General features: G+C 63.8%; 54 protein-coding genes and 1 pseudogene (1 of these 55 only partly in view). 23 read left to right on the top strand and 32 right to left on the bottom strand.

The genetic code is table 11. The features are described from left to right. The 3 genes from argE to ydiK all read left to right on the top strand — a co-directional run. On the top strand, positions 1 to 1,092 hold a 1,092-nt coding region (argE, locus tag GSQ83_RS09895), incomplete at its 5' end, for an acetylornithine deacetylase (protein ID WP_158802707.1). After that, on the top strand, positions 1,089 to 2,063 hold the full coding sequence (locus GSQ83_RS09900; protein ID WP_158802708.1) for a succinylglutamate desuccinylase/aspartoacylase family protein: 975 nt from the start codon (positions 1,089 to 1,091) through the stop codon (positions 2,061 to 2,063). The genes argE and GSQ83_RS09900, both read left to right, overlap by 4 nt. Positions 2,064 to 2,443: 380 nt before the next feature. Continuing rightward, positions 2,444 to 3,541: an AI-2E family transporter YdiK gene (gene ydiK / locus GSQ83_RS09905; protein WP_158802709.1), complete on the top strand. Its 1,098-nt coding sequence runs from the start codon at positions 2,444 to 2,446 to the stop codon at positions 3,539 to 3,541. A 17-nt stretch (positions 3,542 to 3,558) separates the two neighbouring features. Here ydiK and GSQ83_RS09910 read toward each other — a convergent pair whose 3' ends face one another. Genes GSQ83_RS09910 through GSQ83_RS09930 form a run of 5 tightly spaced genes read right to left on the bottom strand, consistent with a single transcriptional unit; the run spans position 3,559 to position 8,004 of the window. Beyond that, complete coding sequence (locus tag GSQ83_RS09910; protein ID WP_158802710.1) at positions 3,559 to 3,879, bottom strand: multidrug efflux SMR transporter; 321 nt, start codon at positions 3,877 to 3,879, stop codon at positions 3,559 to 3,561. A gap of 27 nt (positions 3,880 to 3,906) precedes the next feature. Further along, a complete protein-coding gene (locus GSQ83_RS09915; RefSeq protein WP_158802711.1) occupies positions 3,907 to 4,659 on the bottom strand; it encodes a molybdopterin-binding protein in 753 nt (250 codons plus the stop codon). Between the two features lie 34 nt (positions 4,660 to 4,693). Beyond that, complete coding sequence (locus tag GSQ83_RS09920; RefSeq protein WP_254065593.1) at positions 4,694 to 5,722, bottom strand: bifunctional GNAT family N-acetyltransferase/(deoxy)nucleoside triphosphate pyrophosphohydrolase; 1,029 nt, start codon at positions 5,720 to 5,722, stop codon at positions 4,694 to 4,696. Between the two features lie 13 nt (positions 5,723 to 5,735). Next, entirely contained in the window at positions 5,736 to 6,971 is a 1,236-nt protein-coding gene (gene argJ / locus GSQ83_RS09925; RefSeq protein ID WP_158802713.1) for a bifunctional glutamate N-acetyltransferase/amino-acid acetyltransferase ArgJ, read from the bottom strand. Between the two features lie 13 nt (positions 6,972 to 6,984). Next, positions 6,985 to 8,004, bottom strand: a complete 1,020-nt coding sequence (locus GSQ83_RS09930; RefSeq protein ID WP_254065594.1) for a peptidylprolyl isomerase — start codon at positions 8,002 to 8,004, stop codon at positions 6,985 to 6,987. A 238-nt stretch (positions 8,005 to 8,242) separates the two neighbouring features. On the opposite strand from GSQ83_RS09930, the gene secA reads away from it, so the two are divergent. Next, positions 8,243 to 10,963, top strand: a complete 2,721-nt coding sequence (secA, locus tag GSQ83_RS09935; RefSeq protein ID WP_158802714.1) for a preprotein translocase subunit SecA — start codon at positions 8,243 to 8,245, stop codon at positions 10,961 to 10,963. A gap of 45 nt (positions 10,964 to 11,008) precedes the next feature. On the opposite strand, the gene GSQ83_RS09940 is transcribed toward secA, so the two are convergent. From GSQ83_RS09940 to GSQ83_RS09950, 3 genes are read right to left on the bottom strand one after another with little or no spacing between them, the layout of a single operon-like run. Beyond that, on the bottom strand, positions 11,009 to 11,860 hold the full coding sequence (locus GSQ83_RS09940) for a DUF4239 domain-containing protein (protein ID WP_216850024.1): 852 nt from the start codon (positions 11,858 to 11,860) through the stop codon (positions 11,009 to 11,011). Next, positions 11,797 to 14,967, bottom strand: a complete 3,171-nt coding sequence (locus tag GSQ83_RS09945; RefSeq protein ID WP_158802716.1) for an efflux RND transporter permease subunit — start codon at positions 14,965 to 14,967, stop codon at positions 11,797 to 11,799. Before GSQ83_RS09945 ends, GSQ83_RS09940 begins: the two co-directional genes overlap by 64 nt. Before the next feature lie 6 nt (positions 14,968 to 14,973). Then, positions 14,974 to 16,206 (bottom strand): efflux RND transporter periplasmic adaptor subunit, encoded by a 1,233-nt coding sequence (locus tag GSQ83_RS09950; RefSeq protein ID WP_254065595.1) that lies wholly within the window; start codon positions 16,204 to 16,206, stop codon positions 14,974 to 14,976. A 288-nt stretch (positions 16,207 to 16,494) separates the two neighbouring features. Between GSQ83_RS09950 and GSQ83_RS09955 the strand changes: the two genes are divergently transcribed. Further along, positions 16,495 to 16,725 (top strand): DUF2171 domain-containing protein, encoded by a 231-nt coding sequence (locus GSQ83_RS09955; protein ID WP_158802717.1) that lies wholly within the window; start codon positions 16,495 to 16,497, stop codon positions 16,723 to 16,725. Between the two features lie 38 nt (positions 16,726 to 16,763). On the opposite strand, the gene GSQ83_RS09960 is transcribed toward GSQ83_RS09955, so the two are convergent. The 5 genes from GSQ83_RS09960 to GSQ83_RS09980 all read right to left on the bottom strand — a co-directional run bounded on the left by GSQ83_RS09960 (position 16,764) and on the right by GSQ83_RS09980 (position 21,200). Next, on the bottom strand, positions 16,764 to 16,967 hold the full coding sequence (locus tag GSQ83_RS09960) for a hypothetical protein (RefSeq protein WP_158802718.1): 204 nt from the start codon (positions 16,965 to 16,967) through the stop codon (positions 16,764 to 16,766). Beyond that, positions 16,951 to 17,988, bottom strand: coding sequence for a cytochrome d ubiquinol oxidase subunit II (gene cydB / locus GSQ83_RS09965; protein WP_158802719.1), 1,038 nt, complete (start codon positions 17,986 to 17,988; stop codon positions 16,951 to 16,953). Before cydB ends, GSQ83_RS09960 begins: the two co-directional genes overlap by 17 nt. After that, entirely contained in the window at positions 17,985 to 19,442 is a 1,458-nt protein-coding gene (locus GSQ83_RS09970) for a cytochrome ubiquinol oxidase subunit I (protein WP_158802720.1), read from the bottom strand. The genes cydB and GSQ83_RS09970 overlap by 4 nt, the downstream gene beginning before the upstream one ends. After that, positions 19,439 to 20,074 (bottom strand): GbsR/MarR family transcriptional regulator, encoded by a 636-nt coding sequence (locus GSQ83_RS09975; RefSeq protein WP_158802722.1) that lies wholly within the window; start codon positions 20,072 to 20,074, stop codon positions 19,439 to 19,441. The genes GSQ83_RS09970 and GSQ83_RS09975 overlap by 4 nt, the downstream gene beginning before the upstream one ends. Before the next feature lie 88 nt (positions 20,075 to 20,162). Then, complete coding sequence (locus GSQ83_RS09980) at positions 20,163 to 21,200, bottom strand: cation diffusion facilitator family transporter (RefSeq protein ID WP_158802723.1); 1,038 nt, start codon at positions 21,198 to 21,200, stop codon at positions 20,163 to 20,165. A 93-nt stretch (positions 21,201 to 21,293) separates the two neighbouring features. Here GSQ83_RS09980 and hisF point away from each other — a divergent pair, with 93 nt between their 5' ends. Next, entirely contained in the window at positions 21,294 to 22,055 is a 762-nt protein-coding gene (hisF, locus tag GSQ83_RS09985; RefSeq protein ID WP_158802725.1) for an imidazole glycerol phosphate synthase subunit HisF, read from the top strand. 20 nt (positions 22,056 to 22,075) lie between these two features. Next, complete coding sequence (locus GSQ83_RS09990; protein WP_158802726.1) at positions 22,076 to 22,588, top strand: phosphoribosyl-ATP diphosphatase; 513 nt, start codon at positions 22,076 to 22,078, stop codon at positions 22,586 to 22,588. 65 nt (positions 22,589 to 22,653) lie between these two features. On the opposite strand, the gene GSQ83_RS09995 is transcribed toward GSQ83_RS09990, so the two are convergent. The 3 genes from GSQ83_RS09995 to xseA form a co-directional block, all read right to left on the bottom strand. Next, complete coding sequence (locus GSQ83_RS09995; protein WP_158802727.1) at positions 22,654 to 23,241, bottom strand: hypothetical protein; 588 nt, start codon at positions 23,239 to 23,241, stop codon at positions 22,654 to 22,656. A gap of 146 nt (positions 23,242 to 23,387) precedes the next feature. After that, on the bottom strand, positions 23,388 to 23,936 hold the full coding sequence (locus GSQ83_RS10000) for a hypothetical protein (RefSeq protein ID WP_158802729.1): 549 nt from the start codon (positions 23,934 to 23,936) through the stop codon (positions 23,388 to 23,390). Positions 23,937 to 24,002: 66 nt separating this feature from the next. Further along, positions 24,003 to 25,553 (bottom strand): exodeoxyribonuclease VII large subunit, encoded by a 1,551-nt coding sequence (xseA, locus tag GSQ83_RS10005; RefSeq protein WP_158802730.1) that lies wholly within the window; start codon positions 25,551 to 25,553, stop codon positions 24,003 to 24,005. A 61-nt stretch (positions 25,554 to 25,614) separates the two neighbouring features. Here xseA and purD point away from each other — a divergent pair, with 61 nt between their 5' ends. The 5 genes from purD (at position 25,615) to GSQ83_RS10030 (ending at position 31,085) form a co-directional block, all read left to right on the top strand. Beyond that, the gene (gene purD, locus GSQ83_RS10010; RefSeq protein ID WP_158802731.1) at positions 25,615 to 26,889 is read left to right on the top strand and encodes a phosphoribosylamine--glycine ligase; all 1,275 of its coding nucleotides are present in this window, start codon (positions 25,615 to 25,617) and stop codon (positions 26,887 to 26,889) included. 247 nt (positions 26,890 to 27,136) lie between these two features. Then, the gene (locus GSQ83_RS10015) at positions 27,137 to 28,219 is read left to right on the top strand and encodes an ABC transporter ATP-binding protein (RefSeq protein ID WP_254065596.1); all 1,083 of its coding nucleotides are present in this window, start codon (positions 27,137 to 27,139) and stop codon (positions 28,217 to 28,219) included. A gap of 14 nt (positions 28,220 to 28,233) precedes the next feature. After that, entirely contained in the window at positions 28,234 to 29,109 is an 876-nt protein-coding gene (locus GSQ83_RS10020; RefSeq protein ID WP_158802732.1) for an ABC transporter permease, read from the top strand. Continuing rightward, the gene (locus GSQ83_RS10025) at positions 29,106 to 30,008 is read left to right on the top strand and encodes an ABC transporter permease (protein ID WP_158802734.1); all 903 of its coding nucleotides are present in this window, start codon (positions 29,106 to 29,108) and stop codon (positions 30,006 to 30,008) included. The genes GSQ83_RS10020 and GSQ83_RS10025 overlap by 4 nt, the downstream gene beginning before the upstream one ends. Before the next feature lie 24 nt (positions 30,009 to 30,032). After that, positions 30,033 to 31,085, top strand: a complete 1,053-nt coding sequence (locus GSQ83_RS10030; protein ID WP_158802735.1) for an extracellular solute-binding protein — start codon at positions 30,033 to 30,035, stop codon at positions 31,083 to 31,085. A 197-nt stretch (positions 31,086 to 31,282) separates the two neighbouring features. Here the strand turns inward: GSQ83_RS10030 and GSQ83_RS10035 are convergent, their stop codons facing one another. Next, positions 31,283 to 32,956, bottom strand: coding sequence for an amidohydrolase (locus tag GSQ83_RS10035; protein WP_216850025.1), 1,674 nt, complete (start codon positions 32,954 to 32,956; stop codon positions 31,283 to 31,285). A gap of 74 nt (positions 32,957 to 33,030) precedes the next feature. On the opposite strand from GSQ83_RS10035, the gene GSQ83_RS10040 reads away from it, so the two are divergent. The 3 genes from GSQ83_RS10040 (at position 33,031) to GSQ83_RS10050 (ending at position 35,632) form a co-directional block, all read left to right on the top strand. Beyond that, the gene (locus tag GSQ83_RS10040; protein ID WP_158802738.1) at positions 33,031 to 34,080 is read left to right on the top strand and encodes an extracellular solute-binding protein; all 1,050 of its coding nucleotides are present in this window, start codon (positions 33,031 to 33,033) and stop codon (positions 34,078 to 34,080) included. Positions 34,081 to 34,094: 14 nt separating this feature from the next. Then, a complete protein-coding gene (locus GSQ83_RS10045) occupies positions 34,095 to 35,123 on the top strand; it encodes a histone deacetylase family protein (RefSeq protein WP_158802740.1) in 1,029 nt (342 codons plus the stop codon). 254 nt (positions 35,124 to 35,377) lie between these two features. Then, positions 35,378 to 35,632, top strand: a complete 255-nt coding sequence (locus GSQ83_RS10050; protein WP_158802742.1) for a hypothetical protein — start codon at positions 35,378 to 35,380, stop codon at positions 35,630 to 35,632. Positions 35,633 to 35,876: 244 nt separating this feature from the next. On the opposite strand, the gene GSQ83_RS10055 is transcribed toward GSQ83_RS10050, so the two are convergent. Continuing rightward, on the bottom strand, positions 35,877 to 37,361 hold the full coding sequence (locus tag GSQ83_RS10055) for a gamma-glutamyltransferase (protein ID WP_254065597.1): 1,485 nt from the start codon (positions 37,359 to 37,361) through the stop codon (positions 35,877 to 35,879). 149 nt (positions 37,362 to 37,510) lie between these two features. Between GSQ83_RS10055 and GSQ83_RS10060 the strand changes: the two genes are divergently transcribed. Then, a complete protein-coding gene (locus GSQ83_RS10060; RefSeq protein ID WP_158802743.1) occupies positions 37,511 to 38,311 on the top strand; it encodes a DsbA family protein in 801 nt (266 codons plus the stop codon). Between the two features lie 21 nt (positions 38,312 to 38,332). Here GSQ83_RS10060 and GSQ83_RS10065 read toward each other — a convergent pair whose 3' ends face one another. From GSQ83_RS10065 to GSQ83_RS10095, 7 genes are all read right to left on the bottom strand, one after another. Then, on the bottom strand, positions 38,333 to 39,022 hold the full coding sequence (locus tag GSQ83_RS10065) for a DUF1045 domain-containing protein (RefSeq protein WP_158802744.1): 690 nt from the start codon (positions 39,020 to 39,022) through the stop codon (positions 38,333 to 38,335). Between the two features lie 3 nt (positions 39,023 to 39,025). Further along, entirely contained in the window at positions 39,026 to 40,162 is a 1,137-nt protein-coding gene (locus tag GSQ83_RS10070) for an alpha-D-ribose 1-methylphosphonate 5-triphosphate diphosphatase (protein ID WP_158802745.1), read from the bottom strand. A 404-nt stretch (positions 40,163 to 40,566) separates the two neighbouring features. Next, positions 40,567 to 41,112, bottom strand: coding sequence for a hypothetical protein (locus GSQ83_RS10075; protein ID WP_158802747.1), 546 nt, complete (start codon positions 41,110 to 41,112; stop codon positions 40,567 to 40,569). Positions 41,113 to 41,301: 189 nt separating this feature from the next. Then, a complete protein-coding gene (locus GSQ83_RS10080) occupies positions 41,302 to 42,312 on the bottom strand; it encodes a phosphatidylserine/phosphatidylglycerophosphate/cardiolipin synthase family protein (RefSeq protein WP_158802749.1) in 1,011 nt (336 codons plus the stop codon). A gap of 90 nt (positions 42,313 to 42,402) precedes the next feature. After that, a complete protein-coding gene (locus GSQ83_RS10085; RefSeq protein ID WP_158802751.1) occupies positions 42,403 to 43,113 on the bottom strand; it encodes a DUF4239 domain-containing protein in 711 nt (236 codons plus the stop codon). Positions 43,114 to 43,403: 290 nt separating this feature from the next. After that, the gene (locus tag GSQ83_RS10090; protein WP_254065598.1) at positions 43,404 to 44,162 is read right to left on the bottom strand and encodes a DUF899 family protein; all 759 of its coding nucleotides are present in this window, start codon (positions 44,160 to 44,162) and stop codon (positions 43,404 to 43,406) included. Between the two features lie 14 nt (positions 44,163 to 44,176). After that, on the bottom strand, positions 44,177 to 44,941 hold the full coding sequence (locus GSQ83_RS10095) for a VOC family protein (protein ID WP_158802752.1): 765 nt from the start codon (positions 44,939 to 44,941) through the stop codon (positions 44,177 to 44,179). 180 nt (positions 44,942 to 45,121) lie between these two features. Between GSQ83_RS10095 and GSQ83_RS10100 the strand changes: the two genes are divergently transcribed. Further along, complete coding sequence (locus GSQ83_RS10100; RefSeq protein ID WP_371417987.1) at positions 45,122 to 45,454, top strand: MarR family winged helix-turn-helix transcriptional regulator; 333 nt, start codon at positions 45,122 to 45,124, stop codon at positions 45,452 to 45,454. A gap of 19 nt (positions 45,455 to 45,473) precedes the next feature. Here GSQ83_RS10100 and GSQ83_RS10105 read toward each other — a convergent pair whose 3' ends face one another. Beyond that, the gene (locus GSQ83_RS10105) at positions 45,474 to 46,319 is read right to left on the bottom strand and encodes a dienelactone hydrolase family protein (protein WP_254065599.1); all 846 of its coding nucleotides are present in this window, start codon (positions 46,317 to 46,319) and stop codon (positions 45,474 to 45,476) included. Positions 46,320 to 46,523: 204 nt separating this feature from the next. Between GSQ83_RS10105 and GSQ83_RS10110 the strand changes: the two genes are divergently transcribed. Then, entirely contained in the window at positions 46,524 to 47,246 is a 723-nt protein-coding gene (locus GSQ83_RS10110; protein WP_158802753.1) for a pyridoxamine 5'-phosphate oxidase family protein, read from the top strand. Between the two features lie 176 nt (positions 47,247 to 47,422). Here GSQ83_RS10110 and GSQ83_RS10115 read toward each other — a convergent pair whose 3' ends face one another. The 3 genes from GSQ83_RS10115 to GSQ83_RS10125 all read right to left on the bottom strand — a co-directional run bounded on the left by GSQ83_RS10115 (position 47,423) and on the right by GSQ83_RS10125 (position 49,766). Beyond that, positions 47,423 to 48,478, bottom strand: coding sequence for a sugar phosphate isomerase/epimerase (locus GSQ83_RS10115; protein WP_158802754.1), 1,056 nt, complete (start codon positions 48,476 to 48,478; stop codon positions 47,423 to 47,425). A 152-nt stretch (positions 48,479 to 48,630) separates the two neighbouring features. Then, entirely contained in the window at positions 48,631 to 48,957 is a 327-nt protein-coding gene (locus GSQ83_RS10120; RefSeq protein ID WP_158802755.1) for a TfoX/Sxy family protein, read from the bottom strand. 41 nt (positions 48,958 to 48,998) lie between these two features. Further along, the gene (locus GSQ83_RS10125; RefSeq protein WP_254065600.1) at positions 48,999 to 49,766 is read right to left on the bottom strand and encodes a class I SAM-dependent methyltransferase; all 768 of its coding nucleotides are present in this window, start codon (positions 49,764 to 49,766) and stop codon (positions 48,999 to 49,001) included. Positions 49,767 to 49,822: 56 nt separating this feature from the next. On the opposite strand from GSQ83_RS10125, the gene GSQ83_RS10130 reads away from it, so the two are divergent. Beyond that, positions 49,823 to 50,170 carry a hypothetical protein gene (locus GSQ83_RS10130; RefSeq protein WP_216850026.1) on the top strand — a complete coding sequence of 116 codons (348 nt, stop codon included), beginning with the start codon at positions 49,823 to 49,825 and terminating at the stop codon, positions 50,168 to 50,170. A gap of 18 nt (positions 50,171 to 50,188) precedes the next feature. Continuing rightward, positions 50,189 to 50,419 (top strand): hypothetical protein, encoded by a 231-nt coding sequence (locus tag GSQ83_RS10135; RefSeq protein WP_158802757.1) that lies wholly within the window; start codon positions 50,189 to 50,191, stop codon positions 50,417 to 50,419. Positions 50,420 to 50,603: 184 nt separating this feature from the next. Here GSQ83_RS10135 and GSQ83_RS10140 read toward each other — a convergent pair whose 3' ends face one another. Further along, positions 50,604 to 51,854, bottom strand: a complete 1,251-nt coding sequence (locus GSQ83_RS10140; protein WP_158802758.1) for an MFS transporter — start codon at positions 51,852 to 51,854, stop codon at positions 50,604 to 50,606. A gap of 197 nt (positions 51,855 to 52,051) precedes the next feature. Here GSQ83_RS10140 and GSQ83_RS10145 point away from each other — a divergent pair, with 197 nt between their 5' ends. Then, the gene (locus GSQ83_RS10145) at positions 52,052 to 53,332 is read left to right on the top strand and encodes a CinA family nicotinamide mononucleotide deamidase-related protein (RefSeq protein WP_158802759.1); all 1,281 of its coding nucleotides are present in this window, start codon (positions 52,052 to 52,054) and stop codon (positions 53,330 to 53,332) included. 230 nt (positions 53,333 to 53,562) lie between these two features. Here GSQ83_RS10145 and GSQ83_RS10150 read toward each other — a convergent pair whose 3' ends face one another. After that, entirely contained in the window at positions 53,563 to 54,135 is a 573-nt protein-coding gene (locus GSQ83_RS10150; RefSeq protein WP_254065601.1) for a type 1 glutamine amidotransferase domain-containing protein, read from the bottom strand. Positions 54,136 to 54,894: 759 nt separating this feature from the next. Here GSQ83_RS10150 and GSQ83_RS31180 point away from each other — a divergent pair. Further along, entirely contained in the window at positions 54,895 to 55,086 is a 192-nt protein-coding gene (locus GSQ83_RS31180) for a 5-methylcytosine restriction system specificity protein McrC (protein ID WP_158802790.1), read from the top strand. Positions 55,087 to 55,413: 327 nt separating this feature from the next. Here GSQ83_RS31180 and GSQ83_RS30450 read toward each other — a convergent pair. Next, a pseudogene (locus tag GSQ83_RS30450) lies at positions 55,414 to 55,602 on the bottom strand (IS481 family transposase); the annotation flags it as partial. A gap of 446 nt (positions 55,603 to 56,048) precedes the next feature. Here GSQ83_RS30450 and GSQ83_RS10160 point away from each other — a divergent pair. Continuing rightward, positions 56,049 to 56,971: the start of a hypothetical protein gene (locus tag GSQ83_RS10160; protein ID WP_158802760.1), read on the top strand. 1,969 nt of this gene lie beyond the right edge of the window; 923 of the gene's 2,892 nt are visible here — the first part of the coding sequence; its start codon is at positions 56,049 to 56,051; the stop codon falls past the right edge of the window.

Consider the following 56,971-nt stretch of genomic DNA (forward strand, 5'->3'; position numbering starts at 1 on the left):
AGCAATTTGCCGCTGATGGATTTCGTCGGCGACTATCTGCGCGCCCATGGCGTGCCTTTCCGCGTCAGTCACGACCCCACCGGGCAGAAGGCCAATATCCATGCGGTGATCGGCACACCCGGGCCCGGTGGTCTCGCGCTATCCGGCCATGTCGATACCGTGCCGGTCGAGGGCCAGGACTGGGCGAGCGACCCTTTCCGGCTGCGGCGGGACGGCGACCGCCTGTATGGGCGCGGCACCGCTGACATGAAGGGCTTCGTCGCCGCCTGCCTGAGCGCCGTCCCCGATTTGCAGGCGGCCCGGCTGGCGCGGCCCGTCCACCTCCTCATCACCTATGACGAGGAAGTCAGCTGCGACGGCGCCCGGCGGCTGATCGAGGATGTTGCCGAAAGCGGCTGGCAGCCGGCGCTTTGCGTGGTCGGCGAGCCGAGCCTCATGCAGCCGATCACCGCGCATAAGGGCCGGATGGCTCTGCGCGTCTCGGCGTGCGGCCGGGCGGGCCACTCCTCCACTCCGGATCGCGGGGTCAATGCCGTGACCGCCATCGCCGAGGCGGTGCGCTGGGTGGCGCAGCGGCAGCGGCGATTTGCCGCCGAGGGTCCGTTCATCGCGGGTTTCGAGCCGCCGCATAGCACCGCCCATGTCGGGGTGATGGGCGGCGGATCGGTGATCAACATCATTCCGGACCAGGCCTGGTGCGACATGGAGTGGCGCACGGTGCCGGGCGACAACTTCGACCGCGAGACGGCGGCGCTGCGCGCCTATCTCGCCACCGAGATCGAACCCGCAATGCATGCGGTCGATCCCGAGACGGGGTTCACGATCGAGGTGCTTAATTGGATTCCCGGTCTCTCGACCGCGGATAATCACGCGGTGGTCGATCTGGTTCGCCAGGCGACGGGGGCCAACGGGGCCGGCAAGGTGTCATACGGCACCGAGGCCGGGCTCTATGACGCGGCGGATATCCCAACGGTCGTCTGCGGTCCGGGTGATATCGCGCAGGCCCATCAGGCGGATGAATGGATCGCGGAGAGCCAACTCGTGGCCTGCGACGCCTTCATTCGCCGCGTCGCCCGTCTGGCCTGCGGATGATCGCGAGCGCCTCCCTCGCATTGCCGCCGCTGCCGCAATTCGCGGTCGAGCTGACGCCGCCCGATCTCTCGCCCTGGAACGCGGGCAATACCGGGATCGAGGGCTTCACTACCCGAGACAGCGGGTCGCCGGGTCCGCATCTTGTTCTCGTGTCGCTGATGCATGGCAACGAGCTGGCCGGGGCGATCGCGCTCGACCGGCTGTTGCGGGCGGATCTGCGGCCGGCGCGCGGGAAGCTCACCTTCGGCTTCGCCAATCTCGCCGCGTTCCGCCGCTTCGATGCGGCGGAGCCTGTGGCATCGCGCTATGTCGAGGAGGATCTCAACCGCGTCTGGGATCCGGCTTGGCTTGAGGGCGGGCGGCGGTCGCTGGAGATCGACCGGGCGCGGGATATGCGGCCCCTGATCGATACGGCGGATGCGCTGCTGGACCTGCATTCGATGCTGTGGCCCTCCATCCCGCTCATCCTGTGCGGCCCCACCGCACGCGGCCGCCAACTGGCCCAGGCGGTCGGAACGCCGGGGCTGGTGGTGTCGGATGCCGGTCACGCCAATGGGCGGCGGCTGATCGACTATGCGCCCTTCTCCAATCCGCATACGGCGCAGCGCGCGATCCTGGTCGAGGCCGGCCAGCATTGGGAGGAGCCGACCGTTGCCGCGACGCTGCGCGCGATCGGCGGCATGATGCGCACCCTGGGCATGGCGGCGAAAAACGAGCCAAGGCTGCCTCCCGTGACGGAGGATCCCCCTTCGCTCGCCGAGGTCACGGCGGTCATTACCGCGAGCACCGGCAGTTTCACCTTCACCCGCCCGTTCCGTGGCGGAGATCTGATCCCTCGCCGCGATACCCTGCTGGCGCTGGATGGCGGCATCGAGATCCGCACGCCTTATGACGACTGCCTGCTCATCATGCCAAGCCTCCGCCCCAGCCGAGGCCACACTGCGGTGCGGCTGGCGCGGCGGATGGGGTAGTATTCCGGGATTTCGTTGCGCGCCTCCCAGAGCGGGCAAGGTTTTCTTCGGAGCAAATCCCGGCGCGGATGGATGTCCCAGAGCGAGATGATCGACTACTGAACGGCGACAAGGTTTCGTCATGGCACGCGAAGGCCTGCCATCCACGCCTTCACCTTCGTGGAGAAAGGAAGCCGTGGATCCTCTGCCTTCGCCGAGGATGACGATACGGAACGAGAACCGTTCAACCAAAGACATCGTGCTCTAGGACCTTTGTTAATGCCTTGGCTCGTACCTGCGTGTTTCTGACCAACTGATCAATCCGGCACTCACTGACAGAGCATCAGCCGTCCTTCGGCGAACTGCGTATGTCCCGAGAATTTGCAGCGTGAAAGCCACCCATGCCCCAGCCGGCGCCGAGCCATGATCTGACGCGGACCGTCTTCGCCGTCCTGATCATCGGCATACTCATCATCGTCACGCTTTGGGTGGTGCGGCCCTTCCTGCCCGCTTTCATCTGGGCTGTGACGGTTTCCGTCGCGACCTGGCCGCTGCTGCAGCGGATGCAGCGGTTGCTGTGGGGAAGTCGTGGATTGGCGGTGGCGGTCATGACGCTGATCGTCCTGATCGTCTTCGTGCTGCCGTTCTGGCTCGCGACCATCACCATCCTCGGGCATGCGGGAGATCTGGCGGCCCTGGCGCAGGCCGCAGTCAGCTTCCGGCTGCCGCCGGCGCCGCATTGGCTCGAGACGCTGCCGCTGGTCGGTCCCAGCTTGGCCGAGCTGTGGCGGGATATCGATGCAAGCGGCCTCAGCAAGCTTGCGCCGACGCTACGGCCCTATGCGGGTTTGGCGATCGGCTGGCTGCTGGGCAGCATCGGCGGCCTGGGGCGCCTGCTGATCCAGTTCCTGCTGACCGTCGTGATTGTCGCCCTCATCGATGTCCATGCCGAAGCCGGGGTCCGGCTGCTCGACCGCTTCGGCCGCCGGCTCGCCGGAGAGCGCGGGGAGGAGATGGTGCGGCTGGCCGGGCGCTCCATCCGCGCCGTGGCGATGGGAGTGATGGTGACCTCGCTGGTCGAGACGCTGATCGGTGGCCTGGGGCTTTGGATAACCGGTGTGCCCTTCGCGGTGGTGCTGACGGCGGTGATGTTCGTGGTCTGCGTCGCGCAGGCCGGGCCAGGGCTGGTGCTGATCCCAGCCGTGATCTGGATGTTCGTCTACGGCGGCACAACGATGGCGGTGGTTCTGCTGCTGTTCACGATCCTGGCGATCGTGCTCGACAACGTGCTGCGGCCGGTCCTGATCAGGCGGCAGGCGGATTTGCCGCTGCTGCTGATCCTGGTCGGCGTGCTCGGCGGGCTTGTCGCCTTTGGCCTTATCGGATTGTTCATCGGCCCGGCCATCCTGGCGGTCAGCTACACGCTGATGCAGACCTGGATGGGCGATCCGCCGGCGAAGCTCAGCGCGGCCGACGGGAATGCGACGATCGCCCAATAAGGCTCGCGACGGGCTTCTTACCCCGATGTCGTCAGCCGCAAGCCAATGGTCCCGGCGATGATGGCGGCGATGGAGAGAACGCGGGCCACGGTGATCGGCTCGCCGAGGAGAATGACGCCGGTCACCGCCGTTCCGATGGTGCCGATGCCGGTCCAGACCGCATAGCCCGGACCGAGCGGCAGGCTCTTGAGCGAGAAGCTCAGCGCGAGGAAGCTCATTCCGGAGACCACTAAGGTGATCGCGGACGGCAAGAGGCGCGAAAAGCCTTGGGATTGCTTCAGGAAATAGGTCCAGACCGGCTCACACAGGCCAGAGAAAACGATCAGCAGCCAGGCCACCTCAGCGCGACCGCGCGCGCGTGGTCGTCACACCGGCTCTCCCTGAATGGGCGCCAGGCCGAGACCCGCCATGAGGGCGGTGACATCGGCCGTCGCCGCCTCGGCCTCCGTGACATCGGTGCCCTTGCTGACGATGGCGACGCCATGGCCGGCGTCACGCGCGAAGGGATAGCTGCCGACATCGAGCTCCGGATAGCGGTTCTGGATCGCCTCCAGGCCAGCGGCGATGGTGCCCTCCATCAGTCCCATCGCATAGACGGCGCGGGAAATGACCGGCTTGCCGCCAGCCAGGGTCGGCGCGAGCGCGTCGAACATCGCCTGCATGATGCGCGGCACCCCGGCCATGACATGGACATTGCCGATGCTGAAGCCAGGCGCCGCGGAGATCGCGTTTTTGATCAGCGTGGCGCCGCGCGGCATCGTCGCCATGCGGCGGCGGGCGGCATTGAACTCGCCTTTGGCGTAGCGCGCCTCCATCAGGGCGAAGGCCTCCGGGTGGATTTCCCAGGGCACGCCGAAAGCCGCCGAGATGCATTCGCTGGTGATGTCGTCATGGGTCGGCCCGATGCCGCCGGTGGTGAAGACATGGTCGAAGGCGGCCCGCACTTCGTTGACGGTGGCGATGATGGTCGCGGCGATGTCGGGGATGACCCGCACCTCGCGCAGCGGAATACCGATCTCGCCGAGGCGTGTGGCGAGGAACTTGATGTTGATGTCCTGCGTGCGGCCGGAGAGTATTTCATTGCCGATGACGAGAAGGCAGGCGGTCGGGTTAGGCATGGAGCCGGAGCCTCCTTCGGGGTCGTTTTCGTGCTTACAGGAAATCGCGCAGCATCGGCAGCAAGGGTTTATCGGCGGGCAACATAGGGAAATCGGCGAGTTCATCCGCCCGCACCCAGCGCAAGGTTTGCCCTTCCCTTGCCGATGGAATGCCCTGCCAGCGGCGGCAGAGGAATAGAGGCATGAGCAGATGAAAGCGCTCATAGGCGTGCGAGGCGAAGGCGAAGGGCGCCAGGCTCGACCGTGACAGTTCGATACCGAGTTCCTCGCGCAGTTCGCGGACCAGCGTCGCTTCCGGGCTCTCGCCGGGCTCCATCTTGCCGCCGGGGAACTCCCAGAGGCCCGCCATGGCGCGGCCCTCGGGACGGCGGGCGATCAGCACGCGGGTCTCGGCATCGACCAGGGCACAGGCGGCGACGAGCAGCATGGGCAGCCCGTTCTCCAGCGCCGGCGGGCTCGGGGCAGGCGTCTCCAAGGCGGCGAGAGCCGGGATATCGGCCCTTGTCGCGGTGAAACTCAGCACCGGCTGCTTGCTGCCGCGCGCGCGGAACATCTCGCGCCCGGCGCCCGTCTCGCGGAAGCCGATGCGGCGCAGCACGGCGGCGGAGGCGGGGTTGTTGGCCGCCGCCACCGCCTCGACCTCGTCGAGGTCGAGATTGGCGAGGGCCCAGCGCAACATGCGGCCGGCGGCCTCGGTGGCGACGCCATGGCCCCAGTAGCGCCGGCCGATCCAATAGCCGAGCGTGGCGCGCCGCTTGCCCTGCACCAGCTTGAGGCCGACCGCGCCGATCAGGAGTTCGCTTCCGTCCTCCCGCCCCGTGATCGCGAGGTGGAAGGCGCGGCCCTCCCGTCGCTTCTTCACGGCATCGGCGAGCCACTCCTGCGCGTCCTCGAGGGGATAAGGGAAATGGACGGTCTGCAGCATCCGGCAGACCTCCCAGTCATTGAGGAGGCGGTGGAGGTGTTCCGCATCGGCGGGTTGGAATGGGCGTAGCAGGAGACGCTCGGTGGTGAGGGTCGGATACGACTCCTCCGCCGCGCTTTCACTCGCGCTGGTTTTCACGCTGAGGGGGGCCTCAGCTCCGATAGCTTCCATTGATGTCGATGTAGCCGTGCGTGAGGTCGCAGGTCCAGACAGTCGCGGCGCCTTCGCCGAGGCCGATATCGACGGCGATGAGGATCTCCCGCCCCTTCATATGGGCGACCACCGGGGCCTCGTCATAGCCGGCCACCACGGTGCCATCGCGGGCCATCCAGGTGCCGCCGATGCCGACCGCCAGACGGTCGCGGTCGGCGGGTTCCCCGGCTTTGCCGACGGCCATGACGATGCGTCCCCAGTTCGCGTCCTCTCCGGCGACGGCGGTTTTGACCAGGGGCGAATGGGCGATGGCGAAGGCGATGCGCTTGGCCGAGATGGCAGAGACAGCGCCCGTCACCTCGATGCGGATAAGCTTCTGCGCGCCCTCCCCATCCCGCGCGACTTGCAGGGCGAGATCGGCGAGCACGGCGTTCAAAGCCTCGGCGAAACCCGCAAGGGCGGGGTCGTCTGCGCTGCTGACCGCCGGATGCGCCGCCTGGCCGGTGGCGAAGAGCAGAAGGGTGTCGCTGGTCGAGGTGTCGCTATCGACTGTGATGCAGTTGAAGCTGGGCGCGACGCCGCGCTCCAATAGCGTCTGCAGCACGCTCGCGGGGATCGCGGCGTCGGTGGCGACGAAGCTCAGCATGGTCGCCATGTCGGGGGCGATCATGCCGCTGCCCTTGGCGATGCCGTTGATGGTGACCGCCGTGCCGCCGATGCGGGCGCGGCGGGTGCTCGCCTTCGGAAACGTGTCGGTGGTCATGATGGCGCGGGCCGCGTCTTCCCACCCGTTCTCGCCGAGGGCGGCGTGGAGCGCGGGGAGTGCCGCGGTCAGGCGCTCATGCGGCAGAACCTCGCCGATCACCCCGGTCGAGGCGACGAAGACCGCGGCGGGCGCGCAACCGGCGAGTGCGGCAGCGGCCTCGGCGGTGGCGCGCACGCTTTCGGCGCCGGCGCGGCCCGTAAAGACATTGGCGTTGCCGGCATTGACCACCAGCGCGCGGGCGGCGCCGGCGGGCAGCACCTCCCGGCACCAGTCGATCGGCGCGCCGGGGCAGAGGTTGCGGGTGAAGACGCCAGCGACAGTGGTGCCGGGCGCGAAGGCCATCATCATGAGGTCGCGGCGCCCGCGATAGCGAATGCCGGCCTCCGCGGCCCCAAGCCGGACGCCCGGCACGGGGCCGAGCAAGGGCAAGGGAACCGCGAGGGGCGAGACCTCGGTGATCTTGGCCATGGCGCCGGCGCGGCTACTGAGCCGCGGGCTTCGCGGGAGCCGGTGCGGCGGCTGGCGCTGGCGTGGCGGAGGGTGCCGCGGCAGCCGGTGCGCCGGGGGCTGGGCCGTTGGGTCCCGCCATCGGCGTGCCGTCCGGGCCGAATTCCTTGATCGTCACCTGGCTGCGCACCTGGGTCAGCAGCTTGTGGACATTCTCCTGGATCAGATCATTGCGGATTTTGTCATGCACATCGGCGAGGCTGGGCGCCGGATCGGTCTTGTGGCCGAGCACCTGGATCACATGATAGCCGAACTGGGTGTGAACGGGGGTCTGGGTGATCTGGCCGTCCTTCAACGAGAAGGCCGCCTCAGCGAATTCGGGCACCATATCGGTCTTCTTGAAGTAGCCGAGATCGCCACCGTTCGCCGCACCGGGATCCTTGCTATATTTCTTCGCGAGCTTGGCGAAATCCGCGCCATGGTCGAGCTGCTTGATGATGTCCTTGGCCTGCTGCTCGTTCGACACGAGGATATGGCGCGCATGCACCTCCTCGATCCCCGGCTTATCGGCGTAGTCCTTGGCATAGACGGCCTTCACGGCATCCTCGGTGATGGCCGGGCCGACAACCTTCGAGACGAGGGCGCCTTGGAGCACCTGGTCGATCCCGACGGCGATGCGCTTCTGCACCAGCGGGTCGTTCTGCAGACCATCCTTGCGGGCGGCGATCGCCATGGCCTTCTGATCGACGAGCTGCTCGAGCAGGATCGGGTAGAGCTGATCGGGCGGCATGCCCTGGAGCTGCTGCGGCAGGTTGCGCGTGAGTTCGGAGACATCCGCGAGGTGGATATCCTGGCCGTTCACAGTCGCGACGACGGTGTTCGGATCGACGGGCGCCTGCGCCTGGGCACCGGCCGGGGCGGGTGCCATGGTGCCCGGCGGGGCGCCGGCGGCCGGTGGTGACTGCGCGCTGGCAAGGGATGGGAGGGCCAGCGAGAGGCCGCTGGTCACCAATGCGGCTAGGCAGGCACGCGAAAAAAGGCGGTCGGAACGCATGAGAGACCTCGCGGGGCGATGGCTGGGGCAGGATGGGGCGGGACAATGGCGGAAGAGCCATGGCATCACAAGGCGGCGGGCGTTAACGCTTGTTCATAACGCTCGCGTTGACCGGTGCGGGCCAGGATCCTATCACTGCGCCCCTCCGCACCGGATGAGCCCGGGCCGTGCCACAGACCGGGCGGCTCCGCGGATGCCGGCGGGATCGCCTCCCGGCCCTATCTGACCCAAGGTTCACATGTTCGGATCTCTCGCTCGCGCCATTTTCGGAACCAGCAACGAACGCGTCCTCAAGGGCTATCGCCGGATCGTGCCCGAGGTCAATGCCTTGGAGCCCCAGATCTCGGCGCTGACCGATGAGGCTTTGCGCGGCAAAACGGCTGAGTTCCGCCAGCGCCTGGCCGGCGGCGCCACGCTGGACGAGCTGATGCCCGAAGCCTTCGCGGTGGTGCGGGAGGCGTCCAAGCGCGTGCTCGGGCTGCGCCACTTCGACGTGCAGCTGGTGGGCGGCGTCGTACTGCATTCCGGGCGCATCGCCGAGATGAAGACCGGCGAGGGCAAGACCCTGGTCGCCACTCTGCCCGTCTACCTCAATGCGCTGCCCGGCAAGGGCGTCCATGTCGTGACGGTGAACGACTATCTGGCGCGACGCGACGCGGAGGATATGGGCCGGCTGTACGGCTTCCTCGGCCTTTCCACCGGCATCATCGTGCACGGGCTGGAGGACGGGCAGCGCCAGGCGAGCTACGCCTGCGATATCACCTACGGCACCAACAACGAATTCGGCTTTGACTACTTGCGCGACAACATGAAGTACCGGCTGGAGGACATGGTCCAGCGCGACTTCAACTACGCGATCGTCGATGAGGTCGATAGCATCCTGATCGACGAGGCGCGCACGCCGCTCATCATCTCCGGCCCGGCCGAGGATAGTTCCGACCTGTACCGCCAGGTCGATCTCATCGTGCTGCAGATGGCAAAAGAGCCGGAAACCTTCGAGAAGGACGAGAAGGCCCGCAGCGTGACCCTGACCGAAGCGGGCAACGAGCGCGCGGAGGAAATACTCCGCGCCCACGGCATCCTGCTCGAAGGCAATCTCTACGACGTCCACAATATTTCCATGCTGCATCACGTGCAGCAGAGCCTGCGCGCGCATGTGCTGTTCACCCGCGACGTCGATTACATCACGCGCGACGACAAGGTGGTGATCATCGACGAGTTCACCGGCCGCATGATGGAAGGCCGCCGCTATTCCGAAGGGCTGCATCAAGCGCTCGAGGCCAAGGAGCACGTCACGGTCCAGCCCGAGAACCAGACACTCGCCTCCATCACCTTCCAGAATTACTTCCGGCTCTATCCCAAGCTCGCCGGGATGACCGGCACGGCGATGACCGAGGCCGACGAGTTCGAGGAAATCTACAAGCTCTCGGTGGTCGATATCCCCACCAACGTAGGCGTGGCGCGCAAGGATGAGGACGACGAGGTCTATCGCACGGCGGAGGAGAAATACGCCGCCGTCGGCACGCTGATCGCCGAGACGCGGAAACGCGGCCAGCCGGTTCTGGTCGGCACGACGAGCATCGAAAAGAGCGAGCTGCTCAGCGAAATCCTGACGCAACAGAATGTGCCGCATGCGGTGCTGAACGCGCGCTTCCATGAGCAGGAAGCGGCGATCATCGCCCAGGCGGGCGCGCCGGGCGCCATCACCATCGCGACCAACATGGCCGGGCGCGGCACCGACATCAAACTCGGCGGCAATGTCGAGATGCGCCGCAAGCTCGAACTCGCGGAGATCACCGACCCTGAGGAATACGACCGCCGTAATGTCGAGCTGGTGGCCGAGATCGCGCGCAACCACGATGCGGTGGTCGCGGCCGGCGGGTTGTATGTCATCGGCACGGAGCGGCATGAGAGCCGGCGTATCGACAATCAGTTGCGCGGGCGATCGGGCCGTCAGGGCGACCCTGGGCACAGCCGATTCTTCCTGTCGCTCGAAGACGACCTCATGCGCATCTTCGGTTCGGACCGGATGGGCGGGATGCTGCAGCGCCTCGGCCTCAAGCCGGGTGAGGCGATCACCCATCCTTGGATCAACCGCGCGCTGGAAAAGGCGCAGAAGAAGGTCGAGGCGCGCAACTTCGATACCCGCAAGACGCTGCTCAAATACGACGACGTGATGAATGACCAGCGCAAGGAGGTCTATGCCCAGCGCCGCGAATTCATGAAGTCCGAGGATGTCTCGGAGATGCTTTCGCAGATGCGCAACGAGGTCATCTCCGCGGTGGTCTCCCGCCGCATTCCCGAGAAGGCTTTCGCCGAGCAGTGGGAAACCGCGGAGCTTGCCGAGGATGTCGAGCGGTTGCTGAACCTGTCACTGCCGATCGTCGATTGGGGCCGCGAGGAGGGCATCGACGAGACCGGTATCCGCGAGCGCATAGAGTCGACGGCTGATTCGATGATGGCGGCGAAGACGGCCAATTTCGGCCCCGACCTGATGCGGATGGTCGAGAAGTCACTGCTGTTGCAAACGCTCGACCAGGTTTGGAAGGAGCATCTGCTGAACCTGGATCACTTGCGGCAGGGCATCGGGCTGCGCGCCTATGGTCAGCTCGATCCGCTGCGCGAATACAAGTCCGAGGCGTTCTCGCTGTTCGGGGCACTGCTGGAGGATCTCAAGGAGAGGGTTACGTCGATCGTGTCGCGGGTCGAGCTTGGGCGGCCGGTGGAAGCCGAGCCCGCTTTGCCCCCGATGATCGAGAGCCATCCTGAGCCGTCGCTGATGTCGATGATGGGCGATCCGGATTTGGCGACGGGCTCACCCACGGGCCTCGCCGTCGCGGTGGCGGAGAGCGGCACGACGCTGGCGGAATTGCCCGCCGAGTGGCGCGCAACGCCGCGCAACGCCGCCTGCCCCTGCGGGTCAGGGAAGAAGTTCAAATACTGCCACGGGAAACTTTAAAGCCGCTGAAGCCGAATTAGGCGCGGCGGCTCCTCAATCAGCTGGTTAGGGCGGCTCAGCTGGCGCAAGCGTGCGCAACACATACTCCAGTGGTTCAGCCGAGACCCGGATGCCGCCCGAGAAGGGGTGGTCGAGGGCGACGACCATGAAGAGCGCCATGAAGATGACAGCAGCCAGCATGCCCGCCATCAGGGTTTGCGCGAATAGATTCTTGGCGCCGAAGAAAAAAGTGAAGGACAGCGTCAGCAGCGCGCCGAAAAACAGCACGAGCCACAAAACACCGGGCACGATACCGCCGGAAAGCTCGAACCTCGCGCGTCGGCCTTCGGTCATGGCCGTGAGCTGGTTGAGCATCGCCTGCATGACGACTTCGTCTCGTGTATTATTCGGGGAGACGGCAAGCACGGCAGTGTAGATGTCGGTAAGTGCCTGCGTCGCGACGGGACTGATTTTGCCGCGATCCATTGCGGGCCAGTCATCTTTCCCGGCGCTCTCCAGATAGTGCGACAGCGCGCGGTCGATCGCAGGGCGATGGGCGGCGTCGACACCGGGCGACAAGCGGTAGATCGAGGCAGCGGCGGCGGCTTCCTCCGTCACCGCCGCTCCCGCATCGCGAAACCTCTCCCAGACCACGATGACGGCGAAGCCGAGCAGCACCGCGTAGATCACGCCGAGCACGGCGAATTTGAAGCCGGCGACCTCGTTGTTGGTGATCAGCCGGTCCAGTCCGAAAATCTTTCGGACGAGATACGGGCCGACCATGGTGAGCCCGGTCATCACGACGACAATCAGCAGCGCCGAAAGCCAAAGCGGCAGCTGGGATAGCCAAAGCGTCATGCCGTGGCAGCGGGCGTGGGCGCCGGAGGTGTCACCGGCTTGCGGGCGCCGCTGCGCCACTCATCGAAGCGCTGCAGCACGACGAAGAAGGACGGCACGAACAGCACCGCGAGCAGGGTCGAGGCGGCCATGCCGCTGAACACCGTGATGCCGATGGTCTTGCGCGAGTTGGCGCCCGCGCCGGTCGCGAGGATGAGCGGCACGACGCCGAGCATGAAGGCGAAGGAGGTCATCAGGATCGGCCGCAGACGGGCATGCGAGGCGGCGCGGGCCGCTTCCAAGATCGACAGCCCATGGATCGCTCGCTGCTCACGCGCGACCTCGACGATGAGGATGGCGTTCTTCGCGGCGAGCGCGATGAGCAGAAGCAAGCCCACCTGCGTGTAGAGATTGTTGTCGAGACCGAGCAGCCCCAGTACCAGCGCGGGACCCAGCAGCGCGAGCGGGACGGCGAGCAAGACGGCGATGGGCGTGATCCAGCTTTCGTATTGGCCGGCGAGCACGAGATAGACCAGCAGCAGCGCGAAGCCGAAGGCGTAGATGATTTGGCCGCCGGCGGCTTTCTCCTGATAGGACATCGCGGTCCAGTCGAAGGCCGAGCCGCGCGGCAGGTTATGCGCCGCCACCTGCTGCATGAGATCGAGCGACTGGCCCGAGCTGAAGCCCGCCGCCGCGCCACCGACGATCGTCGCGGAGGGGTAGAGATTGTACAGGCTGATCAGCGACGGCCCCACCATCGGCTTGATGCGGACCAGGGTGCCGAGCGGGATCATCGTCGTGCCGTCCTCGGCCCGTACCTGCAGCTGCTCTAGCTGATCCGGGCGCAGGCGATCGGGTGCATCGGCCTGGGCATAGACCTGGAAGGTCATGCCGAATTTGTTGAACTGGTTGATGTAGGTCGAGCCGAGATAGGAGGAGATGGTCGCGAAAATCTCTCCGATATTGACGTGCAGGGTCTCCGCCTTCACGCGATCGACCACGACCTGATACTGCGGCACCCCGGCGCGGAATGAGGTACTGGGATGGGCAATGCCGCTCTGGCCCGCCGCGGCACTCACCATGGTTCGCGCGATGGTCTGCAGCTTGGCGTAGTCGGCGCTGCCGTCCCGTAGTTCCACGACCATGTCGAAGCCGTTGGAATTGCCGATGCCCTGGATCGCCGGCGGCACCAGGACGAAAGTCGCGGCCGACTGCACCGCCTGCAACTGGCGCGTGAGGTTCATGTAGATCGAGCGAAGATCCTCGCCCTTACCGCGCTTGCTCCAGTCCTTCAGAATCACATAGGCGACGCCGGCATTGGCGAGCGTCGCGCTGTTGTCGAGAATCGAGATGCCGTTGATGTTGATGACGGTGGCGACGCCCGGCGTGGCTTGCGCGATCTGCTGGATCTTGGCGAGCGTCTGCGTCGTCCGGCCGAGCGAGGCACCATCAGGCAATTGCGCGCCGATCAGGAGATAGCCCTGATCCTCGGTCGGCAGGAAGCCGGTCGGCAGCCGCGCGATGCCCCAGACGGCGAAGCCCATCAGCACAAGGGCGATCAGCGCCATCGGGCCGGCATGATTGGTCATATGGGCGATCAGGCCGGCATACCATCTGGCGAGGCCGTCGTAGCCGTGGTTGAAGCCGCGGGCGAGGATGTTGCGCTTCTCGGGTGCCTTCGGGACGCGCAGCCAAAGCGCGCATTGCGTGGGCGTGAGCGTCGCGGCGTTGATGGCGCTGATGAGCGCCGTCGCCGCGATCACCAAGGCGAACTGCGCATACATCTGGCCGGTGAGGCCCGGTGTCATCGAGGCCGGGATGAACACCGACATGAGCACCAGCGTGATGCCGACGATCGGGCCGAACAGATCCCGCATGGCGCTGATCGCCGAATCGTGGCCGTTCAGCCCCTTCTCGAGGTACTGGGCGGCACCTTCCACCACCACGATCGCATCATCCACCACGATGCCGATCGACAGCACGATGGCGAAGAGCGTCGACATATTGATGGTGAAGCCGAGCGCCGACATCGCCGCAAAGGCGCCGATGACGGTGATCGGCACCGTCGTGGCCGGCACCAGGGTCGCGCGCCAATCCTGCAGGAAGACCAGGATGACGACCAGCACCAGAATGCCGGCCTCGATGAGGGTCTTGTAGACCTCCTCAACCGAGGCGGAGACGAAGAGCGTGGTGTCGAAGGGAATCCCGTAGGTGAGGTCCTGCGGGAAGGTTTTGGACAGCCCCGCCATCGCCTTCCGCACTTCGGTCGCGACCTGGAGCGCATTGGCACCGGGCGTCTGGTAGATGCCGATACCCGTGGCCGGCTGACCGTTGAGCGTGAAAGCCTGGCCGTACGTTTGGGCGCCGAGCTCGACCCGCGCGACGTCGCGCACCCGTGTTACGAGCCCGTTCGCGCCGGGCGCGGTCTTGACTATGATGTCTTTGAATTGGTCGACGTCGGTCAGGCGCCCCTGGATATTGATCGTGTATTGGAAAGCCTGCCCGGCCGGTGCCGGGGGCGCACCGATCTGACCAGCCGTCACGGCCTGGCTCTGCTGCGACACCGCGTTGATTACGTCACTCGGCGTCAGGTTGCGCGCCTTGAGCGCATTTGGGTCGAGCCACAGGCGCATCGCGTAATTGCCGGCGCCGAAGACCGCGACATTGCCGACACCGGGCAGACGTGCCAGCGGATTGACCAGGTTGATGGTGGCGTAATTGCTCAGATAGAGGCCGCTGTAGCGATTATTCGGCGAACTCAGCGTGATGATCTGCAGGATCGCGGTCGATTTCTGCTGGACGACGACGCCCTGCGCCTGCACGGCGGGCGGCAGCTGGGCGAGCGCCGCGGAGACGCGGTTCTGCACCAGCACCTGGGCGAAGTTGAGGTCGGTGCCGATCTTGAAGGTGACGATGAGGTTGTACGTGCCGTCACTGGCGCTGGTGGACTGCATGTACAGCATGTCCTGCACGCCGTTGACCTGCTGCTCGATCGGCAAGGCAACAGTATCGATCAGGGTGCGGGAGCTGGCGCCGGGGTAACTGGTGGAGACCTGCACGGTCGGCGGCACGACATTCGGATACTGCGCGATCGGCAGACCGAGCAAAGCGACGAGGCCGATCACCACGAAGACAATGGCGATGACGTTCGAGAGAACGGGCCGCTCGATGAAGAATTTCGAGAACATGCGGGGCTACTGGGCCGCGGGCTTGGCGGGTGCGGCGGCCGGCGCAGGGGTATCAGGTGGCGCCGCAAGCGTGGTCAGCGTCGGCGTCACCTTCTCGCCAGGTATCGCGCGCTGCAAACCATCCACGACGACATGGTCGTCTGGCGCGAGGCCGTTATCGATCACCCGCAAGGTGCCGACCAGCGGCCCTGTGGTGACAGTGCGCTGCTGCACCGTATTGGTGCCATCGACGACCATGAGATAGGAGCCCGCCTGATCGGAGCCGAGCGCCGTGTCGGGCACCAGCATGGCGTTAGGTTGTTTGCCGAGCGGCACGCGCACCCGGACGAACATGCCGGGCAGCAGAACGTGGTCTGTATTGGACAATTGGCCGCGTGCGGAAAGGGTGCCCGCGGTCGGGTCCACTGTCGGCGCGGTGTAGTCGAGGAGGCCGGCATGCGGGAAGCCGGTTTCGGTTTGCAGCCCTACATCGACCGGCACGTTCTTGATCTCAGCGAGCGAGATGCCGCGGGCGCGCAGATTGGCCCGGATCCGCTGCACGTCCGTCTCGCTGACCGAGAAGTTCACGTAGATCGGGCTGAGTTGCACGATGGTCGATAAGGTCGTGGTGGGCGAGGAGGTCACCATGTCACCGACAGAGACAAGGTGCGCTGAAACCAGGCCGTCGAACGGCGCCTTCACCTGGGTATAGGAGTAGTTGATTGCGGCGAGCTGGACGCTGGATTTCGCCTGATCGAGATCGGCTTGGGCGCCGTCCATCTTGGCCTGGGCTGTGTCGAGATCGGCGACCGAGTTGACGCCCTGGTTCCGCAAGGTCGATTGGCGGGCATATTGCTGCTGCGCCTGGATAAGCGCCGCCTGCTGCGCGGCCTGCTGCGCCTGGGCCTGCTGCAACTGGGCATAATAGGGCGGCGGCTCGATGGTGAAGAGCGTGTCGCCCTTCTTCATCTCGGTGCCATCGACGTAATTCTGGCTGTAGAGGAAGCCGTTGACGCGGGCGACGAGCGGCACCGTGTTGATCGCGGCAATGTTGCCGGTGGTTTCCAGGTAGCGCGTGACTTCCTGCTTCAGCGGCACGGCCACACTGACCTGCGGCGGCGGCGGCGCCACGTATTCGTTGGACTTTTTGCATCCCGCCAGCAGCCCGGCAAAGGCCAGCGCCAGGAATACGCCGCGACACACTGTGCTCGGACTGGCGGAGATGTGATGGGCGGGCGAAACGCGGAGGAAAATGGCCAAACGAAGCCTTCCCGCGCCGAAACGCGCGAAATCACAGGGATGAAATGCCAAACGCAGCAAGACTCGGCGCCGAGGCCGGAGGCACCCTAGGTGCCTTGACGCTGAATCTGCAAGAGAATTTCCGATGGTTTCGGCTTCGCACGCCAATTGGTCACAAAATCGCGATGCACCAAGCTGTCGGCAGCGGGGAATGGCACGGGCGCGTAAGGCAGGGTTGATCCGGACGCTCGCAACCGCACATCGGCTTCAGCCGCCTGGCTTCAGGCGACTCATTTTGGAGGAACGGCAATGGTCGATACATCGAAGATCATAGAACATTCGGAGGTCGTCGGGTCCGACGGCCAACATGTCGGAACCGTCGACCATCTGGACGGCAGCCGCCTCAAGTTGACCAAGAAGGACCCGGCCGCGCATGGCGAGCATCACTATATCGATCTCAGCCTGATCGCCTCCGTCGGCGACAAGGTGACGCTGAACGTCTCCGCCGCCGAAGCCCAGAAGAAAGCCGCGACCGCCTGAACCAATGGGGCGCCCTAAGCTGGGCGTCCCATCCTGGGTTATTTCGGCACAATGGCGTTGAGGAAGAACGCCACCGCGGCGAAGACCACGACGCTCACCCCGTAGATCGCCACGAACCACGCCCAACGCCGCAGACGAGGCCGCGCCACGAACCACTCGGTGCGCGCACGCGCCCCCGGTAGCCGCGAGGTGGCGGCGGCTAGACGGTCGAAGGCATCACGCCTGTCAGTGGTAATGCGCACCGGGTTCCACCTTGCCACGGAAAATATAATACGAGAGCGCGTTGTAGCCGAGGATGAGCGGGATCATCACCGCCGCCCCGACCAGCAGGAAGATCTGGCTGGAAGGCACGGAGGCCGCCTGCCAGATATCGAGCGACGGCGGCACGATCATGGGGAAGATCGAGTAGCCGAGGCCGAGGAAGCCCAAAACAAACCAGCCGAGCGCGCAGAAGAACGGCCTGCGGTCGTGCTGTCCCTCCTCTTTCTTCAAACTGGCGAAGAAGACGAAAGCCAGGACAACGGAGAGAATCGGGGCGACGGCGGTCGCGAGGATGCCCGGCCAGGCAAACCAGCGATGGGAGAAGCTGGGGTTGAGGGTGGGTGTCCACAGGCTGACGACGAGCAGCATCGCAAGCATGACGATGCCCAGCACCTGCGTGTGCCGCCGCATATTGGTATGCAGCTTGCCCGAGGTGCGCCACAGCAACCAGCTCGACCCCAACAGCGCGTAGCCGAAAACTACCGCGATGCCGCAGAACACCGTGAAGCCGGTCAGCCAATCGAAGGGACCGCCGGAGAACTGAAGGTCGGCCGACGACTTCGTGCCCTGGATCAGCGCGCCCAGAATGGCGCCCTGGCAAAACGCGGCGAGCACGGAACCGCCGAAGAAGCTCCAGTCCCAGCGGCGGCGCTGGCTCTCGATCGCCCGAAAGCGGAACTCGAAGGCGACACCGCGAAAGATGAGCCCCAGCAGCATGAGGATCACCAGCGGATAGACCGATGGCAGGATCACGCTATAGGCCGCCGGGAAGGCGCCGTAGAGGCCGCTGCCGCCCAGCACCAACCACGTCTCGTTGCCGTCCCATACCGGCGCGATGGTATTGACCATCACGTCGCGGTCATGCGGCTCGGGCTCGACCGCGAAGAGCATGCCGACGCCGAGGTCGAAGCCGTCGAGCGTGACATAGGCGAGGATGACGAAGGCCAGGATGCAGGCCCAGATGACGGGCAGAATGGGATGCCCAGCCAGATCGGCGATCATTCCGCGGGCACTCCTTGTGAGCGGTCACCCGCTCCGGGGTGGGGTTCGGTTCGCTTTCCCGTGCCGCCTGCCGGACCGGGGGTGATGCCCTGGGTGCGCTGCGGCGGATCATTCGACGGCGGCGCTTCGTCGAGACTCGGCGGATTGGCCATCATCGCCAGCAAGTAACGGATGCCGACACCGAAGACGACGAAGTAGATGATCAGGATGAGGGTGCAGGAGAAGATCACCATCGGGAGCGTGACGGGCGACGCGCTGTCCACGGTTCGCAGCAGGCCATAGACCGTCCAGGGCTGCCGCCCGGTCTCTGTCACCGTCCAGCCTGCTAGGATGCAGATGAAGCCGGCCGGACCCATGGCCGTGATCAAGCGGTGGAATAGCGGCGTATCGTAAAGTCTTCCTCGGAAGCGGAGCCATAGGCTGAGGAAGCCAGCCAGCATCATCAGCACGCCGAGACCGACCATCACGCGGAAAGCCCAGAAGGTCACGAAGACGACCGGCCAGTCATTCTTGGGGAAGGCGTCTAGCCCTTTGACGGTGCCGTCCCAGGTATGGGTCAGGATGAGGGAGCCGAGGTGGGGCAGCGAAATCGCGTAGTCGTTGCGGGCGGTGTCCACGTTGGGCAGGCCGAAGAGCACCAAAGGCTGGCCGGCCAGCGTGGTGAAGTCACCCTCCATCGCCGCGATTTTAGCCGGCTGATATTGCAGGGTGTTCCGGCCCTGCGCGTCTCCGGCGAATAGCTGGACCGGCATGCCGAGGGCGGCCATCCACATCGCCATGGAGAACATCAGCCGCGCCACCTCGTTGCGGCGATCGCGCAGCAGGTGGAATGCGCCGACCCCGCCGACCACGAAGGCGACCGACATATAGGCCGCGATGACCATGTGGACCCAGCGGAAGGGGAAGCTCGGATTGAAGCAAATCGCCAGCCAATCCTTGGGCACAAACTCGCCATGCTGACCGATCGCGTAGCCGACCGGCGTCTGCATCCAGGAATTGGCCATCAGGATCCAGGTGGCCGAGATCAGCGTGCCGATCGCCACCATGCAGGTCGCGAGCAGATGCAGCTTGGGTCCCACCCGCTTCAGCCCGAAGATCATGATGCCGAGGAAGCCGGCCTCCAGGAAGAACGCGGTGAGCGTTTCCCAGGCGAGCAGCGGGCCCAGGATGGGGCCGACTTTCAGGGAATAGCCGCTCCAGTTCGTGCCGATCTCGTAGGCCATGACGAGGCCGGAGACGACGCCCATGGCGAAGCCCACCGAGAAGATCTTCAGCCAGTAGCGGTAGGCCGCCATATAGGCTTCCCGCCCGGTGATCGACCACAGGATTTCCAGCACCGCGAGGTAGCTGGCGAGGCCGATCGAGAAGGCGGGGAACAGGATGTGAAAGGCGATGGTGAAGCCGAATTGGCCCCGAGCCAGCACCACCGCTAGGGCGGGCGCATGGGCGATCATGGCAGCATCTCCTGATCCTCGTCCTGTTCCTGATTTTCGCTGGTGGCCAAGGTACCCCCCGCGCCAGCACGCCGACGCCGCTGTTCGGAACCGAGCAGCGGAAGCCGGTTCTTCAGTTCAAGCAGCCGCACGACCTTGCCCCCGAGTTGGAGAAGCTGGGTAAGCTGATCGGTTTCGAGCTTTTGCACATCCTCGGACCACCTCGTTATCAATTCGATCAGGTCGTGCATCTCCCGCATACGGGATTGGGCATGGCGATCACTGGCGGTCGCCGCCTTCTCCATAAGGAGATCGCGCAGCACGGAAAGGGTGGGATCGATTTCCCGCCGCCGCCGCTCCTCCGCCAAGGTCCGGACGATCTGCCACACGTCGTCCGGCGTGGAGAAATGCTCGCGCCGGTCGCCGGGCAGATGCTGCAGGCGGACGAGGCGCCACGATTGCAGCTCCTTTAAACCCATTGAAACGTTCGAGCGGGAGAAGCGCAGCACCTCGGCGATCTCATCGGCGGGTAGCGGACGGGGCGAGACGTAGAGCAAGGCGCAGATCTGGCCGACCGTGCGGTTGATGCCCCAGCGGCTGCCCATCTCGCCAAAATGCAGGACGAAAGCCTCGGAGAGCGGAGACAGCTCCACGGCCAGAACTTTCAGTAAATTCTGAAATTAAGATATCTACAGTAGATTCGCTCGTCAAATGACGGTTTGGAGCGGTCTGTCATCGCGGTCAGACCACGTTGTCGGGGGTCAGGCGGCAGACCGCGTCGTCGATCTCGATCTGCAGCGTGGCGTGGCCGATGCGGAAGCGTTGGCGAAGTTCCTGGCAGGTGCGTTGCAGGAACACGTCGCCGGGATGCGGGCCGGGAATGACGAGATGGCTCGTCAGCGCGGTTTCGGTCGTGCTCATGGCCCAGATATGCAGGTCGTGGATGCGCTCGACCCCTGGGAGGCTTTCGAGGTAGCGGCGCACGGCGGCCGGCTCGATCGCCTCGGGAACCGCATCGAGCGACATGCCGAGCGATTGCCGCAGCAGACCCCAGGTGCCCCAGACGATGACGACGGCAATCACGATGCTGATCGCCGGGTCAAGCCGGTTCCAGCCGGTGAAGGCGATGACGATCGCCGCTACCACGACCCCGGCCGAGACAAGGGCGTCGTAGGCCATGTGCAGAAAGGCGCCGCGCAGGTTGATGTCATTCTTGCTCCCGGAGGCGAAGAGCCACGCGCTGATGGCGTTGATCGCGATGCCGACGGCGGCGACGATGATGACGACGCGTGGCGCCACCGCTTCCGGCGTGACCAGCCGCCGGATCGCCTCCAGCAGGATCGCCCCCGTGGCGAGGAGCAACAGGCCAGCGTTGAAGAGTGCCGCCAGGATGGTGCTGCGGCCCATGCCATAGGTGAAGCGCGCGGTGGGCCGCCGCCGCCCCAGCACCGTCGCCAGCCAGGCGGCGGCGAGGCCGAGGACATCGGTCAGGTTATGGGCACCGTCCGCCACCAACGCGACCGAGCCACCCAGGAAGCCATAGACGACCTCCAGCACCACGAAGCCGATGTTGAGCAGGATGCCGATGAGGAAAGCCCGCCCGAAACTCGCCGGCGCGTGGACGTGCCCCGCATGGGAATGCCCCGCATGGGAATGGCCCTCATGCGAATGCTCGTCGTGGGCGTGGCCTTCGTGCTCATGGTCTTCGTGCTCATGGTCTTCGTGCTCATGGTCTTCGTGATCGTGGTCTTCGCCTGATCCGTGCCCATGTGAGTTCATCGGCCGAGACCTCCCGGGGCGGCGCCCGGTCCTTCCTCTTGCGGCGGCAGTAATCCGTGGCCACAAGGGCGCCGTAATGAAAGCCCCTCGCCCATGCTAAAGCTTCGCGTAATTCCCTGTCTGGACGTCAAGGACGGCCGGGTGGTGAAGGGCGTCAATTTCGTCTCTCTCCGCGATGCCGGCGATCCGGTCGAGCAGGCCGCGCTGTATGACGCGGCCGGCGCCGACGAGCTAACTTTCCTCGACATTACCGCAAGTCACGAGAATCGCGACACGATCCTCGATGTCGTTGCCAAGACATCCGCACGCATCTTCCTGCCGCTGACGGTGGGGGGCGGCATCCGCTCGACCGCCGACATGCGCCGCCTGCTGCTGGCCGGGGCTGACAAATGCAGCATCAACTCGGCCGCCATCGCCCGGCCGGAGCTTGTCGCCGAGGCGGCCGAGAAGTTCGGCAGCCAATGCGTGACCGTGGCTGTCGATGCGCGGGCCGTGCCAGGCGGCGGCTGGGAGGTTTTCAGCCACGGCGGCAGGGTCGCGACAGGGCTCGATGCCGTGCAGTGGTGCCAGCGGATGGCGGCGACGGGTGCGGGCGAGATCCTGCTCACGAGCATGGACCGGGATGGCACGGGCCGCGGGTTCGACCTCGATTTGTTAGCTCAAGTTTGCGGCACCGTAACGGTTCCGGTGGTAGCGTCCGGCGGTGTGGGTGAGCTGCGGCATTTCGTGGAAGGCGCGCGCGCCGGCGCTACCGGCCTTTTGGCCGCAAGTGTTTTCCATTTCGGACAATTTACGATTTCGGCGGTTAAGATGGCATTGAATGAAGCAGGCTTGGCCGTGCGCCTGGCTCAGTAGATCGAGGATACCGGGACCTTATGGCCAAAGCGACCAAGACCAAGCCCAAGCTCAAGACGACGAAGAAGGCAACGACATCGAAACGCGTTGCTGCAAAGGCCAAGGCGTCGCGCGTTACTGCCAAGAAAGCCATGCCGAAGACGCCGGCGGTTTCTTCCTTGGCATCGGCGGACGCGACGGTGCTCGACCGGCTCTGGGAGACGATTGTCAGCCGCCGCGAGGTCGATCCGGCGATCAGCCATTCCGCGCGCCTGCTATCGCGCGGGACCGCGAAGATCGCGCAGAAATTCGGCGAGGAGGCGGTGGAATGTGTGATCGAGGCGGTGTCGGGCGCCAGCCGCTCGGCACTCGTCGGAGAAAGTGCTGACGTGCTCTACCATCTGCTTGTGCTGTGGGTGGATGCGGAAGTGGCGCCGGAGGAGGTTTGGGCGGAGCTGATGCGCCGCGAAGGTATCAGCGGCGTGGCCGAGAAGGCGTCTCGGCTGAACAATTTGCGGAGCAGGGAGCAGATCGCGAGTACGAAGATTCCTTGAGGGTTGGGCGGTACGAGCGTTTGGCCGAGTTCCGCGCTCGGCCATTCAGCGCCTCAGCCTATTGCCTATTTGTCGTAAGATGCGCTCACTCTTGGTGGTGCCGGTGGAGCTTGCCGTCGCGCCAATGCAGCTTGGCGCTTCTCCTCTAGATCTCGAAAATGGCACCAGACATAATCTCCCTCGTCGCCCGGCCGAATGAGAGATTCGCCGTTTCGGTTGCGAATCTCCATGATCCGCTTCAGACCTGCCTCGTTGATGGTGATCATGGGGATTTCGACGACCCGGGTGACACCGTCGAAGTCGGTGTAATTTATGAGCTTGTTTACTCCCAAATGGGAGAGGCTGTAGTATTTGCCTGGAGCGGAGCTCTTTACCCAACAGTTTAGCTGTTCGTTTCGCAGCTCTTCCGGAACGGAGTAATACGTCGCTCTCGGCTGCAATGGCGTCAACGACGGCCATTCGTCCAATGCCTCACGAATGGTGAAATTGTATTGCTTGAAAGGTGACCGCGGTGGCCGGCCGCCGTGCGGGGACGCCAGTGGAACGCCTGTGTATCGGGCGGGCAGGCGAGCTCCAGCGGGCGGGCGAAACACGGGAACGTCCTGCTGCGCCTGGACTTCGAGACGACTTGGACCATTAACACTCAGGGACATGACTGCGCTCCTTCGATCAGCGCATTATCCGCACAATCGTTAACATCTCTTAAGCATCGCGGTCGTTAGAGGAGTGACTCGTGTGCCTAGGCGCCACGCGATGGGCCGGTCGGAGTGGCTCCGGCGGGTGCCGCCGCTGTCGGCATTTACTTTAGCGGATAGGGCGGAGAAACGATCCGTCGGAAGGTAGCATAGAGTTTCTCATTTTCCTTCTTCGCAGCTTGACTATGACGCCAGACCACATCGGCATCGTCGCCCACCAGCATAGGCTCTTCGCCGCGCGCCTTGCGTGCCGCAATGATGTGTTCGATGCCCAGCTTGGACACAGTAACTTTGTTCGAAAATAATAAATTGATTCTGTAGTATTTGTTGCCGACAGAGCTTTTGCCGTTTGTCAGCTCCTTTTCGCGTAGCTCCTTGGGAACTGACTCGACCAATTTCTGCCACGCCTCCGACGATAGGTCGAAAAAACGAAGCTTCGCATCATCAAGATTTGCAAACGAGTTTCTACCTGCCCATGGCAGCCTCGGCTTTTGCGGTTTCCGCGTTTCAGCAGCGCGTTGTGCCGGTGAAAGAAGAGAAAACTCCGCGCCGGATCCGCCAGAGGAGTGGCTGCTAGCGGCAGTCAGATACAAGCCAAATTCATCGGGCTTCCAGTAGGCGGAAAGCTGTCGAACAGGTAGGTTCACGGTCATAACAGCCCTCCGCCAATCAGCCCATCAAAGCAGAGAATTCCTTAACGCACTCTCAGCGCTCCAATATCAGAGCAGAGACTCCTGTGCCGGAACGCCGCGCCCAGCCCCGCGCCGGGTCGGCGCGCCTCCGGCCGTTGCGGCCACCGCGCCATCCTCGAAGCGCAGGTTGAGGCGGGCGCCGGGGGATATGCCGGCCGCCGCCGTCACCGCGTGGCCGCCCTCGTCCGTCACCAGCGCGAAGCCGCGCGCGAGCACCGCCATGTAGGAGACCGAATCGAGGCGAGCCGCGAGACCGGCAAGCTGTGCCGAAGCCTCTCGCCTTTGCGCGAGAACAGGTCCCGGATGCAGCCGCGCGCTGATGCGGCCCTCCAACTGCCGGGCCTCGCCGATGCGATGGCGCCCGCAGGCGATCAAGCCTTGCGCCGCGAGGCCGAGCCCATGCTGACGCAGCCCCAGAAGCTGCGGCAGACCGATGCGCAGCCGTGTCTCCTCCTCGCGCAGATGCCGTGCGAGGCCGTCGAGCCAATGGCCCGAATCGGGCAGACGCCCGACCACCTGACGCAGTTCGGACCGCCGGCGTTCCAGCAAGTTCGGCAAGGCGAGGCGCTGACGCTCGGCCCGGTCGTCCAGCCGCTGGCGCGCATGGCCGAGCGCGGTCGCCATATCCGGCAAGCCGCGCGCCCCCGCCGCCAGGTGCAGACGGTTCTCGCTCATGAAGCGCGCGAGGGCGGCCGAGATGCGTCCGCCACGCTGGGCGACATCGGCGATTAGCTCCATCCGCGCGGGTATTGCCATCTCGGCCGCCGCCGTGGGCGTGGGCGCCCGGCGGTCAGAGGCAAAATCGATGAGCGTGGTGTCCGTCTCATGGCCCACGGCGGAGATCAGCGGAATGGTGCAGGCCGCCGCGGCGCGGACCACTGCCTCGTCGTTGAAGGCCATGAGGTCTTCCAGACTGCCACCACCGCGCGCGACGATCAGCACGTCGGGTCGGGGAATCGGGCCGCCATACGGCAAAGCGGAGAAACCGGCGATGGCGGCGGCGATGCGCGCGGCGGCGCCCTCGCCCTGCACCGCCACCGGCCAGAGCAGGATCGGGCGGGGGAAGCGGCGCGCGATGGTGGTGCGGATGTCCTGCAGCACCGCGCCCTGCTCCGAAGTCACGACGCCGATTACCGTTGGCAACATGGGCAAAGGCCGCTTGCCGGCGATGTCGAACAGACCCTCGGCGGTGAGGCGCTGGCGCAAAAGCTCGATCCGGGCGAGCAGCGCGCCGGCACCGGCATAGTCCATCCGCTCGACGATGAGCTGGTAGCTCGAACGCTCGCCATAGGCGGTGATGCGGCCGGTGGCGATCACCTCGACACCGTTTTCCGGCACCAGCCCGAGACGGGAGACGGAGCCTTTCCAGACGATGCCGGCGAGCTTGCCGTTCTCGTCCTTGAGCGAGAAATACATGTGGCCGGAAGCGTAGCGCTTGAATTCGGTGATCTCGCCGCGCACGCGGACACGGCCGAAGGCGCCCTCCAGCGTGCGTTTCACGGCGGCGGAAATCTCGCCGACCGAATATTCGGGGATATTGCCGGTGAGGAGCGTGGCGGAGTCGTCGGTTTCGGGCATGGCGGCAGGATATGCTAGAGGCGCCCCGACATGAAGATTGCCCGATGGGCAGGAGGGGCGGATGCGCGTTCTGGTGGTAGGCTCCGGCGGCCGGGAACACGCGCTGGTGCGGGCGATTGCGCGCAGCCCCCTGGTGACGGGCCTCTGGTGCGCCCCGGGCAATGCCGGAATCGCGGAGCTTGCGACGCTGGTGCCCATCCCCGCCGATGACGTGGAGGCGCTGACCGCTTTCGCCGCCACGAATGCCATCGATCTGGTCGTGCCGGGACCGGAGGCGCCGCTGGTGTTCGGTCTCGCCGATGCCTTGCAGGAGCAGGGCATACGCTGCTGCGGGCCGACCGCCGAGGCGGCGCGGCTGGAGGGCAGCAAGCAATTCGCCAAGGAGGTCGCCGACGCGGCGGGCATCCCGACGGCGCGGTGGGAGGCTTTCACCGATACCCATCACGCGCTCGAATTCGTGCGGCGGCGTGGCGCGCCGCTGGTGGTGAAGGCTGATGGTCTGGCGGCCGGCAAGGGTGTCGTGGTGGCGCAGACCGTCGAGGAGGCCGAGGCCGCGGTGATCGCCTGCATCCGCGAGGGCAGCTTCGGCGCTGCGGGGGCGACGGTGGTGATCGAGGAGTTGCTGGAGGGCCCGGAGGTTTCGGTCTTCGCCCTGTGCGACGGCACCGATGCCATCTTCCTGGGCGCGGCGCGGGATCATAAGAGGGTGGGCGACGGGGATACGGGGCCAAATACGGGCGGCATGGGCGCCATCGCGCCGCCGCCGAGCTTCACCCATGCGACCCAGCTTCAGGTGATGGAGAGCATCATCCGCCCGACGCTGGAGGAGATGACGGCGCGGGGAGCGCCGTTTCGGGGCATCCTGTTTGCCGGCATCATGCTGACCGCAGCGGGTCCCAAGCTCATCGAGTTCAATGTCCGTTTCGGCGATCCGGAATGCGAGACGCTGCTGCCGCTGCTGGAAAGCGATTTGCTGGAAGCGCTGCTGGCCGCCTGCGATGGCCGGGTGGCGGAGATCGAGCTGCGCTGGCGGCCTGAGGCTTCGGTCTCGGTCGTCATGGCGGCGCGGGGTTATCCGGGCGCCTATGCGCGCGGCGAGGCGATCGGCGGGCTGGATGGGCTGGCGGCGCTGTCCGATGTCACCGTCTGCCAGGCCGGAACGCGGGCCGAGGCGGGCGGTGTGGTTTCCGACGGGGGGCGGGTGCTGGTGGTGACGGCGACCGCGCCGAGCCTCGCTGCCGCGCGGGCTCGGGCCTATGCGGCGGTCGATGCGGTGCATTGGCCGGGCGGTTTTTGCCGGCGCGACATTGGGGATGCGTTGGCCCTGCGGGTTTGACTGAGGTCAGCCAGCGTCATCCGGCAAGCTGTCATCTACCCCAAATCCCGCCTTTGCCACCAGCGACGACAGCCGCGGCGGCTCGTTTATTCACCCGAGGGCGCATTTGGGGTCCATCTAAGTAGCGAGAGCGGTATGCCCAATGCGCCGAGAGATGGCACGCGCCGTGCATGGACAGAAACGACCGAGAGGCTAGTGTAGCTCGGTAAGCGTCCACCGCATTCCAGACCCTCGGAGAATGGCCAGTATGGTTTCCTCGCCGTCCGGCGCCACGGCCCCCACCGCCGCGATCGTCATGCCGAGCGCATTTCCGGTAACGGCGCCCGGCACCCAGGGCGACCGGCTGATTGAGATCGCTGGAGTCGAAAAGGTCTTCGGTGATCCCAACACCGGCCACCGCGCGCTCGAAGCGATCAATATTTCCATCATGGAGAAGGAATTCTTCACGCTGCTCGGCCCCTCGGGCTGCGGCAAAACGACGCTGCTGCGCATGATCGCGGGCTTCGAGAATCCGACGACCGGCGAAATCCGGCTGCACGGAAAGGATGTCGCAGCACTGCCGCCGCGCGAGCGGCCGGTGAATATGGTGTTCCAGAACTACGCATTGTTTCCGCATCTGACGGTTTATCAGAACGTCGCTTTCGGACTTGAGATGCTGAACTGGAAGAAGGCCGATATCACGGCCCGGGTTGACGAGATGCTTTCGCTGGTGAAACTTTCGCAGTTTCGCGGCCGCAAGCCGACGCAGCTTTCCGGCGGACAGCAACAGCGCGTGGCTTTGGCCCGTGCCCTCGCTCCTCGCCCCCAGGTGCTGCTGCTGGACGAGCCGCTTTCGGCCCTGGATCTGAAGCTGCGCAAGGAAATGCAGTTCGAACTCAAACGCCTGCAGCGCGAGACCGGCATTACCTTCGTGCTGGTGACGCATGACCAGGAGGAAGCGCTGGCGATGTCGGATCGGCTGGCGGTGATGAATACCGGCCGGGTGCAGCAGGTCGGCACACCGGAAGAGGTTTACGATCAGCCGCGCAATCGTTTCGTGGCAGATTTCATCGGCGAGGCCAATCTCATCCACGGCGCGACCCTCGGCCGCAATGCGGATGTGATGGTGGCGGTGCGGCCGGAGCGGATCGAACTCACGATGCCTGGTTTTCAGCCACGTATCCGGGGTGTGGTGGAAGCCGCGACCTTTCTTGGCTCCGACACGTTGCTCGAGATTCGCGCCGGGGAGGATCGGCTGCGCGCCCGGATCCGCGGCGCGGTGAGGCTGGAACCGGGAACCAATGTCGGGCTGAGCTGGCCCGACGATGCCGAGCGCCTGTTGGCGGATTGAGCGGGAGACTGGGCATGCGCTTCCGCACCACTGGTTTCCTGCTTTTGCCGGCGGTCGCCGTGATCTTTATCTTCATGGCGATCCCGATGCTGATCTCGCTGACCTATTCATTCCTGACCGCCAATACCTATGGGGGCGTCACCGGACCGCTCAGCGTCGGCGCCTATATTCAATTGCTGTATGACCAGGATTTCGACGGCAGCCTGGTGTTTATGCCGGATTACATCTGGATCATCCTGCGATCGGTCTATCTCGCGGTCTTCACGACGATATTGAGCCTGGCCGTGGGTTTTCCTGTCGCCTGGTATATCGTCTGCCAGTCGGCGAACCGGCGAAAAGTCCTGTTGACGCTGGTGACCCTGCCGTTCTGGATCAATACGCTGATCCGCACCTATTGCTGGATCCTGATCCTGCGCGACGAAGGCCTGATCAACAATTTCCTAAAATGGACCGGGCTGATCACGCACCCGCTACCCTTGCTGTACAATCAGGGCGCGATCCTGCTCGGGCTGGTCTACACCTTCCTGCCGTTCATGGTGCTGCCGATCTACGCGACGCTAGAGCGGCTGGATCCTCGGCTCATCGAAGCCGCCTACGACCTTTACGCGAACCGGGTGCAGTTGTTCCGCCGTGTCGTTTGGCCGCTGACTAAGCCCGGTGTGGCAGCCGGAACCGTGCTGGTCTTCGCGCCCGCGCTCGGCGCCTTCCTGCAGCCCGATCTGCTTGGCGGCGGCAAGCAATTGCTCATCGGCAGCCTCATCGAGATGCAATTCACCTCCTCCCGCAACTGGCCCTTCGGCGCGGCACTGGCGACACTGGTGACGCTGGCCGTGGTCGCGGCACTGGTGTGGCAGAACCGACGCGGCAAATCCGTGGAGGCGCAAGCATGAGCGCCGCCACCAATGCCAGCCACGCGATCCATGCGAAGTCCGCCGAAGCGAAGCGGCGCCGGCGGCGGCCTTTCGACTGGCGGCATAATCCGGGGTTCGGTCCCTTCACGCTGCTGGTGATGCTGTTCCTCTACACGCCGCTGGTTGTGCTGGTGATCTTTGCCTTCAATGCCAACCGGCTGGTGACGATCTGGAGCGGCTTCAGCTTCAAATGGTTCGTCTCCGTAGCCAATAACGGAGATATCCGGCACGCCGCCTATATCAGCGTGCTAGTCGGTGTTCTCGCGACGATCTGCTCAACCGCGATCGCCATCGCCGCCGCCTTGGGTTTCGAGCGCGGCGGCTGGTTTCGCGGACGCGGCAGCGCCATCGGCCTGGTCACCATGCCGCTGGTGGTGCCCGAGATCGTCACCGCCATCACCACGCTGATTTTCTTTTCCGCGATCGGCTTTCACAGCGGCGTGCTGAACCTGGTCATCGCGCATACGGTGTTCTGCATTCCCTTCGCGATGCTGCCGATCCAGGCGCGTCTCAACACCTTGGGCGCTGGATATGAGGAAGCCGCGCGTGATCTCTACGGCAGCGAATGGCGCATCTTTCTGCGCATCACGCTGCCACTGATGTCGCCGGGCATCATGGCGGGGGCGATCCTTGCCTTCGTCACGTCGCTCGACGACTTCCTGATCAGCTTCATGGTCAGCAGCGCGGGCTCCACCACCCTGCCCGTCTATGTCTACGGCATGATGCGACTGGGCGTGACGCCCGAGGTCAATGCGATCTCGGCTGTCCTGCTCGTGATCTCGGCGGCGCTTGCCTTGGTCGCGTTCATCATCAGCCGCCCAAGCGAGGCCGCGACGGCCGCCGCTGCGGGAACACCGCAGACGGCCGCCACGCTCTAGAACACTCACCAACCGGAGACTTCCATGACGCCGTTCCGTTCGCTCCTCGCGCTCTGTCTGAGCGCCACCGCTTTGGCGGCGCTGCCCGCCGCACGGCCCGCCCAGGCCGCCGATCCCGGCATGCTGCATATCTTCAACTGGACCGACTACACGTCTCCGGACATGCTGAAGAAGTTCACCAAGGAGACGGGCATCAAGGTCACGCTCGATACCTATGATTCGAACGAGACTTTGCTCGCCAAGCTCAAGGCCGGCACGACGGGCTACGATATCGTGGTGCCCAGCAGCGACTTCGTGAAGATCTTCGTGAGCCAGGGGCTGCTGCAGAACGCCGATGTCGCCAGTATGGCGAACTTCAAGAATTTGGAAGAGCGCTGGAAGACCCGCGCGTGGGATCCGCAGGCCGAATACACCGTGCCATGGCAATGGGGCACGACGTCCTTCATCTATGACACCAAGGTCTATCCGGGGCCGGTCGATAGCCTCGAGACGCTGTTCAAGCCGCCGGCGGTGTTCAAAGGTCAGGTCGGCATGTTCGGCTCTCCGAGCGAGGTCATCAACCTCGCGCTGATCTATCTCGGCAAGCCGGTCTGCAACTCGAACCCGCCCGACCTGAAGGAAGTGAATGCGCTGCTGGAGGCGCAGAAGCCTTTCGTGAAGGTTTATAACTCGGACGGCATCGAGGATCGTATGGCATCGGGCGAGACCACGATGCATGAGGTTTGGTCCGGCGATGGCGAGCGTGCGCGCGTGCAGCGGCCGACGCTGAAGTATGTCTATGCCAAGGAAGGCGGCATCGGCTGGATGGACAACCTCGCGATTCCGGTCGGCGCGCCGGATGTCGAGAACGCGAAGAAGTTCATGAACTTCATGATGGACCCGGAAAACGCGGCGCTTGAGAGCGATTTCGCGGGATACCAGAATGCTGTGGTTGGTTCGAACAAGTTCCTCAAGCCGCAGCTTGCCTCGGCCCCGGAGTTCAATCCGCCCGCCGATTATAAGATCACCTTCGCGCCGGGCTGCCCGCCGGCCGCGACGAAGGATTACGACCGGATCTGGACGCTGCTGCGGAAGTAGGTGGTTCAGGCCTGCCCGCCTCATGTGTGAGGCGGGCAGGCTGCAGGACATCTATTGTTCGAACCGTTCTCACACCATTCCGTCATGCTCGGCGAAGGCAGAGCATCCAGGTCTTGCTTACGGCGCCAAGGAAGGACGTGGATGGCACGCCTTCGCGTGCCATGACGGATCTTGAATTACGGTTCGAGAATAGATCATCACGCGCCCGTCCGGTAAGCCACAACCCCATCGCATATCGTCATCACAGGACGCAACTCTCTCACCGCCTCGGGCGCCGTCTTCACGATGTCGCCTGACAGGATCACGATATCCGCGAGATAGCCTGGCGTGAGCTGGCCCTTGCGGTCCTCCATGAACTCCACCCATGCGCTGTCTCGCGTATAAGCGGCGAGTGCCTGATCCAGGCTTGGGCGGTGGTCGGGCAGGTCCGCGCGCCACGGCTTGCGTGTCAGGGCGTCGCCGATCGAGGCGAGCGGGTCGAGCGGGGAAACCGGCCAGTCGGTCGCGAAGACCAGCTTGGCGCCGGCGTCGCGCAGCGTCTTCCAGGCGTAGGCGTAGGGCCACTTCGCCTCCCCGATGCGGGAGATCGTGGGCTGGAGCGGCAGACCGGCCGAGCCGGGCGGATGCGGCGGCTGCATCGAGGCAACAACTCCGAGGGCGGCGAAGCGCGGCACGTCGTCCGGGCTCACCACTTCGATATGCTCGATGCGGTGGCGGCTGTCTCGCGCGCCATTCGCCTCGCGCGCCGCCGCGTAGCCGTCGAGCACGATGCGGACGGCGCCATCGCCGATCGCATGGACAGCGATCTGCAATCCGCGACGATCGGCCTCGATCGCGACATCCCGGAAGTGTTCGGCGGTGAACAGGGGCTCGCCGCGCCAGCCGGGGCGGTCGGCGTAATCGTTCAGCATCACGGCGGTCCATGAGTCGAGAACCCCATCGACGAAGACCTTCACGAAGCCGGATTGCAGCCGGTCATCGCGGTAGTCCTCGTTCATCCGGGAGGCTCGGGCCAATGCGTCGAGCGGCATGAACTCCTTCATGTGGAAAGGCACGCGCACCCGGGCGGTGAGGTCGCCAGTGGCGTCGATCTCGCGCAGCAGGTCGAGGGTGTAGCGATTGCCGTCCATGTTTTGGATCGAGGTGATGCCATGTTGCGCGCAGTAATCGAGGCCGCGCTTTAACGTCGCGCGGTCAGCAGCGCGTTCGGCCTCGGTCAGGCTCGCATCGGGTTCAAGGCCGGCGATACCGAGCCTGGCGCGTGCGCCGGCGCGGTCGAGCCCATAGACCGGATCGAAGGCTTCGCGCTCCCGCAGCTCGCCCTGGGCGAGACCGCCCGCTTCCATCACGATTTCATTGCCCGGACCGAGCTTGCGGCCGTGCAGGATGCCGGCCTGGTCGAGCGCGATCGTATTGGCCCAGGCGGTGTGAGAGTCGGGTGCCAGAAGCATCAGCGGGCGGTTGGGCAGGATGCGGTCGAGGTGATGGCGGCTGAGTGGCTCGGTCGCTGACAGGATGGTGTAGTCGGCGGATTGGCCGATGATGAGGCCGTCCCCGGGATTGGCGCGGTCGAAATCCTGGATCGCGCGTTGTAGGTCGCCGAAGCCTTGGACGCCGCGAAGCTGGAGATGGGACAGCGCTGCCGCGCCGAGGAAGAGGTGCATATGGCCTTCGTTGAAGCCGGGGAGCACGGTGCCGCCCCCCGCCTCGATCACGCGGGTTCGCGGGCCGCGCAGGGCGCCGATCTCCTCCGCGGTGCCAACGGCGGCGATGCGGTTGGCGATGATGGCGATCGCTTGGGCCGTGGGGCGTTGGGGGTCCATCGTCAGTATTTGACCGCCCTGGATGATGATGTCCGCCGTATCGCTCACCGCCATCCCCTTTGAAACCTGGCGCGGCGCAGATAGCATGGTTCAGGAATTTTTAAGAGATGAGGTGCCCCGCCATGACCAGTTGGAAATCCTGGCTAGGTCTGACAATCGCCGCAGCAGCCTTCGCCGTGCCGGCGTTTCAGGCCGCGCGGGCGGCGGATGCCGGGGTGCTGCATATCTACAACTGGACCGATTATACGGCGCCCGATCTCCTCACGAAATTCACCAAGGAAACCGGAATCAAGGTCTCGCTCGATACCTATGATTCGAACGAGACGCTGCTTGCCAAGCTGAAGGCGGGGGCAACGGGCTATGACGTGGTGATCGCATCGAGCGATTTCGTGCCCATTCTGATCGACCAGAAGCTCATCCAGCCTGTCGATGCCGCGAGCATGAGCAATTTCAGCCATCTGGCGCCGCAGTGGAAGGCACGGACCTGGGATCCGAAGGCGGAATACACGGTGCCGTGGCAGTGGGGCACGACCTCGTTCGTGTATGACACCAAGGTCTATCCCGACCCGGTTGACAGCATGGCGACGCTGTTTACCCCGCCTGCCGTGTTCAAGGGCCAGATCGGCATGTTCGGCTCGCCGAGCGAGGTGATCGGCATGGCGCTGGTTTATCTCGGCAAGCCGCCCTGCAATGAGGATCCCACGACCTTGAAGGCGGTGATGGCGATGCTGGAGGCGCAGAAGCCGTTTGTGAAGGTCTATAATTCGGATGGAATTCTCGACCGCATGACATCCGGCGAGACAACGATGAGCATGGAGTGGTCAGGCGGCGCCGCCCGCATCCGTGCCGCGAAGCCGACAGTGCGTTACGTTTATCCGAAAGAAGGCATTGTCGGCTGGATGGATAATCTCGCTGTGCCGGTCGGCGCGCCCGATGCCGAGAACGCGAAAAAGTTCCTCAACTTCCTGATGGATCCGCAGAACGCCGCCATCGAGACCAATTTCGCTGGCTATCAGAATGGCGTTGATGGCAGCAATGCTTTCGTCAAGCCGGAGATCGTCAACGCGCCTGAATACAATACGCCGAAGGATGAGAAGCTCAGCTTCACGCCGTCCTGCCCCGCCAAGGCGACGAAGGATTACGATCGGATCTGGACCCTGCTGCGCAAGTAATCGGGAGACAGGGGATGGAAACGATCTTCAGCGCGGACCACGCGCTGCATGCGAGCCCGGGTGAGTTGATCTCGGGCGAGTTCTCTCCGGCTTTCGAGAAACCGGAGAGAGCGGAGATCATTCTGGCGCGGGTCAAGGAAGTCAGGCTTGGCGCGGTACGCGCGCCGGATCGCTTTCCGCGTGAGGCGATCACGCGGATTCACGATGCGCGCATGGTCGATCTGCTGGAGACGGCGGCGGCGGATTGGGCGGCGCTGGGACGTAAGGATGGGGCTTTTCCATACACCTTCGCAGCTGACGGCATGCGTGCGGACCGTTTATCTAAGAATGTGGAAGGCCGGCTTGCGCGGTATTGCTTCGACGCCGGGACGCCCATCACGAAGACGAGCTGGCAGGCGATCCGCAGCTCGGCCGATGTCGCGCTGACGGGTGCGAAGGCGATCACGGAGGGGGCGCCGGCGATCTTCTCGCTTTGCCGGCCGCCCGGCCATCATGCGGGGTCGAACCATTATGGCGGCTATTGTTTCCTCAACAATGCCGCGATCGCGGCGCAGGCTTTGTTGGATGGCGGGGCGAAACGCGTTGCTATCCTGGATGTCGATTACCATCACGGCAATGGCACGCAGCATATCTTCTACGACCGCTCCGACGTGCTGGTGGTGAATATCCACGCCACGCCGGATCAGGAATTTCCCTATCTGCTGGGCTTCGATGACGAGCCCGGACGCGGCGCAGGCGAAGGCTTCAACCTTAACCTGCCATTGCCTTGGGGAAGTGGCTGGGAAGAATGGGGCGCGGCTTTGGAGACGGGGTGCCGGAGGGTGGAGGAATACGGGCCGGATGTCGTGCTCGTGTCGCTTGGTGTCGATACCTACAAGAAGGATCCGATCTCGCATTTCAAACTCGACCACGATGACTTCATCCGGATCGGCGAGCGAGTCGCGAAGCTGCGACGCCCGACATTGTTCGTGATGGAGGGCGGCTATGCGGTGGTGGAGATCGGCATCAATGCGGTGAATGTGTTGACGGGATTCGAGGGCTAGAGACGGACGTCCGACATATGCGCGCTGCTGGTTCCCCGATTGACGCGATTCTGCGCTTGACGGGGAACCAACAACAGCAGTCTCCAGCAAGTTCTACGTGCAGATAGCCTCAGGCACATGACTATGCGATTTGACGTGCGCCGGTGGCTAGTCGCTGAAATGCGGCAAGGTTTATCACCTGCTTAGGTCAGCAACTGGAGGCACCCGCCAGCCGACTATGCTTTGCGGTCGGCAGCAACCCGTTGGACCTGCCCTTGAAGGGGCTTCCGTTTTGGCACCACAATTGGCAACTCGAGGTTCAGGACGTTTGGGTCGCCGTTGGGATTCTTCGCACCACGAGGAAGCTCGGCCGCGATCTTTGCAGCCTGTTCCGACGTGAACTTACCAGTGGGGCTGATGACTGCGACGCGACGGTTCGTTACCGGCAGACCCTCTACCTTACGCTTTGGCTCGAATTTCTCGACCGGCGTCTCGTTATGGCGAGCCTGCTGCCCCGCGCGGCCTGCTGAGCCTACGCCCCCTGATCCTGACATTTTCAATCCTTACCGAAGTTGGTTCAGGGACGTTTCCCTCCCCCGGTGGTACGCTCAGAATCTTGCCAAGAGATTTATCGATACGGGTCGGCCACCGTTGTGAAACAAGCTTCACGATGGTGCCGCACCGTCTCGCGGTTATCCCTTATTAAGGGCGTATCGATACGCCACGGCGGCCGAGCAGTCTTGACACATCGGCTTCGGCGAAACCACCTCCCACTCAGTTTCGGCCTGTCGCGATGCCGGCGCCTCGGGGGTCGGTGACCCAAAGGCAGGTCTTGAAGCTGCCTGGGATGAAGTCGGGGCAGCCGATGGCATTGGCGCGGCCAGGTTCCGGCACCGGCTGGCCGATGTCTCGCCCGCCATGGCGTAGCGCGTTGTCGGTGGCGACGGCGACGGCGAGCGGGGCGCCCTCCTGGCCCGAAGCGGCCACCGCGGCGCGGAAGGCGTTCAGCGGGCGGTTCCATACCAGCGCAGCGCTCAGCAGCGGCACCTGGGCATGCGCCGGGGAAGCGGCGAGAAGAATGCCGGTGCCGGGAGCGATGCGGCCAGTGCCAAAGAGATTGTTCATCGTCAGCGTGCAGGCGACGGCGCCGCCATATTGATCCGCCGTCACGAAGCTGGTCGAGGCCGCGAGTTGCGGCAGATTGCCCTGCGGCAAGTTGGCGTCCTTGAGCAGCGCCTCGGGATTTTCGGCGCTCATGCCGTGACGCCAGGCGGTGGCGATGCCGAGGGCTGTCGCCTGGGCGCCGCCGAGATCGTTCTGATTCGCCCGCAATATGTTGAAGGCGCCCTCGGCGGCGAGACCGCCGTCGGCGGGCGGCGGCAGAAAGGCGACCTTGGTGCCGCCGAGCGGACGTTCGAGCGGCATTGTCTGCGTCGGCACAGCGGCGGCGAGGTCGGCGGCGCTGATGGGGCCGCCCGCCTGGGACGAGCCATCGACGAGACGCTCGGCGAGCCGGCCCTGGTAGAGATCCGTGACGCCCCGAAGGCGGAGCTGGTCGAGCGTGGCGGCCAGGTCAGGCTGGGTCATCGTCGCGCCCACGCCGAGCGGGGCGCCCGCCGCATCACCGAAGGCCGCGCGGGCGATCGGGTCACCGAAGAGCGGACCCGAAACCACGGCAAGGTCGCTCTCGAAGGCCTGGGACACCGGGGTGCCGAGGGCGGCCAGGCGCTGTGCCGGGCCAATGAGCTGGTCGATCGGCTTGAGGCCATAGACCGCCTGCATGAGTAGCAGGCCGCGCGCCGTCATCGGCACGGCGGCCGGACGGCTGCCACCTCCGGCGGCGGCGGGCGGCAGGAAGAGGAACGCCGTCGGACCCTCCTTCTTCCCCGGCTTCACCGACGGCGAGAAGGCGAGGCAGGCGCCGCCGCCGCCCAAGGAGGCGCGGGACGGCAGGGTGACCATCAGGGTGAAGGCGAGCGCGGTCGCGGCATCGGCGGCATTGCCGCCGGCGGCGAGAATCGACCGGGCGACCAGCGCCGCCGTCGGCTCATCAGCCGCGGCTGCTCCTGCCCAGACCGCCGGCGGTCCGCCTTCCGCCGAGGCCGGCGGCGGCTGCTCCGGTCCGGCGCCAATGAGGCGATTGTGGAAGAAGCCGCAGCCGCTCAGGGTCATGGAGAGGGCGACGAGCGTGGCGGTCGAGCGGAAGAGGTGGCTCGCCGCGCGGGCGCGCGACCGCGGCAGGCCCTGCGACTGTGACATCTTCATCCCTTCGCCGGTCCTCCGGCGCCATCGGTGGTTTGCATTTTGAGAATCTGCCATAACCGCCTTCAGGTAACCCGGCAACCACGGCCCCTAAAAACCTGGGAGCCTTTCGGCGACCCAATGCCGTGCTCGAAGGACAAATGCTCATGACCTTACGGCCGCTTCTCGTCGCGCTTTCCGCCGTGGCGCTGCTCGTTGGCCTGGCACCTGGGCGTGCAAGCGCGCAGCAGAGCACCGCGCCCGGCATGATGGCGCCAGCCACGCCGACGCTCGGCGGCAACAGCTTCTCAGCGGCCCAGCGGGCGGAGATCGTGTCGATCATGCGACAGGCGATGATCCGCGATCCCTCGATCCTGCGCCAGGCGGTCGCGGCGCTGCAGGCCGATGACCAGCGAGCGCAGGCCAATGCCCAGGGCCAAGCGATCGCGGCACAGCGCGACGCTTTAGTGGCCGACGCGTCGGATCCGACTATCGGTAACCCGCGCGGCGACGTGGCGGTTGTCGAATTCTACGATGTGCGCTGCCCCTATTGCCGCCAGGTGCGGCCCTTGATCGAAACTCTCGCCCGCGAGGATCCCAAGGTCCGGGTGGTGTTCAAGGATATCCCCATCCTGGGGCCGGCGAGCGTTATCGGCGCCCGGGCCTTGCTCGCGGCGCAGCGCCAGGGCGGCTATGCCAAGATGCAGGAGGCTTTGATGTCCGAAAGCGCGCCGGCGACGGAGGACAGCATCAGCGCCGATGCGACTCGCCTGGGGCTTAACGCCAAGATGCTATTGCGGGACATGAACAGTCCGGCCGTGACGGAAAAGCTTGCCGCCAATGCAAGCCTCGCCCAGACGCTCGGCATCAGCGGCACGCCGGCTTTCGTGATCGGCGACCAGCTCGTGCCGGGCGCTGTTGGCCTCGCCGACCTGCACAAGCTCGTGGGCATGGCCCGCGCGAGTTAAGCCGGATCGGTCTCGACCGGGTTAGCCGAGAAGTGGAAAGCGTTCGACGAGCAGGAAAGATTTGCCTGGGCCGCTCTGGGTGAAAAGCGCAAGACTTTCGACGCGGCGCGGATGGGCCAGCGCGGTGGCGAAATGGGCCTCGGCGAGAGGTGCTATTCGGGCGTGTTCCTCCGAGTCTAGGCGTCGGGTCAGCGTCATGTGGAAACGCCAGGCGCCGAAGACATGCGGATAACCCCAGCGGAGGAGCATCGCCTCCTCCGCCCTCGGTAGCCCTGCACCGCGCCGCTTCTGGAGTTCCGCCGCATCAGGCGGCATGCGAAAGGGATCGAGCGCCGCCACACTCAGATCGGCCAAGGCTTGGAGCGCTGGGCTGGGTGAGGTTTCGCGCAGCGCCAGGAAGCCCGCGAGGTCGGCGACCGCGAAGGCCGGCAAGGCGAAAGGCGCGATTCCGGCGGCGAGGGTTGCCACTGCTTCCTGAAGCGAGCCCCAGGTTGAGACAGACGAGAGACGGAAGGGCGGTTTGAGCGTGGCATGGAAGCCGTAGGCGGCGGGCTCACGCGTGAGATCCGCTTCTTTCAAGCCGGGCGGTCGGTCGCGCGTCGCGCCGGTCTCGGGGTCGCGGCCTAGCCAGGTCGTACCGGCGTGCCATAGCGGATCCGCTGGTTCAGGGACGTAGTAGACTGCTGCGCGGGCGAGGCTCGATCCGCTCATCCGTCAGCCCACTCGGACGCCGCGCCGCCAGACGGCTCGGACGGCGGGAAGGCCCTCATAGACGCGCAGCTGCACGAGGTCCGCGGCGAGACCGACGGCGAGGCGGCCGCGATCAGCCAGATTCGCCATACGCGCGGGACTTGCGGTGATCAGGCCAACCGCCTGGGGCAAAGGGATGCCTGCAAGCCGCGTCGCCATGAAGGCGGCCTCGATGAGGCTGCCGGGCACGTAATCCGAGGCAAAGGCATCGACCGTTCCTGCCCGCAGCAGGTCGATGGCGGCGACATTGCCGGAATGTGAACCTCCACGGACGATATTGGGGGCGCCCGCGATGACCGTCATGCCATGCGCGCGCGCCGCCTTTGCCGCTTCCAATGTGACGGGAAACTCCGAGATGCGGATGCCGTCGGCGTCGTTTTCGGCGATCTCTTCGGCCGTGCGATCGTCGTGGCTCGCAATGGGAATAGCGCGCCCGGCAATCCCGGTGAGAACGGCGGACCGGTTGGGGCCGCGCCAAAGCGCGCGTAACGCGCGGTGGTGTTCGAGCTTGCGGTCGATCTCCGGCTCGGTGGCGCCTTCTCGCCGCCGGTTGGCGCGATACTGCGCGACATCGCCCCATTGGCCGACGCCCGGGGAATGATCCATCACGCTGACCAGGTGAAGCTTCGGGTGGTCGATATAGCGGCGGAACTCGTCCTGCATGTCGGCGGCCGGAAGCTCGCAGCGCAGATGCAGGAGGTGTTCGGCTTTCAGGAGGCCGGCGGAAGCGAGGATGTCGAGATCGGCGACGCCGTCGGCCAGGGTGCGCTGGCGGTCTTCCTCGAAGCCGAGGTCACCGACGCAGAAGGAGTCGAAGACGGTGGTGACGCCCGCCACAGCGCATTGTGCGTCATGCGCCAGGAAGGCGGAGCGCGAGGGCCAGCGCGCGCTGGGCCTTGGCTGAACCTGACGCTCGAGGTTGTCGGTATGGAGATCGATGACGCCCGGGATGAGGAAGTCACCCTCGAGGTCGATGCCGCCCGCGCGCGAGCCGCCTTCGTCGAGGGCGGCGATCAGTTCTCCTCGTATGGATAGGCCGCCGTCGAGGATGCGGTCAGGCAGAACGAGGCGGGCATTCGATAGCCGAATTTCCGGCTTCATGAAGGCTTGATTTCAAACGGTCGCATGTCCGGACACAGGAGTCCGCGGCCGGTTGCCGTGATGACCATTTCGGCGCGCTCATTCCAGGGTTGGCGCTCTGCGTGACCCGGTCGGGCCAGAAGGGCTTCTTGCTGACCGCAGGCTATCCAGCGCTCTCAGAAAACACAACCCGGCTGGCCTTGGACGTTGCATGCGGGGATCCGCCCTGGCGAAACTAGGCCCCGATGGCATTCTTAGGGTGCTAGACCGTGATGATCTAATAGTGAGCCGCGACCCAAAGAGCCGTCGTGGCACGAAGGCGTGCCATCCACGCCTGCCTTCGTGAAGCAAGCAAAGGCGATGCCCGGCCTTCGCCGAGCATGACGTGGTGGAATGAGCGCGGTTCGAATCAAAGACATCCCGCGCTAGTTCGTTGATTTATTCCCCGCAAGCTCCGCGCCATCGACAAAGAAAACTCTCCGCAGCCGGTCTCCGCCGATCGCTTCGTTCAGGACGCGGAAACCGAAGAACGGAATCAGAATCAGAAGCATGATGAGGAAACCGGCAAGGGTTTCCTCTAACCTTCGGCCGAAGAGATCACCGAGCGAAGCGGAGATCGACAGACCGTGGAACAGCCCGACGACCACCTCCTCGAGGCTGGTGAGGATCACGAGCAGCACCAGGAAGGCGGCTGCCTTGTGCAGGGTCGGCCAGATCAACGGACGGTCCTTGTAGCGTTCGCCGAGTTTCAACCCATTGCCGATCAACATGAATTTCGCAAGAAGCAGGGCCTTGACGATGGCGATGCCCCAGAGAGCGGAGTGAATGCCATGCGTGTGCAGCACCGCCGCTTTCATCAGGATAACCGCGCCGAGCGTCACGTAGAGATAGGCCGTCAGGATCACGAACTCTCGTAACTCGTGCACGGCCCGCTGATTCAGCGTCGCTTTCGCGTGGGTCTCGGTTGCCACGAGTATCTCCTGCCGTGTTGTGCCGCTTTCGCTATCAGGCTGTCTTGCAAGCGGTGTCCGGTTCTGCTGCCCGGTCTACCGCATCGTCTTTCAGCGCCTGCAGCCTCGCGGCAAGCTTAAACGGCCGCCTCGGTACCGGCAACCTGCCGGCTCGATCGCGGCCGTTGCCTCGCCCATGATCGAGCCGGCCTATTCGTGCACGAGTTCCTCATCATGCGGGTGGTCATCCTCCACGACGAGATGCACGCCCAAAGGATCCGGGGGGTCATATTCGCCGGCCTCATGCCAGTCAGTGTCGAAGACTTTCTGAAGCGCGGCAACCGCCTTCGGATCCGCGACAAAGCAGCCGAGCTCACGTCTGAGGTCGAAGGCGCTGCGGTCGATATTCATGGAGCCGACGAGGGCTCGCTTCTCGTCCGCCAGCAGGAGCTTCGCGTGAAGGCGCAAATGCTTTTGCTTGCGGACCTTGATGCCATTTCGCGTCATGAGCCTGAGGGAGGCAAATGTGTCGAGGATGTCCCAGGTGCTGATGCCATGCTTGCCGCCACAGATCACGCGCACACGAACGCCCCGGCCATGCGCCTCGATCAGCCGGTCCAGCACCACGGCATCGACGAATTTCGGGTGCTGCACATCGAGCGTATGCTTGGCCTGATCGATGAAGGAGCACATGAGGACGCGTGAACCGCTATTGCTCCACAGCAGGGCGCTGTGACTGGGACGACTATACGGCTGGCGCTGCCAATCATGCTCGAAGCATTGCGCGATCTCCGCGACCACCGCCGCGTCTTCCGTGACGACCCCGTAGTCGCGCGTGAGCGTGAAATACTTCACGCCGTAGTTGAAGGTGGCGATCAGCGCGAGACGGCTGTCGATCACCATGGATTTCTCGTGGGTGACAGCGAAATCCGGGCTGCTCCAGTTCAGTTCTATCCCGCCGGCTTCCAGCCTCTGTCGCATATCGTCATTCGCCCGGCTACCAGAGGAGCGAGCGGGATTGAGCATGACCCGCACCTTGACGCCCCTTTTCTGTGCCCTGATGAGCGCTTCGGCGATGTCATCCGACGTGAAGGTGAACATCTTCAGGTCGATAGTCTTTTTCGCGCCATCGATCAGGTCGAGCACCGGCTTGCTGCCGTCCTGAGGCTGAACGATCGCGTGCCCGCTCGAAATCCAGCTAATCTCTTGGTTAATTTCCATACGTTCGGCCCTTCACTTTTATTTTGGTTGAGCCCGCAAGAAACGGATGAGCCAACGGGCGCCTAGGGCTTCCTACGCGGATCATCCTCACTAATCTTGCGAGGAGAGGTTTTCGAGTGTGTATTTCAGCGGCTCCACTGAGACCTTGAGTCCCCCCGTGAATGGATAGTTGATATTGATCACGACGAACAGCGACATGAATATAACGGCAGCGAGCATCCCCGTCATGATGACCTGGGACATCACGTGCTTGGTGCCAAAGAAGAGAGCGAAGGCGATGTTGAGGATCGCGCCCCCCACCAGGACAGACCACAGGATGGGCGGAGCAGCGCCGCGGCTTAGTTCCAGCCGCTCGCGCCGGGCCTCCGCCAGCAAGCGCAGGTCGTCGAGCGTTGCCGAGAACATATCGGATTCCTTAGCGTTGGTCGGCTTTGCCGCCAGCACCGATGTATACAAGTTATTCAAGGCGATAGTGGTGGAGACGTCAGCTTGGCCGGTCTCCATGGTGTCCGCCTCGCGCCCCAGCACGGAAGTCAAGTAATGCCGGACGCCCGCCTGTAGAGCTGGGCGATACGTGCTCTCGAATTCATCCGCCAGGCGATAAATCCCCGCAGTGGAGGCGGCTTCCGCGGTCACCGCATCCTCCGCGTCCTTGAATTTCTCCCAAACGGTGATGATCGCGAATCCGAGGAGAACCGCGTAGACCACGCCGACTACCGCGAATTTAAACCCGGCGACCTCATTGTTGCTGACGAGCCGCTCGAATCCGACATTGCTCCGGACGAAAACGGTGAGAATCATCGCTATGACCGTGGGTATACCCACCACAAGCAAGGCGCATGTCCAGATCGGTTGGCTCGCTAGCCAGAGAATCACGAGGCGGTCCCTTCTTATCCCGCGATCGCCAGGTGCGGCCACGTCTCGCCACGAATTCCCCGCACGCGCGGCCTGGGGCGCCGAGTGCCCGAAGGAGGCTAGCAACCGGGTTCCCCGGAGGCTATTTAATTCGGAGATGGTCCGTTTCGGGGACCGGCGGCGGTTCCGAGAAGCCGCCGGAAGCCGCCGCACGATACGTCATTGCCGTTCCCTGGTTACCTGTCGTAGTCCAACTTCGGATACCAATCCCCGCCCCGCCCGTCCGGCGTCGAATCCAATACCATCCACAGCGGCGCGGCATCCGGGGCGCCCCGCGGATCCTGGCCGGGGTCCGCCGTGGTGTCCGTCATTTCGGCGGACCAAAAATGGCGGATTTTGCCGTCGCGACGCGTGAACACGTTGAACGCGGGAATTTCCTCACCGTCCGACAATAGGCCGAAATAGTCGCGCGAGTAGTTGTCGTTGAGGTCGCTCAATAAGCGGAGGTCTTTCCAGCCGCGTTCGCGCTTCCAGCCGACAAGACGGTCTATGGGTGAGCGGGCAACAACGGCGAAGGCGATGTGCTGGCCGATGTCGGTGGCATTTCCCTCCCAGGCGTCCAGCATATTGGTGCACATCGGACAGGGGCGATCACGCTGAGGGCCGAACATGTAGCTGTAAAGCGCGAGCGTCGATTTGTCGCCGAATAGCGCAGCGAAATCCATAGCACCATTCTCGCCCTGGAAGCTGTACTTGCCGATGACTTCGCCGCCGGGTGGCAAGGCGCGGCGCTGCGCGGCGACACGCTCGATATGGCGCCGCAGTTCGATTTCCTCGGCCAGGAGCGCGGTGCGGGCAGCACGGTATTCGGCGCCCTCGTTGAGAATTCGAACCCGGTTGTTGCGCGCCAGTTCGCTCGCCGGAGTGAGGGTCTCCGTTTTAACGTCCATCTGAAACTCCCAGGTTTTGAAGCGGATGGCGACGAACGCGCCCATCCGCTTCCGTTGTTTCAGCGCTTCGGGGCGACCAGGGCGAAATGCGCACCCTGCGGATCAATGCATTGCACGATCCACTGACCACCGGGAACTTCCGTCGGACCCATCAAAAGGGTGCCCGCGGCGGTCTTCACGCGCTCGACCGCGGCATCGATTGCCGGGACGTTGAAGTAGTAGCCCCAATTCGGATACGGGACTGCTTCGGGCTTTGTCATCATGCCGCCGGCTGGCTCCTCGCCGGTCGCAAATAGCTGGTAGGTGCCCATCGGGCCCATATCGAAGCTGTCCGCCTTGGTCCAGCCGAACATCTTTTCATAGAAGGCGAAGGCCGATTTCCATTCGCCGGCATAGAGTTCGCGCCAGCCGATCGTGCCGGGCGTCCCTAGGGGCAAGGCAGGCGGTGCTTTGTCGATAAGACCCTTGGCGACATAGAAGACGGCGCCTTGCGGATCCGCGACGACCGCGAAGCGGATGATGCCGGGAACGGTTTCCGGCTCGTGCTTCACATTGCCGCCTTCCTGCTTCAGCTTGGCGACAGCCGCGTCGACATCATCAACGGCGACGTAGCCAAGCCAAGCGGGCTTTACCCCGCGCTGGGCCACTTCTTCCGGAGTCGCCATGAGACCCGCGACGCCCTGACCGTCGACAGTGAACAGCGTGTAGTTCTTGCCGCCGCTGCTGGCATCCTGTGTGTCCCACCCAACGACATCCGAGTAGAATCTCGCTGCCGCCTCCGTATCGGTGGTCATGATATCGTACCAGAAGAACTTCCCGTGCATTTCGCTTCTCCCTTTCGTTCCCCCAACTCAATTGACATTATGGGTTGATGTCAACATATTAGTTTTGTGGATGATGTCCCCTTCGAGATTACACTGCAGGTCCGTGATACCTGCCTGTGCCTCGCCGCCCAGCGGGCCGCGCGGGCTCTGGCGCGGCGGTTCGATGAAGCGCTGCGTCCTTTGGAACTGACGAACGGACAGTTCTCGCTCCTAATGTCGCTCAATCGGCCGAAGCCGGCAGCAATGGGGCCCGTCGCCGAGTTATTGGCGATGGACCGCACCACACTGACGGCCGCGCTGAAACCGCTCGAGCGCCGAGGGTTGGTAGAAGTGACGGTTGACCCCAAGGATCGCCGCGGTCGCCTTTTGACGCTGACGACCGAAGGCCAGAGGCGCCTCGCGGAGGCGGTGCCGATATGGAAACACCATCACCGCGAAATCGAAAAACACTTGACCGCGCCTGACGCTCTTAGGCGCGATTTGGCAATCTTGAGCAGCATCGAGCGTCGGTGAGCGATCGGCGCATCGAACCCTAGCGAACGCCGTACTGCCTGAGCCAGGCGATGGCGCGGCCCCAGGCGGCTTCGGCATCGGCGTGGTTGTAGCTGGGCCGATAGTCGGCGTGGAAACCGTGGCCGGCATCTGGGAAATAAACGATCTCGACTGTCTTGCCGGCGGCTTGAGCGCGCGCTTCGGTTGTGAAGACGTCAGCCTGGGCGATGCTCGGATCCTCGCCTCCGTAAAGACCCAATAGCGGGCAGTTCAGTTCCGCCGCCATGTCGATCGGGTTGCGTGGTTGGATGGTGCTCGTGGGACCCGCAACCGGCCCATAGAAGGCGACCGCCGCGCGCAGCCGCTTGTCGTGTTCCGCGAACAGCCAAACCTCCCGGCCGCCACGGCAGAATCCGATTGTTCCAATCCGAGCGGCGTCCCCCTGATGGGCCGTGGCCCAATCGATGGCGGCTCCCAGGTCCGTCATTACAGTCGCGTCCGGCGCCTTGAGGATCACATCTCGGAAAATCTTCTCCCCGTCGGTCATTTTCGAGAGGTCGGCCAGTCGCGCATAGAGCTCCGGCGCTACGGCGAGATAGCCAAGCTTAGCGAGGCGGCGGCAAACATCCTTGATGTAGTCGTGAACACCGAAGATCTCCTCCACCACCACCACGATCGGAAACGGTCCCGATCCTTCTGGGCGTGCGAAATAAGCGGGAAGCAGACCGTCCGACACCGGAATCTTAGTCTCACCAACCGTCAGACCCGTCGCATCCGTGTGGATCTGCTGTGCTTCGGCGCGCGGCGTCGCCAAAGTGAGGCCACTGATCAGGCTGGTCATTACAAAACCACGGCGGGTCAGGATTGAGAGATCGTCTGGTGTCACAGGGTGTCCTTTCGATAGCATTGTGAAACCATAGCCGCGACGGTCATGCGGCGGCATGCAAGTCATGCGGCCCTCATGCTTGTCAATGTCGCAGCTGGAGAACGAATAGTTACGCTTTACGATCTTGGCACATGAAAGCATAGCCTTCGCAGCGAGCGGGTTCAGGGTGCATGATACGCCGTCCCGTCAGCGAAAGGTTAGACCATGTCCGCCACCGAGGCCCCGACTTACGTCGTCGACGAACGCAACCGCGTGAAGCGCCGGCATGACCGTGGGTCCTACGATCACGAGACGGTCCACCGGCTGCTCGATGCCGCGGCACTCTGCCACGTCTCCTATGTCGTCGATGGTCTGCCCTACTGCACGCCCACCCTCTTCTGGCGCGAGGAAACGCGGCTCTACTGGCACGGCAGCAGCGCGAGCCGCATGTTGCGAAACCTTTCGGACGGACAGCCGGCCTGCCTCACGGTGACGCATCTCGACAGCCTCGTTCTCGCGCGCTGCGGTTTCAACCACTCGGCCGACTACCGCTCGGTGATGGCTTTTGGGCGGGCTCGGCTCGTCACCGAGCCCGAGGAAAAACGCCGCGCCCTTGTGATGATGGTGGATCGTTTCTTTCCTGGCCGCACGGCACAGTTGCGCGCGAGCACGGACCAGGAAATCAAGGCGACGTCAGTTGTGACGATGGAAATCGAGCGGGCGTCAGCGAAAATCCGCGCCAAGGGCGTTGCGGATGACGATGAAGATTACGCGCTCCCGATCTACGCGGAGCGCCTTCCGGTCCACACCGTCATTGGCGAGCCTGAGGCGTGCCCCCGGTTGCTATTGGGTGTCGAGCGGCCGGCGAACCTTGCGGGCTATCTGGCCGAACGGCCGCTCGAGGAGGCACTCGCGGAGGCCTATGCCGAGGCTTACGCGCGCGGCTAGGACAGGATGACCTGATACTGAACGGCGAACCAAAGATCCGTCATGGCATGCGAGGCGGGGCGGCCCCCCGCATGCCATCCACGCCTTGCCTTCGTCACGCAAAGCAAAGGCGTGGATGCTCGGCCTGCGCCGAGCAGGACGTGGAGGAATGAAAGGTTCAGACCAGAGATATCCGGCTAGGAAAGACCCAGCATGCGCTTCACCCCGGAACGGCCAGCCTCCTGATCAATGAAGTCCTCAAAGGTCGAGGTACTCACTTTGATCAGATGATCGGCGATAAACTTGGCCCCTTCCCGCGCGCCGTCCATGCGGTCCTTGATGGCGCATTCCCATTCTAGAACCGCCCATCCGTCGAAACCATGAACTGAGAGCTGCGAGAAGATCGAACGGAAGTCGATGTCACCATCGCCAAGCGAGCGGAACCGTCCGGCGCGATCCGGCCAATCCGAGAAGCCGGAATAGACGCCTTGCTTCGCCGTTGAGCGCAACTCGGCGTCCTTAACGTGAAAGGCTTTGATTCGCTCGTGATAGACGTCGATGAAGCCGACATAGTCCAGGTTCTGCAGGCGGAAATGCGACGGGTCATAGGCGATGCAGCAACGCTTATGACCATCGAGCAGATCCAGGAACCGCTCGAAGGTTGTGCCATCGAAAAGATCCTCGCCGGGATGGAGCTCGAAACAGGCATCCACGCCATGCTCCTCATGCTCGTCCAGGATTGGGCGCCACCGGCGCGCGAGTTCCTCGAATGCCTCCTTGATCAGGCCAGGGGGGCGAGGCGGCCAAGGGTAGACATAGGGCCAGGCGAGACCACCCGAGAAGGTGACGTGCGACTTGAGACCCAGATTGCGGCTCGCTCGGGCACCGAACTTCACCTGTTCCACCGCCCATTGCTGACGCGCCGCGGGATTGCCTCGCACATGAGGAGCCGCAAACGCATCAAAGGGTTCGTCGAAGGCTGGATTGACCGCCACGAGCTGCCCTTGCAGATGGGAGGCGAGTTCGGTGATCACCACGCCGCTTTTATCCGCGGTAGCCTTGAGGTCGTCGCAATAGGCCACGCTCTCGGCGGCTTTTTGCAGGTCGATGAGGCGCGTATCCCAAGCGGGAATTTGGACGCCCTTGTAGCCAAGTGACGCGGCCCAGCCACAGATTTCAGCGAAACTATTGAACGGCGCTTCATCGCCGGCGAATTGAGCCAAATAGATCGCAGGTCCCTTGATCGTCTTCATTTTTTTCTCCCCCGGGCGAGGTTGCCGCATACGCCGGCTATTTGCAAAGCAATGTAGACCGGTTTTCCGGGGGCGAACCAGAACACGGCCACGCGCGCGGCCACTCAATGAAACCTGTGCAGCGGTTCGGTGGCAGCGGCACGTCAGCGAAGTTACGGCAAGGACGCTGCCCGCAAAGCCGCCTCATATGCCATCCGCACCCACTTCGCCATGATATCGGGGTTGTCGAAGGCGTCTTCTGGGATCGACCAGTAAGGCATTTTGACCGCCTTCCTGGTCTTGTTCTCGTACGCCCATTGCGTCGCGCCGGCGGCCTCGAACTTCGGCGCGCTGAGGGCGTCTGCCTTCAGCAGGATCTCGTCACTGACTTCGAGCGCCAGGATATGGCCCCTGTGATAGATGCCTTTGCCACCAAACATGCGCCGGATGGTGATCGGGCCTAGGGAAGAGAACATCTCCTCTATTTCAGCGTTGTCCATCTGGCTTTCTCATAGGGCGCGGACCTGGTGGGCCTTTCGCTTCAGGGCTTACGAAACAGCAGCACGAAGTTGTCAGCCTCGCCGACCGCTGCATAGCGGGCGTGGTCTTTCTCGCCCAAGGCGAAAGTCGGCGGCAGTGTCCAGACGCCTTTCGGCCAATCCGTCGTGTCTTTCGGATTGGCGTTGATCTCGGAGCTGCCGACGAAGACGAAACCGGCCTGTTGCACCAGGGCGATGGCGTAATCCTGGCGTACATAGCCGCTGACCGCATGCGGATCCTGCGGCCGGTCGGGGCGAGCGCGATGGTCCTCGACGCCCAAAACCCCGCCAGGCTTCAGGGCGACGAAGAAGGCCGCGAGCATCTGGCTCGCCTCATTCGTCGCCATCCAATCATGCAGATTGCGGAACGTGACGACGACATCGGCCGAGCCCCGCGGGGCGATGGTGTAATGGCTGTCCCCTAGCTCGGTGGTTTCGGCTTTTGGAAAGCGGGTGCGAAACGACGCTGCCTGCTTGCCGGGCGGCAGGGCGGCGACGTAGTGTCCGTGGCCCCGCAGGTAAGGCATCAGGATTTCCGTCCAATAGCCGCCGCCGGGCCATATCTCGACCAGCTTTGCGTCCGGCTTCACGCCGAAGAAGCGGAGTTCCTCCGCCGGATGACGCACCGGGTCACGCGCGATGAAGGCGGCGCTGCGTGCCGGCGAAGCGATGGCCTGCTGGAGGGCGTTGTCGTCGCTTTGCGCCAGGGCAGCTGTCGCCACGGACATCAGTGCCGCCGTGCCGGCGAGCAGTCGTGCAATAGAGGTCATGGATTGGTTATCTACCTCTCGGTCGCGGGGATCCAGGGGCGCCACGATTACGGGGCGTGATAGGCGCCTTGCGCCTGGCACAGCCGGGGTTACGCTTTGTAGCGTCCCGGGTTGCGAATTTCGGGCTACCGCTTGTCCCCATTGGGGGCGGAGCAGAGAAAGCGATGCATCCGGAGTTTCGAACGGTCCTATGGTTCGTCGCGAGGCTTCTCGCGGGGCCGGACCACCCTGAAGATGGCGGGTTCGACAACGAGCCGCCCAGCCGGCGAGGCGCCGTCATCGCGCTCGTGTTCCTTGTGCTGCTGGGCTTGTTCGGGCTCTGGATCAGTCGCGCATTGCGAGATACCGGCAAGTTGCAGGATTGTGTCATGCAGGGGCGGACGAACTGCGTGCCCAGCCAATAACCAATGCGGGAGTGAACCGTGACCGAGTTCGAGAATGAGCTGATGGACCGGCTGCAAACGATCGCGGATCAGAAATTCGGCGGCCATCTGACGATCCTGAAATTCACCACGAACTGGCGCATTTGCTTCGGCTCCCCGGAGGGGGAGGATCTCTGGAACGACATTCAGAAGATGCCGGTTGGCCGTAGTTTCGCGGAGGCCGCGCAGAAGGCGGTCAATGATCCGCGTACTTTTGGAGTGGAAGCCTAGGGGGATGTCTTCTGTTGAAACCCTCGCTATCCCACCACGTCATGCTCGGCGAAGGCCGAGCATCCACGCCTGCTTTCGTCACGCAGGCAAGGCGTGGATGGCATGCCTTCGCATGCCATGACGCATCTTTGCCTCACGGTTCAGTATCAGATCATAACGCCGTAAGAAGAAGCCACGCCTCTTCCTAGCGCGACGACTCCTCCGGCGTGGAGTGGCGTATGGGCTTCGTTCGACTCAGATAAACGCCGGCCGCACCGAGCACCATCAAGGCGGAAGTGCCGAGAAATACCGCGCGCATGCCGATGCGGCCGCCAACCAAGCCTCCGAGTAGCGGCCCGGCCACCTGCCCGACAAATTGCGCCGAGGTCGAATAGCCGAGAATGCGGCCGGCCATGCCATCCACCACACTATGGCGAATGACGCTCGTGACGCAGGGCAAGAGACCGCCCAGCGCCAGCCCCATCAGGAAACGGAGCCCGATGAGTTGCCACGCCGCCGTCACGAAGGCTTGCGGGATCAGCAACAGCCCGGAGACGAGAAGCGCGCCGATGATCACGTTCCAATGCCCGATGCGATCCGCCAGCTTCCCGAGCCGTGACGCGGACAGGATGCTCCCCAAGGCGGCGGCGGCCATGACGACACCCGACACCAGCGTCACGCGCGACGAATTTTCGACGAGATGGGCGACGTAGAGCGTGATGATCGGCTCGATCGACATGGTGGCCAGCATCAGCAGCAGCCCGGTCACCAGCATGGCGATGATCGGCCGCTTGTTGGGGAGCGCTTTCCAGCCGCCGCGCGAGATGTTGTGCCGGGCCCGGGCAGGGCGCGGTTCCTCCTTGATGAGGGTGGTGGTCGCGATGAAGGTCAGGAAGATGACGCCGCCGGCCAGCCAGAAGGTGCCGCGGATACCGATGAGCGGGGGCAGCACGCCGCCGATCAGCGGCCCGACCAGATTTCCCGCCATGATGCCCGAGGACAAGGTGCCCAGCGCCCAGCCGGAGCGCGCCCTCGGGGTTTGGGTCGCGACAAGGATCGTCGAGCCAGACGCGTAGCCACCCGCGAAGCCGGCCAGCAGCCGCAGCGCCACCAGCTCCCAGACATTATGCGCCATGCCGATCAGGGACATGACCACCGCCATGCCCAGGCTCGCCCGGATCAGCATGAGTTTGCGGCCGTAGCGGTCGGCGAGGCGTCCCCAGATGGGTGCCACCAGCGCCGCCGCGAAGAAGGTCGCGCCATAGGCGATGCCGGACCACTGCGCGATGGCCGCGTGACCCGAGACGCCGAGCTGCTCCACGTAGAGTGGCAGGAACGGCAGCAGCAGGGTCATCGCGACGATGGTGGTGAAGGAACCGACAAGGCAGACGGCGAGGTTCCTGCGCCAATGCTTGTCTTCCCACTGGTCTGGTGACTGTTCGTCTGGCGCTGACATCCATGCTTCCTGCGCGGGGCGATGCCCTGTTCCATCTTGTTTGAACACAGGTTCCGGGTGCCGTCTTCGGTGGCCCGGTCTGGGCTGCATCCCTTTGGGGGCGGAGCGGCGCTGGTGCGTGGAAGGCCCGACTTGGGAACTGCGCGGAACCCGCTCTAACATGCCCCGGTGAGCGTCGGCAGGAGTTGTCCAGGACTATGACCAGCATGCACGTCGAGGTTATCTGCACCGGGGACGAGGTTCTCACCGGCAAGATCGTCAATACGAATTTCAGCTACATCACTCAGAAGCTTGAGGATTTTGGTCTTTCCGTGCGCTGGGAAACCACTGTCGGCGATGATCGCGAGGATCTGCTGGCGGCCTTCCGCCATGCCGCCGGCCGCGCGGACGCGGTGATCGTCAATGGCGGCCTCGGCCCTACGGTGGACGATCTGTCGCAGGAGGTCGCGGCAAAGGCGGCTGGTGTCGAGCTGGTGCTGAACGAGGCTTGGCTCGCCACTATGGAGGGCTTCTTCACCCGCCGCAGCCGGGTGATGCCACCCAATAATCGCAAGCAGGCGATGTTGCCGGCCACCGCCGAGGTCCTGGACAACCCGATCGGCACCGCCTGCGGCTTCGCGCTGGATATCGGCAAGGCGCGCTTCTTCTTCACGCCCGGCGTGCCTCGGGAGCTGCGCCGCATGGTCGAGGAGCAGATCGTTCCGCGCTTACTGACGCGCGGCGGTTCGCCGACGGCGATCCATCTGAAGCGATTCCACTCCTATGGTCTGGGCGAATCCCACGTCGACGCGCTGCTGGCCGGGCTGGAGAGCCTCGTGCCCGACGGGAGCTTGAAGCTTGGGTTTCGGGCGCATTATCCGCAGTTGGAGACCAAGCTGACGGTGCGCGGCGCGGACCGCGCGGAGATCGACCGCAAGTTGGCGCCGGTGCAGGCGGAGGTCCGCAAGCGGCTGGGCAATTTCATCCTGGGCGAGGATGACCAGACGCTGGAAGGCGTGGTGCTGGCGGAGCTATCCGGCCGGGGCAGTTCGTTGGCGGTGGTGGAGACCTTTACCGGCGGCGGCATCGCCGCCCGCATTGCGCCGCTGCCCGGGGCGGAGGCGGTGTTTCGCCGTGGGGTGATCGCGCGTGATTTGGGCGAGATCGCCGGGGCGGTCGGATTGGCGAGTGGGTCGCTGTCGGGGGCGCTCACTGTGGCGATGGCGGAGGCTGTCGCACGCGCGGTGCGGTCGCAATCCAGGGCGACGCATGCGCTGGCGGTGCTGATCGACCTCGACACGGATCCGGACCAGACGGATTTGGGCGGCACGATCTGCCTGGCGATCGCCGATGGCGAGGGGGTGGTGTCCCGCGAGTCCCGCATAGTGGGCGGCCGCGACTGGGTGCGGTTGGGTGCGGTGGAACTGGCGCTGGATTGCTTGCGGCGCCACCTGCAACACCTGCCGGTTACTGAGCGGACGGATTTCGAGAGGGTGTAGGGTTTTAATTGTTACTTTGCGGTGGTGCCTGAGGATAACACTTTGGTGTCGCCTGATTTGTGGTAAAACACTTTCACTAGTCCTAGCCAGCGCTCTCCACCTCCTTGAGGTCGCGAATCTTATGAAAGCCGGCAACATCTCGCCGCCGGTCCACGTTCGATTCAGAGAACCTCGACGCCGATGGGGTATCCGAGAGGCTTACTCGATCTCGACAGCCTCCGGATGCCGCCTCAGACGGGTCTCTTGAGCGCCGCGAGCAGTTCCTTCGCCATCGGGCCTGCGGAAGCGGGGTTCTGGCCGGTTATGAGTCGGCCGTCGACAACCACCTTCGGCATCCAATTTTCGGTTGAGGAGTACTCGGCGCCTTCCGCCCGAAGTGCATCCTCGAGTTCGAACGGGACGTCGTCGCGGGCATAGTCGTACTCTTCCTTCTTCGAAAATGCGGTGAGTTTCTTGCCACGCACGAATGGCACTCCGTCGCCGAGATCCACTCCGAGTAGCGAGCAGGGACCATGACAGACGGCCGTCACGAACTTGCCCGTGCTCCAAGAACGAACGACGGCTTTCTGCACCTCCGCATTGCGCGCGAGGTCAACCATCGGTCCGAGACCACCGGGAATCAGAATGGCATCATAGTCCGCGGCATCGACCTCGGACAACTTGCGGCTCCGATTCAGCCTGCGGAACGCCTTGCTCTCGAAAAACGCCTTCTGAGCCTGATCCTTTTCGTCGTAAGCATCGTAGGGTGCCCATCCACCCGCGATGGACGCGAACTCAACCGCGATACCCGCCGTGTCAAGCACCTCAAACGGGTGAGCGACCTCGGCAAAAAAAAACCAGTCTTGCGATTCTGCGGCCCGATGATGGCTGCGTTGGTGACAATAAACAGAACATGCTGGGTCACGATATTGTCCCTTCTCTGGACGTCAAACGATAGCGGAAAAGGCTTGATACTGCCAGGGAGAATAGCAGCGTGCCAGAGAATTTCGCGGGACGGAAGGAGTGCCTCGAACGCAAGATCATTGGGTGTCGTTTTCACAGGCGGCACATTTTGCCAACGATGGTGGTTTGGCATTTTCTAATCCTAAGCAAAATCATCGGGTTCAAATCGCTGCGTGATGAAGTCCGTTAGAGTTGAAATATATGAATTTTCGCCTGCGGTGCGTAGCCAAGGACACACCGAAGCAGCAGTGTGCAGACGAGTCCAGAAACACCCACTACCTGGACTGCCATTCATGCTCAGTTTGTTGCTGGTTTCCGTCTTGTGCGTCAGATTAAGCCAACCTCTACAGGAGCCTTGAAACCTGCCCTGGCAATTTATTTGGAGGCTGGCGTCCGCGTGGAGAAAGAAGGCATCGTCCTGCACCCTCCCCCCAGCAGTGCCTAAGACCGAAGCCCCGCGGTCGAAAATCGCCTGACACTTAGCAGTTGGGACTCTACTGACGCCTTACCCGCCATAGAGAGACGCGGCACACATCCTGTTGTCCTGGCCCATCTATTTTGCCCAAGACCGACGCGGCCGAGCGGCATGAGTATGAGGCTACTAGAATGGCCTTCGTGTAATCGCGCAGGATGGCCGTCGGCCCTGCACCACGGTAGCTGACGGCGGCGATGGGCTATTCCAGACTCGCCCTGATCTACTGATCAAACGTGGCGAGAAGACGGTGTTGATCGCAGACAAAAAATGGAAAAAGCTTCTGCCAGGAAGCGCAGATCGGAAGCAAGGAGTCGCGCAGTCAGATATCTATCAATGATGGCCTATGGACAGTTGTACGGCTGCGATACGCTGCTGACCTACCGCACCATCCTGAGTTTTGCAACACGAATGAAGCGGCAGTGATGCACCGCATTACTAATACGGAGTCGCGATTGGGTTGGACGACCGTGGATCTTGCCCAACACGATATCATGCCGATGGTGCTGCGCAAGTTGGTCGTCAACTATCTTATGATGAGGGCCTAGATGTTTGGTCCCAGGGTTTGGTGGTGCGGGTTTTATTTGGATTTTGATGGCTCTTTTTCCCATATTTGACAGAAGAATTCACCAGGGGGTGAGGTCGCGAAGCCGTCATTGGTGGGCTCGTAGAGGCAGTCGTCGAGGGGCAGCAATATACCGCCGGAAGACCAGGATGACTGCTTCATCCTCAAGCGAAAGCACTGTCAAGCCGGGTTCTTTGGGACCGGTTCGCCGGTCGGCGATAACGCTCGCCTCTTTTATTTGGCGACTGTCTCCGTGTTGATCCCGTAGCGCTTCGCCGGAGACCTCGGGCTGGTGCAGTTCGAGGTTCAACACGCCGCCCAGCAGACAGTCGAAGCCGCCGCTTGATCCTGTCCACCCCCTGGCGGCGCATTACAAATCGAGGAGTCCTTTCATCTTATTTCGACCCCAATATGGAATTCCTGACAGACATGAAGTTAGGCGTGCACCCGGAGGGCGATAGCTTCTCCGGGTCTTTTCATCAACAGTGCTATGATATCTACACCCGCGCTTAAGGTCCGCGCTGTACTGCTTCCTTTTCGCACCCACGTGTCACGCCTCTTTGAGCCGGTCAGCCCTATATCCACTGTTCAGAAAATCGTGCAGCCGCACTGTTCAGATACCCATATGCCGCATATCGACATCGCCTATGAGAAAATTCCGTCAAAGTTTTTTAACGAGCATAACTAGAATCCTTCGATTTAACGGCTTACACAACGCTTGAATCTAGAGGTGTGAAATGTCGGAGCCTGTGCGCTTGGTGATCTGGGACCTGGACGAAACCTTTTGGAAAGGTACGTTAACGGAAGGCGGTCTTACTGAAGCGGAACATGCAGGCGACATCGTTATAAAGTTAGCACAGCGTGGGATTATGAGTTCAATCTGTTCCCGCAACGACTATGTTTCGGTGCAGGACTTGATGGAGCGTTGGGGAGTCTGGCGTTACTTTATCTTCCCGAGCATCGACTGGAGTTCAAAGGGTGCCCGCGTTGCCAGCATCATTGAAGCTGTTCAGCTTCGGCCGGAGACCGTTTTGTTCCTCGACGACAATCCAATGAACCTTCAGGAGGCGAAATATTTTACGCCGACTTTACAGGTGGCTGGACAGAACTTCGTGCAAGAGATGTTGGCGGACGTTCGCCTAAGAGGCAAAGATGATCAGGCGCTGACGCGGCTGGCAACTTACAAGCTCCTTGAAGAAAAACAACAGGCACAGATCAAGGCAGGGGGCGAGGTTTATGGCTTCTTGCGAGAAAGTGGAATAACGGTCGAAATCGTCTACGACATCGAAGCCAACATTGATCGCGCGGTGGAGTTAATAAACCGAACCAATCAGCTGAATTTCACTAAACATAGGCTGCCCGAGAACCCCGACCTTGCCAGAGCCACTCTGCGCGAACAACTCAGTTTGTTCAACGTTCAAGCAGGTCTGCTCCGTGTCCGCGACAATTTTGGCGACTATGGTCTTGTCGGGTTCTATGCCCAGCGCAAAGGCGCGGGTTACCATGATCTCCTGCACTACTGTTTCTCGTGTCGCACGCTCGGCATGTTTGCAGAGCTTTGGTTCTACCGCGAACTCGGTCGGCCAGCCGTGGCCATGACAGGCGAGGTGCTGACGGATCTACACGACGAACAAATCCCCGTTGACTGGATCAGTTATTA

This window comes from Acidisoma sp. L85 (assembly GCF_009765865.1).
Taxonomy (GTDB): Bacteria; Pseudomonadota; Alphaproteobacteria; order Acetobacterales; family Acetobacteraceae; genus Acidisoma.

Coding starts and splice junctions, on each gene's coding strand:
- GSQ83_RS09900 (WP_158802708.1), top strand. CDS start 1,089: ATGATCGCGAGCGCCTCCCTCGCATTGCCGCCGCTGCCGCAATTCGCG.
- ydiK (WP_158802709.1), top strand. CDS start 2,444: ATGCCCCAGCCGGCGCCGAGCCATGATCTGACGCGGACCGTCTTCGCC.
- GSQ83_RS09915 (WP_158802711.1), bottom strand. CDS start 4,659: ATGCCTAACCCGACCGCCTGCCTTCTCGTCATCGGCAATGAAATACTC.
- argJ (WP_158802713.1), bottom strand. CDS start 6,971: ATGGCCAAGATCACCGAGGTCTCGCCCCTCGCGGTTCCCTTGCCCTTG.
- GSQ83_RS09930 (WP_254065594.1), bottom strand. CDS start 8,004: ATGCGTTCCGACCGCCTTTTTTCGCGTGCCTGCCTAGCCGCATTGGTG.
- secA (WP_158802714.1), top strand. CDS start 8,243: ATGTTCGGATCTCTCGCTCGCGCCATTTTCGGAACCAGCAACGAACGC.
- GSQ83_RS09945 (WP_158802716.1), bottom strand. CDS start 14,967: ATGTTCTCGAAATTCTTCATCGAGCGGCCCGTTCTCTCGAACGTCATC.
- GSQ83_RS09955 (WP_158802717.1), top strand. CDS start 16,495: ATGGTCGATACATCGAAGATCATAGAACATTCGGAGGTCGTCGGGTCC.
- cydB (WP_158802719.1), bottom strand. CDS start 17,988: ATGATCGCCGATCTGGCTGGGCATCCCATTCTGCCCGTCATCTGGGCC.
- GSQ83_RS09970 (WP_158802720.1), bottom strand. CDS start 19,442: ATGATCGCCCATGCGCCCGCCCTAGCGGTGGTGCTGGCTCGGGGCCAA.
- GSQ83_RS09980 (WP_158802723.1), bottom strand. CDS start 21,200: ATGAACTCACATGGGCACGGATCAGGCGAAGACCACGATCACGAAGAC.
- hisF (WP_158802725.1), top strand. CDS start 21,294: ATGCTAAAGCTTCGCGTAATTCCCTGTCTGGACGTCAAGGACGGCCGG.
- GSQ83_RS09990 (WP_158802726.1), top strand. CDS start 22,076: ATGGCCAAAGCGACCAAGACCAAGCCCAAGCTCAAGACGACGAAGAAG.
- GSQ83_RS09995 (WP_158802727.1), bottom strand. CDS start 23,241: ATGTCCCTGAGTGTTAATGGTCCAAGTCGTCTCGAAGTCCAGGCGCAG.
- GSQ83_RS10000 (WP_158802729.1), bottom strand. CDS start 23,936: ATGACCGTGAACCTACCTGTTCGACAGCTTTCCGCCTACTGGAAGCCC.
- xseA (WP_158802730.1), bottom strand. CDS start 25,553: ATGCCCGAAACCGACGACTCCGCCACGCTCCTCACCGGCAATATCCCC.
- purD (WP_158802731.1), top strand. CDS start 25,615: ATGCGCGTTCTGGTGGTAGGCTCCGGCGGCCGGGAACACGCGCTGGTG.
- GSQ83_RS10015 (WP_254065596.1), top strand. CDS start 27,137: ATGGTTTCCTCGCCGTCCGGCGCCACGGCCCCCACCGCCGCGATCGTC.
- GSQ83_RS10020 (WP_158802732.1), top strand. CDS start 28,234: ATGCGCTTCCGCACCACTGGTTTCCTGCTTTTGCCGGCGGTCGCCGTG.
- GSQ83_RS10025 (WP_158802734.1), top strand. CDS start 29,106: ATGAGCGCCGCCACCAATGCCAGCCACGCGATCCATGCGAAGTCCGCC.
- GSQ83_RS10030 (WP_158802735.1), top strand. CDS start 30,033: ATGACGCCGTTCCGTTCGCTCCTCGCGCTCTGTCTGAGCGCCACCGCT.
- GSQ83_RS10040 (WP_158802738.1), top strand. CDS start 33,031: ATGACCAGTTGGAAATCCTGGCTAGGTCTGACAATCGCCGCAGCAGCC.
- GSQ83_RS10045 (WP_158802740.1), top strand. CDS start 34,095: ATGGAAACGATCTTCAGCGCGGACCACGCGCTGCATGCGAGCCCGGGT.
- GSQ83_RS10055 (WP_254065597.1), bottom strand. CDS start 37,361: ATGTCACAGTCGCAGGGCCTGCCGCGGTCGCGCGCCCGCGCGGCGAGC.
- GSQ83_RS10060 (WP_158802743.1), top strand. CDS start 37,511: ATGACCTTACGGCCGCTTCTCGTCGCGCTTTCCGCCGTGGCGCTGCTC.
- GSQ83_RS10065 (WP_158802744.1), bottom strand. CDS start 39,022: ATGAGCGGATCGAGCCTCGCCCGCGCAGCAGTCTACTACGTCCCTGAA.
- GSQ83_RS10070 (WP_158802745.1), bottom strand. CDS start 40,162: ATGAAGCCGGAAATTCGGCTATCGAATGCCCGCCTCGTTCTGCCTGAC.
- GSQ83_RS10080 (WP_158802749.1), bottom strand. CDS start 42,312: ATGGAAATTAACCAAGAGATTAGCTGGATTTCGAGCGGGCACGCGATC.
- GSQ83_RS10085 (WP_158802751.1), bottom strand. CDS start 43,113: ATGATTCTCACCGTTTTCGTCCGGAGCAATGTCGGATTCGAGCGGCTC.
- GSQ83_RS10090 (WP_254065598.1), bottom strand. CDS start 44,162: ATGGGCGCGTTCGTCGCCATCCGCTTCAAAACCTGGGAGTTTCAGATG.
- GSQ83_RS10095 (WP_158802752.1), bottom strand. CDS start 44,941: ATGCACGGGAAGTTCTTCTGGTACGATATCATGACCACCGATACGGAG.
- GSQ83_RS10110 (WP_158802753.1), top strand. CDS start 46,524: ATGTCCGCCACCGAGGCCCCGACTTACGTCGTCGACGAACGCAACCGC.
- GSQ83_RS10115 (WP_158802754.1), bottom strand. CDS start 48,478: ATGAAGACGATCAAGGGACCTGCGATCTATTTGGCTCAATTCGCCGGC.
- GSQ83_RS10120 (WP_158802755.1), bottom strand. CDS start 48,957: ATGGACAACGCTGAAATAGAGGAGATGTTCTCTTCCCTAGGCCCGATC.
- GSQ83_RS10125 (WP_254065600.1), bottom strand. CDS start 49,766: ATGACCTCTATTGCACGACTGCTCGCCGGCACGGCGGCACTGATGTCC.
- GSQ83_RS10140 (WP_158802758.1), bottom strand. CDS start 51,854: ATGTCAGCGCCAGACGAACAGTCACCAGACCAGTGGGAAGACAAGCAT.
- GSQ83_RS10145 (WP_158802759.1), top strand. CDS start 52,052: ATGACCAGCATGCACGTCGAGGTTATCTGCACCGGGGACGAGGTTCTC.